The sequence below is a fragment of the Clostridium sp. SGI.024 genome, assembly GCF_050315195.1.
Lineage (GTDB): Bacteria > Bacillota > Clostridia > Clostridiales > Clostridiaceae > Clostridium.
Genome location: NZ_JBNPON010000005.1, coordinates 57,672 through 111,204, shown reverse-complemented (window position 1 = coordinate 111,204; position 53,533 = coordinate 57,672). Strand labels below are relative to the sequence as shown.

Here is a 53,533-nt window from a genome sequence, read left to right as displayed (position 1 = left end):
TAATACTTTGTAAGTGCATTTATTTTATTATAGTATAATAAAAGGCTATAGTTAATAAAAAAATATAATAGAAGAATTTATAATGGGGAAAATTTGGTCTAAAAGAAGATTTTTATTATTTGCTGATTTTTTTATTTATGTGTTATTATAAACATAATTTAAACATAATTAAACAAGGGACAGGTGATAATATGAAAACTAATTATCATACACATAATTATAGATGTAATCATGCAGATGGTACTATTGAAGACTATATTAAAGAAGCAATAAGAGAAGGATATGATGAAATAGGAATATCTGACCATCTACCACATCCAGGAAAGAATATCGATAATGAAAATAGAATGAATTATGAAGACTTGCCTATATACTTTAAAGAAATAGATGATTCAAAGGTAAAGTATGGAGATAAAATATCTATAAAAAAATCAATAGAATGTGAATACTTTGAAGATTATCATTGGTTATATAATGAATTTAGAGAGAAATATAATGTTGACTATTTAATACTAGGTGTACACTTTTTCCCATATAAGGGTCAATGGACATATGTAGGGGGAATAAAACTAACTCCACAAATATTAGATATTTATATTGATTATGTTATTAAGTCAATGGAAAGTGGATATTTTGATTGTTTAGCTCATCCAGATTTATTTGGTGTTAGATATAGAGATTGGGATGAGCATGCAATTAAAGCCTCAAGGAGAATTTTAGAAGCAGCAGAAAGATTGAATTTCCCAATAGAAATAAATATAAATGGCTTTAAAAGAGGGAAAGTTAAATATAATTTAGGGGAAAGATATTTGTATCCTATAGAAGAATTTTGGAAGTTATCTAAAGAGTATAATGTAAAAAGAGTTTTAGGAGTAGATGCACATTTACCTGAGGATTTAAGAAATAGATATATGGGAGAAGATTTTGCAAAAAAATTAAATTTAGAATTAATAGATAAGTTATAAATTGTAACTTATGTTACCGAAAGTCTATAATACATATGGTAAACTATCTTTAGAAAATAAAAATACTTGGAGGAAAGATATGAGCTTATTTTTAGGAAAAATACATTATTGGCTATTTAATAAGATAGTTTGGTTTGAAGATCTTGAAGAGGAAATAATTAATTTAGCTAAAAAGGAAGGGTTAGATGTAGAAGTACTATCTACTGAAATTAATAATAGATACGGTGAAAAATTACCTAAGCTTCCTTTAGAAGAAATGATAGATACTTCCAATATACATGGATGGCTTCAAGATAAAATCCATTCTGCAGAATATAGACTTGCAACATGGACTGTTAATATTTTAAAAAAAGAAGGTAGTGAAGAAAAGTTAAAAGATTTATATATAGAACAAGGTCTAAAAGCAGCAAATGAAGTTATAAAATCAGAAAAAGCAGTAAATGATGCTTTAGATATATATAATGCAATTAATGACTATATTTTAGATGGAATGCCATGTGATAGAGTGAATGAAGTTATATCACAAGAAGAGGATAAACTGATTTGGAAAAGAAGAATTTGTGTTCATAAAGAACTTTGGGATACTGTAGGTGGAGATGTTAACTTATTTTATAATCTAAGAGACTTATGGATAAAATCATTTGTTAATAAGATTAATAATAATTATAAGTATTGCATTTTAGAAAATAATGAATTTTCTATAGAAAGAGTATAGGTGACAAATATGGATGCAATAGAATTAATGATGGAAGAACATAAAAATATAAAGGTTATGCTAAAGATAGTAAGAAAAGCATGTTACTCTATATTAGAAGGAAAAGATGTTAATTTTGATGACTTCAATAAAATAATATCTTTTGTAAGAAATTATGCAGACTCACATCATCATAAAAAGGAAGAAATAATGCTATTTAATAGAATGGTAGATGAAATAGGAGAAACTGCTGAAAAAGTTGTTAAATATGGAATGCTAGTTGAGCATGATTTAGGAAGACTATATATAACAAGTTTAAGTGAAGCTTTAGAAAATTTTAAAAAGGGAAATAATGAAGCTAAGCTTGATATCATTGCAAATGCAGTAGCTTATACTAATCTTTTAGAAAGACATATTCACAAAGAAGATAATATAATTTACAAGTTTGCACAAAGAGAATTAAAAGATGATACTATTAAATTAATCAATAAGGAATGTAACGAATTCGAAGATGAATTTTTAAATATAAAAGATGAAAATTTATCTATTTTAGAAGAATTAAAAAATAAATATTGCTTATAACAATTAAGATATTTTAAAATAAATATTGTATCTAAAATAATATAAGGATAGGTGAAAAGTATGATAACTAAGGACATGACAATAGGTGAAGTTGTAAGAATGAAGGAAAATGCTCCTGAAATATTAATGAGTTTTGGAATGGGATGTATTGGATGCCCATCAGCACAAGCAGAAAGCATTGAAGATGCAGCAAAGGTTCATGGATTAAATTTAGAAACTTTATTAGAAGCTTTAAATAAGTAATTTTAATAAAAACTGTACCAAGCAAATAATGTTTGGTACAGTTTTTTTTGTAAAAAAATAAATAAAAAATTTAGCATAAGACAATTAAATATCACATCTTTTATAATACATCATAATATGTACTATAATTACAAAAATCATTTTATAGTATTGTAGTTTTTATGAAAGGAGAATATATGTCCATTAACTTTAAGAAATTCGTGCCACGACCTGGACTAGTAAATAAGCAAGGGCGTTTACCAGATCCATCAGAGTTAGTTTGTATTGAAGTTCCAAAGGTTTTTGATCAATGCTTAATAAAGAGATGTTTAGTATATGCTGACGGACTAGATTCATTAACTACTGATGAAGAGTTAAGAAGCAATCCTTTAGTAAATCCTAAAAGATATCTTTCAAGTAGGGACTTTAGAGTAAGACTATTATCAGTTGATAAGATTCCTCTTAAGGGGGACCCAAACTTTAAAAAATTAGTTCTTAATTATGTTATAAGCTTTTATTCAGATTATATTGATAATAGTGGCATAAACCAAAGTGAATTTTATGAAATTCATAGAACAGATATTGTTGGAAGGTTCTATTGCCCAGATTCTATTGCTCAAATTTCAGCAAGTAGTGACGAAGATGTTACTTGTGAAGAATCTAATATAATTAAGCTTGAAATGGTAGCTGAGGCTTTAGATGGACAAATAATAGAAGATGAGGCTGGAGATGAAGTTTTAGATATTACTTTAGGCTATTTTATAGTAGTTAAATGCCAATTATTAGTTCAACTATTAATTCCAGCGTATGACTACTGCCCAGTTCCTAGAGAAGCTTGTGAAGAAGAACCTGAAGAAGATCCATGTGAAAGATTTGAAAGATCTCCAATTCCTAAATTCTATCCAGATCAAAATTTAGAGCCATTATTTCAAGAATGTGATGATGAAGATAGATAATATAGAGCAGAAGAACAAAAGAAAAATATAAAAATATAGTGTAAGACAGAAAAATAATAAAAAGAAATAAAAAACTATAAATACTAAATTATAAATATTTTTATTAAATAAAAAAGATTTACTAAATAAAAAAGAGGAGGATTCAATTTATGAATTCAATGTCAAGATGCTACCATGAGCCTTGTGGAAAAGAAATAAGAAGAGAAGAAAAAAATGCCCAACAATAGTTAAATGTGGATGTCCTAGTACTATACAATTACCAGTTTTAACTACTGGAACTACATCTATAACAATTGCTTCTATTAATTTAGATACTTCTTGTTTATGTGATCCAGTTGTTAGATTAAGTTTTTCAGCTGCTTTTACTTCAACTGTTGCATTAACTACTGGAGGAGTAAGTTTGCAAGTATTTAAGCAATGTGGAAATCAACTTCTTCCAACTCCAATTGGACCTTCATGGCCAGTAGTTGGAGCATTAACAACAACTACACTTACAGGCGCAATATATCCTTCATTTAATATTTGTGATAGCGATAGTTGTAATAACGATTGCTGCACTTACACAGTAGTTGCAACAATTACTGGTGTTGCAGCAGCTACAGCTGGAGCAGCATTTAATAATGCATCATTATCAGCAATAGCAACTTGTAAAAATAGTTGTCACAAATGTAGAAGAGATTTTGATAGATAGTTATATTATAAATTAATAATATGTAATTTGCAGTAAATCTCGAGATATTTCCCAAGATGGACTAGTCATCTTGGGATTTTTAAAATAAATATTACTATAATTAATCTTGAAATGGTAGCTGAAGCATTAAATTAAAAAATTAAGTTGGTTATAAAGTACAGAAGATGATTTATGTAAGAAAACTTAAATGGTAACAGGTAAAACGTTATATTAAAAGAATGTTAAATTATAATTATTTCTATTATTAAAGGGAGGATTCAATGATGAATTCAATGTCAAAATATTATTATGATTCTTGTGGAAAAGAAAGAAGAAAAGAAAGAATAGAAGAAAAATGTCCAACAATTATAAAATGTGGATGCCCAAGTTCAGTTACAATTCCAGCTGGTACAGCAGCAGGAGCTACTCCATTTACTCTTGCATCACTTACTTTAGATACTTCTTGCTTGTGTGATCCAACTACTAAGTTAGAATTTGCAAGTAATATAGTTGTTCCTACAGGATTTACATCTGGAGCAATTAATATACAAATATTTAAACAATGTAGATGTCAATTAGCTCCAGTTCCTGTTGGACCAGTATGGAGTTTTATACCAGCAGCAGGATCAGCAGGAACTTTTTCATTCTTTATTTGTGATTCTGATTCATGTAATAATGATTGCTGCACTTATACAGCAGTAGCAACAGTTACTACTGCAATTGGTACAGTTGGTCTTCCTATTAACAACGCTACACTTGGAGCAATATCAACATGTAAGTCAAATAGATGTAATGAATGTAAAAGAGAACACTATTACGAAGAATATTAATTAAATACTATAATATAAAAAATAATATATATTATAATTAGTATAAATTGAATCCCAGATATGGATTTTCATATCTGGGATTCTTATAAATTTATAGAGATATTATTATTAAATCTCCAGGTGTTTTTCATTAGGAGATTTATTTATTAGGTAAAGAGATTTATATGTATAATAAGAACTAAAATTTAATAGCATTAATATAATATACTAGAGTATTAATAAAAGGTGGTAAAATGATTTATTTAGATAATGCAGCTACCTCTTTTCCAAAGCCCTCTAAGGTATATGAAGAAGTAATTAATTGTATGAAAAACTATTGTGCAAATCCAGGAAGAGGTTCTCATAATATGGCAATTAAATCTGCACTTAAGGTAATGGAGTCAAGAAATTTAATATCTGAAATTTTTAATATAAGAAATCCTTTCAATATAGTTTTTACACATAATGCTACGGAAGCCTTAAATATAGCAATTAAAGGATTATTAAAGAAAGGAGATCATGTTATTAGTACAGTTCTTGAACATAACTCTGTTCTTAGACCATTGAATTCAATGGCTAAACATGGAGTAGAAGTAACATTAATATCATCAGACAAAGCAGGATTTATAAATCCTTTAGATATAAAAGATGAAATAAAATTTAATACTAAAGCAATAATAATTAATCATGCATCTAATGTACTAGGAAGTATACAAGATATTAATAGCATAGGCAAAATTGCAAAAAAGTATGGAGTTAAGTTTATAGTAGATGCATCTCAAAGTGCAGGCTCCATTAGTATAGATGTGGAGAGAGATAATATAGATTTATTAGCTTTCCCAGGACATAAGGGGCTTCTTGGGCCACAAGGTACAGGAGCATTATATATAAGAGAGGGAATTGAACTGAAATCATTTAAAGAAGGAGGAACTGGAAGTATATCAAACTCTATAGATCAGCCTAAGGAATTACCTGATAGATTTGAAAGTGGAACTTTAAATACTCCAGGAATAGTAGGATTATGCGAAGGGGTAAAATTTATAAAAAAAATAGGAATAGAAAATATCTATAATGAAGAAATGCAATTAATGGACCAACTTATAAGAGAATTAAAAAATTTAGACTTTGTAAAGATTTATGGAAGTACTTCATTAAAAAATAGATTATCAGTACTATCTATTAATATAGAAGGTATTGATGCTTCAATTGTTGGTGAAGAGTTAAATGATGCAGAAATTGCTGTAAGAACAGGATATCATTGTGCTGCATTAATTCATAAAGTTATTGGAACAGAATATATAGGAACAGTTAGAATTAGCCCAGGATGCTTTAATACATCAAAGGATATAGATGAATTTATTAAAAATATTATAAAGATTTATAAAGCAAAATAATAAATCAATAAGTACATATATATTATATATGTAAATAATAGCATTAGGATGTGAAGTGCTGATGGAAGAGTATAATTCAAGAAATAAGAACCTTTTAAATACACCTAGTGATTATGATAGATATATTGCTCTTGAAAATGAACTTAAGAAAGAAAATAGAAAGGAAGATTTAGAAAATATAATAAAATTATTAAGTCCTCCAGAAGATATAACAAGTATATGTAATAGCAATAATGGAAAAGGAGTAAAGATAGCAATAGTTGGTGCTGGGGAAGCTGGGCTTGTTGCTGCTTATGAGTTAAAAAAGATTGGTTGTAATATTACCATTTTTGAAGCAAGTAAAAGAGTTGGAGGAAGGGTTTATACTCATTACTTTGATAGATTAAATAAGTATTACGGAGAATTTGGAGAAAGTAGTATTCCAATATCTCACTATACAACATGGCATTATATTAATCTATTTAATTTAAAAACGTACCCTTGCATTAATAAAAATCAAAATTTTTATTTGAGAAATAACTTTTCTTATAATACAGAAAAACAAATATCAAAAAATATTTTACCAAAGTATACTTTAACAAAGATAGATAAAATAAAATTAAAAACTAGAGAGCATTTAAATATATATAATAAATATTTAATGAAATTAACTGTAGAGGAAAGAAAAGAGCTATTAGAGATAAAAAAGAATTATTCAAAGAAAATAGTAGATTTAGATAAATTAACATTAAAGAAAGCTTTTCAGTTAGAAGGTTTTAGTAGAGATGCTATAAATCTCATAGGATATATTAATGGAATTAAAGAATGGTATGATTTTAGCTTAATAGAATTTTTACACAAACAATATACTTTAGATTTTAGTAATAATTATAATATTTTAGGTGGAATGATAAAATTACCACAAGCAATTTATGGTGCAATAACAGAAGAAAATTCTAAATATTATTCTAACATTAGTAAAGAAGAGTTAGGAGAGGCTAATGTTAAATTAGGCTATTCTGTTGAGGAAATTTATTATAAAAAAGATAAGATAGGTATAAGATATCTAGACTTAGAAAATAAATTAGAATCAAATGAAGATTTTGATTTTTTATTAATTACAGTACCCTTTAATAGTATAAAGAGGATAAAGGGTATTTCAGTCTTTAGTAATGATAAATTAGCAGCAATTGATGAGATAAAATTAAAAAATTCTCAAAAAATATATTTATATGTGAAAGAAAGGTTTTGGGAAAAAGGAGTAAATAATAAAAGAATAATAGGGGGAAAGACAATAACAGATTTGCCTATTTATTCTGTTGAATATCCTTTAAATAGTGAAAGTATTTATTTTGATGAAAATAATAAAGCTTGTGTAGATATAAGAAGATCTTTAAAGAAACCAGGCATATTGCTTGCAAGCAGTAGTATTGGAGATAAAGCAGATGAATTTTCTTACTTAACTGATGATATAAAAATAAATGATACTATAAGATATATTGAAAATATTCATAATTTATCAAAAGGATATTTAGATAATATTTTATTAGATTATAAGTCATTAGTTTGGTCTGATGTGCAATATATATGGGGATTTTCTACTATATATAAACCTGAAGATAAAACTTTATATTCTTACTCTAGTATAAGCTCTGAACTTAATAATAGAGTTTTCTTTGCAGGGGATAGTACAAGTACTAAGCATGGAACTCAACAAGGAGAGTTGCAAAGTGGGGTTATAGCTGCAAATAATATAGCTAAAGAAATTTTTAAAATAAATTAAAAATGGAGCTGATAAAGTTAGCTCCATTTTGCATTTTAGTACATAACTATCATATATTTTATTTACTTAAGTACTTTTATAAAAGTATAAAAATTATTAGATTAATTACTACCTCATAAGTAGAAATAAAAAATATTAATTTAAGGGCTCTTCCTCACAGGAATCATTGTCTGGGAATAATGGATCTAAATGTTGATCTGGATAGAACTTAGGAATTGGAGCCCTATCAAATACTTCACATGGATCTTCTTCAGGTTCATCTTCACAAGCAACTTTTGGAACTGGGCAATAGTCATAAGCTGGTATTAAAAGTTGAACAAGTAATTCACATTTAACTACAATATAATAACCTAATGTAATATCTAAAAATTCATCACAATGTTCATCTGTAACTATTTCACCATGTAATACTTCTGCAACCATTTCAAGTTTAATTAAGTTATTATCACAAATTTCATCACCTAGCGTAGTTGTAGCTTGAGATATTGAATCTGGACAATAGAATTTTCCTATTGTATCAGTTCTATTAATTTCATAATATTCGCTCTTAGTTTTTCCATCACAGTCAAGATAATCTGAATAGAAGGATATTGTGTAGGTTAATACTATTTTTTTATAGTCATGATGTTTTTTAATTGGAATTTTATCTACATTGTTTAGAGTTAATTTAAAGTCTCTACTTGAAATATATCTTTTTGGTGATTCAAGTGGGTCACTTCTTAATTCGCAATCAGTAGTGTTTGTATCTGGACCATCACAATATACAAGACATCTTTTAATTAAGCATTGGTCAAATACCTTAGGTACTTCTATACATACTAATTCAGCAGGATCAGGTAAGCGGCCTTGTTTGTTTACTAGTCCTGGACGAGGCATAAATTTTTTAAAGTTAATGGACATATAGACTCTCCTTTATAAAATACTAAATTATCATTTTACTACTCACAATATATGATATGAAATAGTAATGAAGTGGTGATATGAAAAATTGATCATTGGAAAAGTTTTTTATAGTTTAAAACAGCATAATATAAAATAAATATAAATATACTTTTATAGATGGTTTATGTATATATTTTTTCATATAGATTATTTATATAAAAAGGAGAGGTGAGCATGAGAGGGTTATATCCATGGCTATATGTTGACTACAAAGATAATTTATGGAGATTTTCAGTAAATGACAATAAAGAGTTAAACTATAGAATTATGTATACAGAAGGAAAGTGGACAAAAGAAACCTTAATCGACAGTAGGGTAACAGGCTTTGGATTATTTATAGATGACAGCGAAGGAATACACTTAGTATATTCTAATACTAAAGGTGAATTAAGATACTGTACTATGAAAGATAAAAAATGGGTTGGTAAGGTCTTAGATAAAATAGAAGACAATAATTATATTATTGAAAATATTAAAATCAAAATAATTGGCACAAATATGCATATTTTTTATTCCTTAGCTAGTGAAGATGGCAGTGACCATGGGATACTTATGCATTGTATATGGGATGGAAATAAGAGCAATAACAATAAATTACAAGATATAATTTTAAAACCAAACTTAAAGGAATACTACCTAATTAATTTAAGTAATAATAATGAAATTTATTTATTTTACTTATCAGACGAAGGTGATGAATTATCTTTAAATTACTCAATTTATCAAAATAGGCAGTGGTTACCTTCTAATAGGCTTTATGGAATACAAGGAGAAGAAGTATATTTTGATGTAGAGTTAGATAGAAAGAATATTCATATTTTAAATAGATCTAAAGAAAATTCATATTACTTCTTAGATCATGTGATAATTGATTCAACAGGAAGGTTTAAATACTTTAGAGTATATGAAGGAAAAAACAATATTAGTGAACCTTTATTAATTAATATTTGGAATAAAACATATTCTTTTTGGATTGAAAATAATGAAATTTTCTATTCAATTTTTCTTGGAGATAAGTGGGAATCAGAGAAAAAATATATTAGAGATAAGAATATAAAAATAGAAAGGTGTAATGCTTATATAAGTGAAGTTAAAGAAGGAAATATAAAAGGAAAAAGCATTTATGCTACAACAGGATTAGATATATATTTATATGATCCTAAAGATTTAATAGTAAGTGAGAAAAATGAATATGGCAATTCATTAAAAAATATTAATAGAGATATTTCTAGCATTGGAGATATTGAGAAAATAAAAGCAGAACTATATAGAGTAAAAGAAGAAAATAAGGAGTTAGAAGATAAGTTATATCATCAAAATATATTATTGCAAAAAAATCAACAGGGAATAGAAAAATATAGTCAGCAATTAGCTAGAGCTTTAGAACAAAAAAGAAAAGCTGAAGAAAATAGTAATATTTTTTTAGAATTACAAAAAAAAATACAAGGTGATAATGAAAAATTAAATGAGGAAATAGAATCATTAACCAATGAAATAAATTTATTAAATATAGAAAAAGAAAAATTAGCACACTTAATAAATTTATATCTTGATGAGATTGAATTTCTAAAAAATGAGATAAAAAATATTAATTTTAACTTATCTCAAAAGGAAATTACAATGGATGAATATAATGGACTTAAACAAGAGATATCCTTATTAAAAGAAGAAAATGATAGATTAAGAAACAATATATCTTTATCACAATCTGAAAAGGAAAAGATTGAAGCTGATTTAAAAGAATATTTAGATGAAACAAATTTGCTTAAGGAAGAGTTAAATAATATTACTCAGGAATTAATAATAAAGGATAGGAAGATTCAAGAAGAAATTGATTTAAAAAGTACACTAGAAAATAAAAATAGAATAATTTTAGAAGAAAATTTGTTAATAAAAAAAGAAGTATCTTCCTTAATAGAAGAAAATAAGAGGATTAATGAAGAATTTGAAGTAGAGAAAAATAAATCTGTAATGGAAAAGCTACTTAGAAAAAGGATATAACTTTAGTGGGAACGTATAAAAAATAATATCATAAAATGAAAATATATATTGCAAAAGGAATTGGAGAAAATTATGAAAGTAGATGAATATGACTATATAATGGTTTTTACTTCACATTATAGAGCTCTCTATATATATGATAGATTAAGGCTTAAAAATATAAAAACAAAGCTAGTAACAGCTCCTAACAAGATAAATATAAGTTGTACACAAGCTTTAAAAATTAAAGAAGAGGATAGAGAGAATATTAAGATAGAGATTGATAGAAATAATATTTATCCAACTGCTGTATTTAAAATTATAAAGAATGGTAAAGAAGAGGAGTATGAATTAATAGAGTAAGAGGGAGGAAAGAGGAATCCATGATTAATGCAATAAGTAAAAGTATTATTTATGTATCTAACTTAGGAACTAATAAGATTTCTATAATCAATGGTGAAAGTTTAAGTATTATAGATGAAATTAAAGTTGGACCAAGACCCTTTGAAATAGCTTTAGATAATAAAAATAATATATATATTGCTACTGATAGGAATGATAGGATTACTATTATTAATAGTGTAACTAAAGATATAAAAACTTTAAATATTCCTAATAACGGTCATGTAAAAGTGGATTCCATCTCTCAAAAAATTTTTATTTCAAATATTGAAGAAGTATACATATACAGCTTAAAAGAAAATAAGATAATTGATAAAATAAGTGGATTTATTGCAATTGATAGTATTGAGATAAATAAGGATGGAAGTAAACTTTTTACTTTAGATATTTTTAAAAATGAAGTAAAGATTTATGATACAGAATCACTAAGACTTATAAAAACTTATAAAAATATAGGTGAAAATCCAAATTGTTTTTGTATCGGAGAAGAAGATAGATTTTTGTATATAGGCAATAAAGGTATAAGCAAATTAGGACTTAATGGTAATTTAGCATTAATTGATCTTAATACTGATGAAATATCATATATAAGCTTTCCTCCAGGATCTAATATTACATCTATTGAAGAAAATTTTGGAATACTTTATATTGTGAATTCAGGTATTAATAGAATAGAAATTATAGATACTTCAAAAAATAGTATTATAGGTAATTTGAAAACTTCTTTAAGTAACCCTCAAAAAACTAAACCTTTAAAAGATAATGATATACTTTTAGCTACTAGCAAGGATAATACTGGTAGAGGAGCATTGGATTTAATAGATATTAATAATAAAAAAATAATAAATACATTAAAATTTATGGAGAAAGATTCAAGTCCTTATGATATAGTAGCTATTCAAAAAGATTCTTATAATAATGATGATATATTAAGTAGTAACAAGTCTAATATTGATAATAATTCAGGTGAAGTTATTTTAGCTAATAAAGTATTATCTACTTACAAAGAAAAAATAATTTTTCAGCAAGAAAAAATTGAATTAAGTAATGCAGCAAAAATAAATATAGAAGAAATAAGATTTGAAAATTGTAAGGTTATTGAAGAAAGTAAGAATAAAGAATATATAAGTAATAAGGAAGATTATATAATACTGTATTTTGATTTTATAATTCCATATTATATAAAATGCATTGATTCTAATAAAGAAATATTAAATATAAAAGGTAATTTATGTGGAAAACAAAAGGCTATTTTATATATATCAAAAGAGGAAAATGATGATTTGGATTTTATTGTGAAATCCTCTAGTAAAATTATGTCTTTTCCATATATAAAGGATAGTTTTATTATTTTTGATGTAAGTTCTATTATTTCAACTTATGCAATAAAAGAAGAACTTATTTTTATACCATCTAAAGAAATTAAAGATAAGTTAAGTGAGGTATAAAATGAAAAACAAAGAATATAATAATTTTTTATTAAGAACTAAAGATAAAAGATTATTAAAGTTTTACTACAAAGAAAAAGTAGGGATTATTTATGAGGAGCTTATTGAGAATAAGATTATAAACAAGAAAATAATAACTAAAGGATGCCTTAAATATTTGTATGTTGTTGAAGATTATAATAGGAATATCAATTTAATATATCAAGACTTAATAGGCAATATTATTTTGTGCACTTTAAATAGTGGAAATTTGATATACAGTACTATTTTTTATATTAAACATAAATTTATCACTCCAATTAATATTAAAGCTATATTATTAAAAGATATATTTTTTATTTTCTATACTTTAGATAGCGATTCAACTTCAATATATTTCCGTAATAATATTAATTCCCAAAGCTCAATAATATATAAAGAAAAAAATGACATAGATATAAACTATAAGGTTTTATATGACAAAGAATATATATCTTTAATAATACTTAGTACTTCCTTTAATATGTTCAAAATAATACTTAAAACATATAACATAAAGAGTAATACTTGGCTTATGGATAAAATTATTTTCATTTCAAATCACTCATATATAGATGCGTCCTTTTGTATAACTAATAATAAAATTCATTCCTTATTTATTATTAATGAAGAAGGAAAAAAAACATTGATTTACAAGTACAATTCTTTTAAAAGTAGTATATATAAACAAAGAGAACTTAATATATATGACGATGAAAATTTATCATCTTGCTTACTTCTTGAATTAAATAATGTGATATATTTGCTTTGGATAAGTAAGAAAAATATATATGGTTGTTATTCTCAAGATTTTGGAGAAAGTTTCTCTAAACCAGTAATTTATATAGAAAATATAGAGAATTGTATAAGAAAAATAGAATTCATTGATGATGGAAAATTTAAAGAAATATATATTAATGATAAAAATGAAAAGGCTACATTGTTTTTTGAAGAATTATTAAAATACAGTTATTCTTTTAATATAGATTACAAGGAAATAACGTATAGTATTAAGGATAATAGCAAAATATTGCAATTAAAAAAATAAATAGTGGCTGCTTAGGCAGCTCTATTTATTTTAAGGTATTTAAATAATCTTTTACATCTTTATAATTTCCACTAAAAATAATTTTATCTTTTACATTGTTTAAAGAATATTTATAAAGAGGATCATAATATTCCTTTAAAAATAATTCAATCCAGTATTTATGATAATCTATGTTTCCTGTAGATAGCTGATTTTTATAAGCAAATTCAAGCTCATCTATAACTTTTTTAAATTTATCTCCACCTAATCTCTTTTTTAATCTTTCCATACTAGAATATATATAATTAAACCATTCGCTTAAACCATTTTCACATCCATAAATGTTTATGTACTCACCTTGAGATTCAATAACATATTCTTTTAATGTATTTTCTATTCGTTCTTCAAGGCTTGAAGATAAAAGAACTATATTTCCAGAGTGAAAATAGTTAAAAAACTCTTGGGGAATAAAGTTTTTACCTATGTTTTTTCCTTCATCTTCGAAAACTAAATGCTTATAACCTATATTTTGTTTTTTTATTAAATCATAAGCTAGAGTGTTTTCAAAGTTTATTTGAGTAGGTTGTGAAGTAACATGAGAACCAAAGGAAGAACCTCTATGATTAGCGATTCCTTCTAAATCTATGGAGTTTTTAACTTCTTTTAATAATTTTGTTTTTCCTGAACCTGTATAGCCAGTTAGAACTATAGGAGTATAGTTTTGATTTTCCTTTGATAAGGAATCTAGTAAGTAGTTACGGAAAGCTTTATAACCTCCTAATATTCTTTTTATATCTATTTCTAATTCTTCATTTATCCATTCTTGAGCTATTCTAGATCTTGAACCACCTCTAAAACAATAAACTACAGTAGTTGGATTTGCTTTTATAAAGCTTGTCCATAGTGATACTCTTTCATCTTTAATTTTTCCGGAAATCATATTATATCCAAGCTTCGTAGCTTCTTCATTACCTTTTTCTTTATAACAAATACCAATTATATGTCTTTCTTCATTATTTAATATAGGGATATTTATACTATTAGGAAAAGCACCTTTTTCATATTCTATAGGTGCACGGACGTCTATTAATGGAATATCATTTATTACTATATTTTTAAAATCACTAGTTTGATATAAATTTTTATCTATCATAATTTCTACCTTCTATGCAAAAAAATTTTTCAATATTAAAATTATATATAAATAGTTAAAATATTTCAATTATTGTGACTTAGTTACATAAAAATTATTATTTTTGATTTAAAATATAATTAATAAAGAAATTACATAGGAGATGGTTAAATGTTTGGTTTATTTAATAGAAGTACAGGAAAGGTTATAAATGTTAATGATATTGATAATTTAATTGGTAAGATTAACTTAATTGATATAAGAGAAGCTTATGAATATAGAAGTGGAAGTATAAAGACAGCAAAGAACATACCAATGGGAGAACTTTTAGAAAGCCCTGAAAAATATTTAAATAAAGATAAGGAATATCATATTATTTGTCAATCAGGAGCTAGAAGTGCTAGAGCTTGTAGTAAATTAATAGGCTTGGGCTTTGATGTTGTAAATGTATCAGGTGGCGTAGGTTCTTATGTTGGAAGCAAGAGAAAATAGGCGAGAAGTAATAAGTAATAGGTAAAAAGTAAGAGGTAATAAGTAAGAAGTAATAGGTAAAAAGTAAGAGTAAGAGTAAAGAAATAAAAATTAAGAAAACTTAGCATGCTAAGTTTTTACAAGAACTATTAACTCTTGGTTCTTCACTATTAACTATTCACTAATTTTAGGAGGTTTTAGGATGAAAAAAATATTAATAGTTGGTGGAGTTGCAGGTGGAGCTTCAGCAGCAGCAAGATTAAGAAGATTAAGTGAAGAGGATAAAATTATTATGTTTGAGAAGGGACCTCATGTTTCTTTTTCAAACTGTGCTCTTCCATATCATTTAAGTGGATTAATTGATGAAGCTGATAAGTTGGTTCTTATGAGTCCAGAAAAGTTTCAATCACAATATAATATTGAAGCAAGGGTAAATAGTGAAGTAACTTTAATAGATAAAGAGAATAAGGAAATTGAAGTTAAAAATTATTTAACTGGAGAAACTTATAGGGAAAGTTATGATAAGTTAATCTTATCTCCAGGGGCTAAGCCTATAGTACCTAATATTCCAGGTATTGATAAGGTTAATGTATTTACAATTAGAAATGTTGTAGATATAGATAAATTAAATAAATTTGTTAAGGCTCTTGATGCTAAAGACGTAGCAGTAATAGGTGGTGGATTTATAGGAGTAGAAGCTGCTGAAAACTTAAGAGAAGCAGGCTATAATGTTTCATTAATTGAAGCATTAAATCAAATATTAAAACCTTTTGATTATGATATGGTTCAAATATTACATAAGGAAATCTATGATAAAGGAATTAATTTAATTGTAGGTGATAAAGTTGAAAACTTTGAAGAAAATAAAGTGGTTTTAAATTCTGGTAAGAAGATTAATGCAAAAGCTGTGGTAATGGCAATAGGTGTTTCTCCAGAAACAACTTTAGCAAAGGAAGCAGGACTTGAAATCGGAGTAACTGGAGCTATAAAAGTTGACTCTAATTACAAGACAAGTGATGATGATATATATGCAGTTGGTGATGCAATAGAAGTTTATCATGCATTAACTCATAGCACTACAAAAATATCACTAGCTGGTCCAGCTTTGAAGCAAGCAAGATCTGTTGCAGATCATATAAATGGTAAAAAGGGAATAAATAAAGGTTATATAGGATCTTCAGCTATAAAAGTATTTGATTATAATGCGGCATCTACTGGATTAAATGAAGGCCTTATAAAAGCTTTAAATATGAATATAAATTATGATATAGTAAGATTAATAACAAATGATAAGGTTGGAATTATGCCAGATGCAAAACCAATGCATTTTAAATTATTATTTGAAGTGCCAACAGGAAAGGTTTTAGGAGCACAAGCTATTGGAATGGGTGATGTAGCTAAGAGAGTTGATGTAGTTGCTACATTAATTAAACTAGGTGGTACAGTGGAAGACTTAAAGGATTTAGAACTTTGTTATGCTCCACCATATAGTACAGCTAAGGATGTTGTAAACTATGCTGGATACATTGCTTCTAATTTATTGAATGGTGATTTCAAACAAGTTAATGTAGATAAAGTAAGAGACTTAGTAGAAAGTAATGCTTATATTATAGATGTAAGAGAAGTTAGAGAATATGAAAATGGACATATAAAAGGAGCAAAGAATATCCCATTAAGTCAATTAAGAGAAAGAGTTAATGAAATACCAAAGGATGTTCCAGTTTATTTACATTGCAGAACAGGTCAAAGAAGCTATAATGCAGCTTTAGCATTACAAAATCTTGGATATAAAAATTTATACAATGTAACAGGTAGTTTCCTAGGATTATCATTCTATGAATATTATAATGATGTAATTACAAATAGAGAAAGTATAGTTACAAAATATAATTTTAGATAATATCAAATTCAAATAAATATTAATACTACTACTGTAGGTTGTCGCATTATTATTTAGTGAGACAACCTTTTTTTATCTAGATATATTAGAAACTTGGATCATTAAAATAAAATTAGGAAATATAAGATACCACTTTTGTTAAAGTATTTGCTTTTTATATTTCTAATATATTTGAGAATTAGAAGTAGGATAATAAAAACTAATAAATGTATATATAATATAAATTTTAAAATTAACTAAGGAGGATTTATGAATGAAACGTTTAAAAAATAAAATAGCTATTATTACAGGAGGAGCACGTGGAATGGGAGCATCTCATGTGCGATTATTTGTAAGGGAAGGCGCAAAAGTTGTTTTTACAGACTTGAATGAAGAAGAAGGTAAATTATTAGAAGAAGAATTAGGTAGTAATGCAAAATTCATTAAACATGATGTTACTGATGCTTCAGGTTGGAATAAAGTTGTAGAAGAAACTGAAAAAATATTTGGACCAGTTAATATTTTAGTAAATAATGCTGGAATATCTATGAATAAATCTATTATAGAAATGACTGAAGCAGAATATAGAAAAATAGTAGATATAAATCAAGTATCTGTTTTTCTTGGAATTAAGGCATTAACTCCTTCTATGAAGAAAGTAGAAACAGCTTCAATAGTTAATATTTCATCTATGAATGGAATGGTAGGGGGTGCAATTGGATACACAGATACGAAGTTTGCAGTTCGTGGAATGACAAAGGCAGCAGCACTTCAATTATCACCATATGGAATAAGAGTTAACTCAGTACATCCAGGTATAATAGAAACACCAATGGTTACTGAAGGAGAATCCTATGAAGTAATTAAGAAGTTTGCTAAGCAAATTCCAATGAGAAGAATGGCTAAGCCAGAAGAAGTTTCAAACTTAGTTCTTTACCTTGCTTCAGATGAATCAAGATATTCAACAGGATCTGAATTTATTATTGATGGTGGATTAACTGCAATGTAGATTAAGTGAATATCTAAGTAATTGTGTTATTATTGACTACAGTACTTTGTTTTCTAAATTGCTACTAATATAGAGAATTTAAGTTTATCTAAATGAATTTCATAAATAAAACAGGAGCTACCACTAAGGGATATTAATTCGATAATGTGATAGCTCCATATTTTTATTAGGTAAAGGGACTAATTTAACATTTATTTTATGTTTTTAATAATATTTTATAAAAATATTTTACTGTACTGTGCTAAAATATAGAGTATAAGATAAATAATGTAAAAAGTATTGTTTTATTTAAAAGTATAATTTATATAAATAAGTAATAAAACAATGTAGAATGGAGAGTGACACTATGAAAAAAGTAGAAGAAAGATTTTTAGAATATGTTAAGTTAAATACAAAATCAGATGAAACAACAAGAGTAACTCCAAGTACTAAAGGACAATTAGTGCTTGCTGAAATATTATGTAATGAGCTAAAGGAATTAGGACTAAAGGATGCAAGAATTAGTGAGTATGGATATGTATATGCAACTTTAGATAAAAACTGTAATAAAGATCTACCTGCTATAGGATTTATAGCTCACATGGATACAGCACCTGATTATAGTGGAGAAAATGTAAATCCTAAAATAGTAGAAAATTATGATGGTGGTGATATTAAATTAAATGATTCTGTAGTTTTATCTCCAAAATTCTCACCAGAATTAAAACAATATATAGGGCAAAGGCTTATTACAACAGATGGAAATACACTTTTAGGAGCAGATGATAAGGCTGGAATTGCAGAAATAATGACAGCAGTTGAGTACTTAATTAATCATCCTGAAATAGAACATGGAGATATAAAGATTGGTTTTACTCCAGATGAAGAAATAGGAGAAGGAGCAGATCATTTTGATGTAGAAGGCTTTGGAGCAGATTTTGCATATACTATGGATGGTGGAAGAATAGGTGAATTAGAGTTTGAGAACTTTAATGCTGCAGGTGTGAAAGTTAAGATCACAGGAGTTAATGTTCATCCAGGCTATGCTAAAAATAAGATGTTAAATTCTATTATGGTAGCAAATGAATTTATTAATAGTTTGCCACTAGATGAAGTTCCAGAAAAAACAGAAAGATATGAAGGCTTTTATCATCTTACAGATATAAATGCTACAGTAGAAAATTCAACATTAAATTATATTATAAGAGATTTCTTTACAGAAACTTTTGAAGCAAGAAAAAATAAGATGAAAGAAATTGAAAAAGAATTAAATAATAAATATGGTGAAGGTACAGTAGTTGTTGAAATTAAGGACCAATATAGAAATATGAAAGAAAAAATAGAACCTGTAATGCATATAATAGAAAATGCAAATGAAGCTATGATAGAAGCAAATATAACTCCTAATATAAGACCAATTCGTGGAGGTACAGATGGTGCAAGATTATCGTTTATGGGATTACCAACTCCAAATATCTTTGCTGGGGGAGAAAACTTCCATGGAAAATACGAATATGTACCAGTTGAATCTATGGAAAAAGCAGTAGAAGTAATTATTAATATAGTAAAACGCTATGGAAAATTTTTTAATGCAAAATAGAAAGTTAAAGTGAAATAATTAAAGAATTAAAAAATGAAAGAATGGAATAATTCAGGAGAAAACTCCCTAAAAGGGAGTTTTTCTAAAATAAATTTAAAGTAATTTTCAACTTATTACATCAACAATTCTTTATTAATTCTTCATTCTTTATTTTACATTCTTAATTTTTCTTGGGGGTGTTATAATTAAAAGCTATGATTTGTTTATTTTACTTAAGCTTATATTAAGTGTATATGTAGGGTGGACAAGTATAGAAACTAATAAGATAAGCTTAGTAATAGTTTTATTTATTCTTTTATATCTTATAGTCATATTTACAAAAGAAATTGTAATAAGACATGGTTTTTTATTTAAAATATTATCTTTAGTAGAAGCTATTATCGTTATTGTATTTGCTACTAATTATATAAATTTATCAGTATTAATGCTCAGCATTTTATTAGTGGAATTTTTTCAAAAAGAAATAAAGAATATATATTTGGGAATAGTATTAGCTAATATACCTTTAATTTTTTTACTAAATGATAAAAATTTTAAGAATGTAGTTATAATTTTAATTATTATGTTGATCTTTATATTAATTTATGAAATACAAGAGAATAAAATAAAAAAAATGAATGAAGTAGAAGAAAATTATAGAAAGACAATATATAATTTACAGAAAAAAATAGCAGATGAAAGAGATATAGAAGAGCAAATTCTTCGCACAGCAAGATTAGAGGAAAGAAATAATATATCTTCAAGGCTACATGATAAAATAGGTCATACTATTTCTGGAACATTACTTCAATTAGAGGCAATTAAGTTTATTATAGATAAGGACAAAGAAAAAGGATTTTCTATGTTAGACTCTTGTACTAATAATCTAAGAAAAGGTATGGATGAAATAAGAATGACTTTAAGAAATATAAAGCCTTCTGAAGAAGAACTTGGAATTAATAGAATAAAAAAAATACTAGATGAAAAAATTAAAGGTACTAAAATAAAGGGGAAAGTAAAATATATTGGAAATTTAGATAAAATTACTGCAAGTTTATGGATAACTTTTATGCATATTATAACAGAATTAACTACTAACTCTATTAAATACTCTAATGGTGATTTAATAGAAATTAAAATAGAAATTTTAAATAAGTTTATAAAGTTAGAAGTTAAAGATAATGGCTTTGGATGTGAAAAAATAAAAAAGGGCATTGGATTAAGAAATATTGAAGAAAGTGTAAGTAATTTAAATGGTAAAATAATAATTAATAATGAGGATGGCTTTGAGGTTATTATTTTAATTCCATATTAGGGGGAAGTATGAGTATAAAATTGGTAATTGCTGATGATGATGAATTAATTAGAGAAAGTTTAAAAATTATTTTATCTTATGATAATGAAATTGAAGTTGTAGATACTTTTGAAAATGGTAAGGACTTAGTAGAGTTCTTATTAAGAAATACTATTGATGTTGCTTTAGTTGATGTTAGAATGCCATTAATAAATGGAGTAAAAGCAACCTTAGAAATATCTAAGAATACAAATACTAAAGTAGTAATTTTGACTACTTTTGATGAAGATGAATATATAAGCGAAGGAATAAGAAATGGTGCAAAGGGATATTTACTTAAAAATACCAAACCTGATAAAATAATAGAAACCATAAAGCTTGTTAATAATGGAATAGCTGTTATTCAAGAAGAAATATTAAATAAGCTTAGCAATAATTTAATATCATCAATAGATAAAAAAGAAAAAATAGATGAGAGTATTTTTACTGAAAGAGAATTAGAGGTAATGAAGGCAGTTTCAGAAGGATTAAGTAACAAAGAAATATCAAAGAAACTTTATATTTCAGAAGGAACGGTTAAAAATTATATAACATCTATATTACAAAAAACAAATTTAACTCATAGAACACAAATTGCAATTTATTATTTAAAAGGAATTTAAGCAATATATGACTTATGTCATATATTAAAGATGACCTTTGCTAGAGTTTTAGCAAGGTCTTTTTTTGTATAATAAAATTAAAGAAGGTGGAGGGATAAATATGAAGGTTATAGAAATTAAAGATTTAGTAAAAAAATATGATGATAATATTGCTGTAGATAATATTAATTTATCCATAGAAGAAGGAGAGATATATGGAATTTTAGGACCTAATGGAGCTGGAAAAAGTACAACAATTAGTTTAATTTGTTCATTATTATTTCCTACTTCAGGAGAAATCAAGATACTAGGAGAAGATATAAGAAAAAGTAATAAAAATATTAAGAAATCTTTAGGTCTAGTTCCACAGAATATAGCAATTTACAGAGATTTTACTGCTTATGAAAATGTTAAGTTTTTTGGAGAATTGTATGGGTTAAGAGGAAAAAAATTGAATGAAGCAATTGATAATGCTTTAGAATTTACAGGGCTTTTAGATGTTAAAAAGAAAAAAGCAGAAGAATTTTCGGGTGGTATGTTAAGAAGATTAAATATAGCTTGTGCAATAGTTCATAGTCCTAAAATATTAATAATGGATGAGCCAACAGTAGGAATAGATCCACAATCAAGGAATAATATTATGCAAGCTGTAAAAAGATTAAATAAAGAAGGGGTTACAATAATTTATACTACTCATTATATGGAAGAAGCAGAAAGCTTATGTACTAAAATTGCAATTATAGATAAAGGTAAGATTATAGTTGAGGGAACTAAGGAAGAATTAAAAGATATAGTTAGTGATAAAAAAATATTTAGCTTTGGAGTAGAGGATATTTATAAGGTTAATTTAGAAAACTTAAAAAATATTGAAGGAGTTATAGATATTTCTATTGATAATAATGTGATTATTACATCAGCAAAGGAAGTAAATAATATAAGTAAGATAATTAAGGAAATATCTAATGAAGATTTAATTATAAATGATATAGGCTTTAAAGAAATTACCTTAGAAACAGTATTTTTATCATTAACCGGAAAAAAATTAAGAGATTAGGAGGAGAAGTATTATGACTGCAATTATAAAAGCAACAATATTAAATTGCATTAGAGATAGAAAAAACCTTATATTTATGATATTTTTCCCTTTATTCCTAGTATTTTTAATTGGAAGTGCCACATCTAATTATTTTGATAAAGAGAATAATAATGTAGCTATAGAGGATTTATCAATTTATTATATTGATGAAGGTGATGAAAAAACTAAAGAAGTCTTTAATACATTTATAGATGTAGTAAAAGGAAGCAAAGATTTAGAAAATATAGAATTAAAAGAAATAAGTAATATTGATGAAGGAAAAAAAGAGGTTAGGGTTAACAGAGCCATATTATTATATCTAAAGAATAATAATATAGAAATGTATTCTAATAATAATTCTTCTATTAGAGCATCAATTGTATATCAAATTATAGAAAGTATTTCTGATAGATATAATGCAATAACAGAAGTTTATACTATTAATCCATTAAAGGCTGAAGAAATAATTAATAGTGATAATACTTTTAATTTTATAGAAGAAGAAAATATACCTTATGAACAGAGTCCAAGCTCCATGGATTATTATGGAGTTGCAGAAATAGGGCTTATGCTATTTTACTTTGTAAGTTATCCATTATTTAATTTAAAGCATGATAAAAAAAATAATATAAAAGATAGAATAAAGCTATCTGGAATATCAACATCAAAATATTATTTAGCATCTTTTATTGGGTTTTTCATATTTTCCTATGGAGTTTCTTTAATTACTTATATTTTAAGTAATATTTTATTTGATGTTAATTATGGAAACAATTTATTAATAATGCCATTAGCTATGATACCATTTTTAATTATTGTAAATGCATTAGGAACTATAATACCTATTATATCTTCTGATGATAAGGTAGCAGTAACAATATTACAAAATATAGTTATTCCAGTCTTATGCTTTTTAGGTGGTGGATATATGGCAATGTATGGAGATATGAAGGGGATATTTAATATAATAACTAAAATATCCCCATTAAGATGGTTTAATAACAGTATATTTAGATATATTTATTCAAATGACAATAGTTTGTTAATTGATTGGCTTACCTTTGGAGGAATAACTTTAGTTGTTACTGTAATAATAATTTACTTAATAACTAGAAGGGAGGATAAGGGGAATGAAAAACATATTAGTATTAATTAAGAATAATTTGCGAGTTGATATATTAAAAAATCCATTCGGTTTCTTAATTGGATTGCTTGCTCCTGTATTAATTCTTTATCTTATGCTAATGATTATTGGGGGTAATTCAGGATATATAAAGATAGGTGTAATAGATAATGATAGTAGTAAAACCAGTAATCTTATTATAGATTTCTTAAAAGACAAGGAAGGCTATAATGTAAATTCAATAAATAAAGAAGATGTTAAAAACTTATTTTCAGAAAATGCAATTGATGTTGCAATAGAGATTAAAGATGGATTTGAAAGCGAAATTATTGATGGTAATGTAAGTAAAATTAAGATTACAGCTGTAGAAGATGACGGAATTGGAAATTTAATTAAAGAACTAGTTAATATGGAGATGAATAATGTTAGAGAAATTTCTTTAGCAAGTGATAAAAATGAAGAGGTATATTATAAAGCACTAGATAATTATAGTAGTAATATTTCTTTTAATATAAATAAGGAAAGCTTAAATGATTTACATTCTGATTATTCTTCAAGTCAAATATATATTGGTTTTTTAATTATGTTTATGTTAATTAGGGGAATGAGGGCTGCATATAGAATTTTTGATGAAAAAGATGAGAATATATATATGAGAATCTTTATGGCACCCGTTAGAACTTCAGAATATTATTTAGCAGATGTAATAAGTGGATATATAACTATACTAATTCAAGTGGTTTTAGGAATTGTTAGTATAAATCTACTAAATGTAGAAACGGGGTTAAGAAATATTCAACTATTTATAATTCTTGCTTTAGTAGGATTAGTTTCAATAAGTCTTGCATTATGCTGTAGTGCTTTTTCTAGAAATAAAACAGAGGCATCTAATATATTTAACTTTGCTAATATGTTACTTCTTATGCTTGGAGGAGCTTTTGTTCCACTTGAAATAATGCCACCATTAATAGAAAAAATATCCTATTTTACTCCTGTAAGATGGGCAATGAAATCTATATCAGATATTCAGCAAGGATATAGTTTTAGTGAAACTTACAAATATTTATTTACAATATTATTGTTTGCAATTGTATTTTTTGTTGTAGGATCATATAAAACATCTAGGGAAGAAAAGAAAATAACTATTAATTAGGTAAGAGTTAATAAGTAATAGGTAATAGGTAAGAGTTATGGAAAGTGATAGGTAAGAGTTATGGAAAAAACTCCCTTTTAGAGGGAGTTTTTATTATTACATTATTTTTTAGTGATTTGGTACAAATTACAACCTTAATTATGCATTATGCATTGATTTTAGTCATTATCTACATTTGTTGTTTTTGCATCAATTATTTCTGTTTTAGGTTCTATTGATTGTGAGTTTTTATTTACAAAGTCATTTATTACCTTAGATAAATCTACGCCAGTTAAATCTTTTAGTACTTCAAATCCATTAGCAGCTACATCAGTTACTATTTTTGAAACTTTTGAAGCACCTTGATTTCCACCATTATCGATAACAGTTAATTTATCTATTTGTTCTAGTGGGCTAGCAACTTCCTTCATTACATCTGGTAACCTATTAACTATCATTTCTACAATTGCAGCTTCTCCGTATTTAGCCATAGCTTCTGCTAATTTATCTTTAGCCTCTGCTTCAGCAAGACCACGTGCTTTAATGGCTTCTGCTTCAGCAAGTCCCCTTGCTCTTATAGCAGCTGCATCTGCTTCTGCTTGTATTTTCTTGGCTTCAGCTTCTGCAATTGCTTTAACTTTTATAGTTTCTGCTTCTGCCTCTGCTTTTTTTATGGCTTGTATTTTATTAGCTTCGGCTTCAACTTCTACTTCATATTTTTTAGCATCTGCTGGTTTTTTAACTTCAGCTATTAATTTCTTTTCTACAACTATAGCTTCTTTTTCAGCAAGTGCTGCTTGTTGTTCAGCTAATAATGCATTATTTTCAGCCTCTTGCAATTTATATGCAACGTCGGCATTAGCCTTTGCCTTATCTTGTTCTGCTCTAAAGGATTCTAATTTTAATTTCTTATCTCTTTCACTTTGAGCAATTTCAGTTTCAGATTCAAGTTTTGCTTTTTGACCTTCTCTTGTAGCTACAGCAGTTTTAATTTCGGTATCTCTTTTTCTTTCTGCTTCTGCAATATCAGCTTCAGATTTTGCAGCTGCAATTTGAGGTTTTGCTCTATTTTCTAAGTAACCACCTTGAGTACTGATTTTTAAAATAGTATATGAAATTAATACTAATCCCATAGATTCAAGTTCATTTCTTATGTCATCTTCTATTCTTTGCTCAAAAGAAGCTCTGTCTTCATTGATTTGCTCTACTGTTAAAGTAGATACTATTCCTCTAAGTTTACCTTCTAAAATTTGTTCAACTATAGTTCTAATTACATTAACTGTATTTTTTTCTCCGCCATTAGAAAATTGCTCTACAGCTTTTAATACATTCTCAGTATCATTTTTAACTTTAACTACAGCTGTACCTACTATATTAACAAATATACCTTGTTTTGCAGGTGCTTCATTTACGTCTGTAGTCATAGAGATATTTTCAAGAGAAATAGTAGAAGCTGTTTCAAGAATAGGAATCATTAATCCCCCTCTACCTAATAAAACCCTTTTCCTAAGACCTGTTATTACCATAGCTTTGTCAGCTGGAACTCTTCTCCAAAATGATAAGAAGAGAATTAACACTACAACTACTATAATTATTATAGGTAGTGCACTAATTAATTTTTCAAGTAAAGCATCCATTATTATTTTCCTCCATTTATTTAATTAATAGTACATTAATATATTAACATAAAATGCCATTAAAAGTAAAATTTATAATGGTATTTATATGCAAAAAATATGTTATAATTGTTATAAGTTATTACTATGAAGAGGAGATAAATATGGGGATATACATAAGATTATTAGAAATAAGTGATTTAGATGAGTATTGGAAGGAAGGATTTGAAAGTCCTGATGAGGATATGTTTTATTATACAGGAACTACACATTATCCAAATAAAGAAGAAATAGAAAGATTTATAGTAAAGAGTAGTAATGATTCAGCTAGAAGACATTTTTTAATATGTAATAATAAAAATAGTATAATTGGAGAATGTGTTCTTATGGATATTGATGCTGAATATAAAAGTTGTAGTTATAGAATAGCTATTTTCAATAAAACTAATTTTAATAAAGGTATAGGATATAAAGCTACTAAAGAAGTATTAAAATATGCTTTTAAAAATTTGAAGTTACATAGGATTGAACTTGAGGTATTTGATTATAATCCAAGGGCCAAGGCTATGTATGAAAAGTGTGGGTTTAAAGAAGAGGGGATAAAAAGAGATGCATTATTTATAAATGAAGAATTTCACAATATATATATCATGTCTATATTGAGTTATGAATTTATGGAGGGATAGAAATGAAAGGTAAAAATATAATTAAAGAAATTAGGGGAATTATATTAACAATTATAGTATGTATAATAGTATTATCTATTATTAATACAAAAGTATTTGCTATGGCAAAGGTTCAACAAAGATCAATGGAAAACACTTTATATAGTGATGAAACTCTTATTGTAGATAAATTAAGCTATAATTTTGTTAAGCCTGAAAGAGGAGATATTATTATATTTTTAAAAGAGGAAGAAAAGGGAAATCTTTTAGAGGAAAGTTATAGGTATATAAAAGAAGTTGCTTCATTTAATCATTTTGCTGATAATAGAACAAGGTATATAAAAAGAGTAATAGGCATAGAAGGAGATGAAATTAATATATCTTCTGGTTATGTTTACGTTAATGGAGAAAAATTAGAAGAGTTATATATAAAGGGAGAAACTTATAATAGAGATATTAAATTTCCTTTAGTAGTAGGAAAGAATCAATTTTTCGTATTAGGTGATAATAGAGAAGTAAGTGAAGATAGTAGGGATTTTGGATTAATTAATGTAAATCAAATTGAAGGAAAAGCAATCTTTAGGATTTTTCCATTAGAGAGGTATGGTGTAATAAAATAATAAATATAGGAAAGTAGTTATATTAAATATACTATGGTGCTTATTAAATATTTAATTTAAAATTAAAAAGATAGATGAAAACTTTTAGAAAAGTTATTTATCTATCTTTTTATGTTTAAATTAGTTTATTAAATTTCTTTAAGAGTTTTTACAGCAGTATATAAATTATCTATTTCTTCATCAACTTGCTTTTCTGTAAGATTTGACTTTTTAACAAGGTTCCTTGCTGACATGATAGCTGATTTTAAATTAAGCATTGAATCTTCAGTATATTTATTTGAATCTATCTTATCAAATTTTTCAATTAAACTGTTTAATGTATTAATTTTATTTAAGACAGCTTGTCTATTTTTTTGTGTAAGGTTTACAAATTTAATTTTGTTTTCATTTGCATATTTTTCAGCATATGTATTTTCTTCAGCATAAATAGTTAAGTTATTTAAATCAACTTTTTCAAAAGCATATGAATCAATCTCTGTTACTGTATTTGGAATATATATATCTTTTAAAGATGTACAACCATTAAAAGCATAAGAAGGGATTTTTTTAATTCCATTATTAAGTTTAACAATTTTTAAATTCGTCTTAAAAGCAAATATGGTATTATCTAATTCTACACATCCAGAAACTGTAATACTTTCTTTTCCTTCAGGAATAGTTAACAATTTAGTTTTATCATAATTATATACAGCTCCATCATAAGAAGAGAAGTTCTTATTTCCATCTTCTACATAAATATTCTTTAAATTTTTATTAGCAAATGTTTCTTTTGAATCATATGAGGTTGTTTCTTTTTGAATTGTAAAATCTGTATTCTCTTTTTTTAATGGATATATTAAAAGATTTGAAAAATCTTTTGTGTATAGAACCCCGTCTTTAGAAGCATATTTTGGATTATTATTTGATACCTCAATGCTCTTTAATTTGTTTTCACTTGCTGATATCTCTATTTCGTTAATTTTATCACTAATGAATATATGTTGAACATTATAATTATCTTTAAATAAATCATAAGAAACAGATATAATATCAAGTTCTTTATACTTTTCTGGTACAACTACAGAAGACATACTATTATCTACTCCAACAACAGATACACCTTTATTGTAGCCTAAAATTAATCCGCTTCCATTTGATACGCTTACATTATCTAAATGCTCTGCTTTATGATCAGTAGAACTTACTTTAACATCATTATCAAAATATCTTCCCCATTTATCTCCCCAGGTGCTGTCTGAAAAAAACCATTTATTGTTAGCGTATACAATATTCCAAGCATGTGCACCCATTGATGTATCTCCAGTAACAACTACTGCAGGAATATCAACTAAATTTAACATAGCTTTGTACAAATTAGAATATCCTCCACATACAGCATGTTTAATTGTAAATACATCGTATGGCTTAAAACCTATTTGTCTATTTTTATTATATCCATATTTTACATTTTGCCAAATCCAATCATAAATTAATTTGGCTTTCTTATAATCAGTTGTTTCTCCTTTTAGGATATTTTCTTCGATGTAAGCTTTCATTTCTTTTGCTTGAGCTTCAGTCATTCCCATGTATAATGAGCTATCATATTTCTTCAAGCTTTCTTTATCACAGTAATTAAGAAAATCTAAAGCTGTTTGATTATAATATTCCCAAGTTAACTTTTTATTGTTTTGCTCAACTACTGATAAATTCTTTACTTCAGCTTTAGTGATAACTGGATTTGTAGTTAATGTCATTCCCATTATAGCTGCCATAATTGTAAGTTGAATTAAAATTTTTTTTCTTTTCATATGTACCTCCATTTTTATAAAATTAAACTAAAATGTGACATTTTTGCGCGCATTATTATTTTAATACATTTTCAGAATTTTTAAAAGAGTGTGATTATTTCATAAGTGGATTTTATATTAAGCATATTCTTTATAATACTTTTTCTAATTAATTTCACTAGGTAAATAAATAATAAAGTCATTTGAAATAGTTGAATATATTGATGATATTGTTTTTATTTTAGTTCATAAATTGAGATATTTATGCAGATTAAAGGATTTATTAATACGTTTACATTTGATAATATAAAGATACTAAAAAACAAGGGGGAATTAACAATGAAAAGAGTTTTAGCTACATTAATTTGTGCTTCAATGATGGTGGGTATGGTTTCATGTGGTCAAAAGACTGAAACAACAGGTTCAAAAGGAGAAGATACTGGTTCTAAAAATTTAGTAGTTTATTGTCCACATCCATTAGAATTTATAGATCCTATAGTAGCAGAGTTTGAAGATGAAACAGGTATACAAGTAGATGTTGTTGCAGCAGGTACTGGAGAATTATTAAAACGTGTTGAATCTGAAAAGGATAATCCACTAGGAGATGTAATGTGGGGAGGATCCTTAGGAACATTACAACCAAAGACAGATTTATTTGAAAAATACACATCAGTTAATGAAGAATATATACTAGATCAAAATAAGAATGTTGAAGGAACAATAACAAGATTTTCTGATATTCCAAGTGTTCTTATGATTAACACTAATTTAATTGGAGATATTAAAGTAGAAGGTTATGAAGATTTATTAAATCCAGAATTAAAAGGAAAGATAGCACATGCAGACCCTGCAAAATCATCATCATCCTTTGAACATTTAGTAAATATGCTTTATGCAATGGGGAATGGAGATCCAGAAAAAGGATGGGATTATGCTGATAAATTAGCTGCAAATTTAGATGGTAAATTATTATCAGGTTCATCTGCTGTTTATAAGGGAGTTGCTGATGGTGAATATACTGTTGGTTTAACTTTTGAAGAAGGTGGAGCAAAATATGTTAAAGATGGAGCTCCTGTAAAAATAGTTTACATGAAGGAAGGCGTTATTTCTAAACCAGATGGAGTTGCAATAATTAAAGGTGCACCAAATATGGAAAATGCTAAGAAATTTATAGATTTTGTAACTAGTAAGGAGGCACAAACATTGGTTGCATCTGAATTAAGTAGAAGATCAGTAAGAAAAGATGTAGAACCAGCAGAAGGCTTAAAGGCTATGGAAGACATTAATATTATAAAAGATAATGCAGATGTAGTAGCAAAAAATAAACAAGCTTGGATAGACAAATTTAAAGAAATATTTACTAGTAAATAAAAGCAATGAAATTAGTCTACTTCTAAATGATGTAGGCTAATTTTATAAAAAGGAGGAAGTAAAATGAGCGTTTCAATTAAAGCAAAAAATGTAATTAAAAAATATGGTGATAATGTTGTAATTCCTGATTTGAATTTAGATATAGAAAATGGTGAATTTTTTACTCTACTTGGACCTTCTGGTTGTGGTAAAACAACATTTTTAAGAATGATAGCAGGCTTTAATAGCATTGAAGGTGGAGAAATCAGCTTTGAAGATAAAGTTATTAATGATATTCCAGCACATAAGAGAAATATCGGTATGGTTTTTCAAAATTATGCTATATTCCCTCATTTAACTGTTAAGCAAAATGTAGAATATGGATTGAAATTAAGAAAGCCTTCTAAAAGTGAAATGGAAAAGAAAGTAGCAGATATATTAAAGGTTGTTCAAATAGAACAATTTAAAGACAGGCTACCAGAAAGACTATCAGGAGGACAACAACAAAGAGTTGCTTTAGCAAGAGCAATAGTAATTCATCCAAGCGTATTACTTATGGATGAGCCTCTTTCAAACTTAGATGCAAAATTAAGAATTGAAATGAGAAGTGCAATAAGAGATGTTCAAAAAGAGGTTGGAATAACAACTGTTTATGTTACTCACGACCAAGAAGAAGCTCTAGCAATTTCAGATAGAATTGCAGTTATGAAGGAGGGAGTAGTTCAGCATGTTGGAACTCCAAAAGAAATATATACAAGACCTAAAAATGTTTTTGTATCTACCTTCATAGGACACTCTAACTTGTATAAGGGAACCATAGAAATAAAAAATGAAGGAACCTTTGTTAAGTTTGAAAAAGGCTATACTGTAAAAATGGATAATTTAAAAGGTGATTTAAAGAATGGTCAAAAAGTTATTATAGCAGTAAGACCAGAAGAATTTATTATATCTAATAAAGGATTATTAACAAAAGTAAAAACTGCAACCTTCCTTGGTAGATATACTAACTACGAAATTATATTTGATGATAGTGAATTATTAGAAGGACAAGCTGCTATAGAATTATCACAAGATATTGGAACAGCTGAACGTATTTATAATGAAGGAGATAGTCTGTTTTTAGAAGTTAATCCTAAGAAAATTAACGTTTTCACTGAAGATGGAGAGGAAAACTTAATAAAAGGAAGTGAAAACTAATGATGAAGGAAAAACGTAAATTTAAATTAAAATTTGATTTTTGGACTATAGTAACTTTAGTTATAGCACTTATATTTTTAGTCTTTTTCATATATCCTTTATTCTCATTATTTATTAGTGGATTTAAAGATGCAACAACAGGTGAATTTACCTTTGCAAACTTTATTAAGTTTTTTGAAAAGAAATATTACTATAGTGCATTAAGAAATTCCTTTATAGTAACTATTTGTGTAACTGTATTAGCTATATTAATAGGAGCACCTTTAGCATATATAAATACTGCATTTAATATTAAGGGGAAAAAGTTAATTGAAGTTTTAGTAATTATTTCTATGTTATCACCACCATTTATAGGAGCTTACTCCTGGGTACTACTTTGTGGTAGAAGTGGTGTAATTACAAAATTTGTTCAAAATAATTTAGGAATTACTCTTCCTCCTATTTATGGATTTGCCGGAATTCTTCTAGTTTTCACACTTAAGCTATATCCATTTATATATTTATATGTTTCTGGAGCTTTAAAGAAAATAGATGTTTCATTACTAGAGGCAGCAGAAAGTCTAGGGTGTAAACCAATTAAAAAGATAGCTACAGTAATACTACCATTAATTTTACCAACACTTCTAGCAGGATCATTATTAGTATTTATGAATGCACTAGCAGATTTTGGTACTCCTATGTTAATAGGAGAAGGATATAATGTAATGCCTGTATTAATTTATTCAGAATTTATTAGTGAGGTTGGTGGACAAGCTAATTTTGCAGCAGCATTAGCAACTATAATGGTATTTATTACTTCAATAGTATTTTTAGCACAAAAATATGTAGTTAATAAAAAGTCATTTACCATGAGTTCATTAAGAACTATGGTTGCAAAAAATTTAAAAGGTGCTAAAAATATATTTGCTCATCTATTTGTTTACTTTGTAGTATTTTTAGCAATAATTCCACAGTTAACTGTAATATATACTTCATTCTTAAATACAAAAGGTTCAAGATTTGTTAATGAGTTTTCATTAAAGAGTTATAAAACAGTATTTAATAAGCTTGGCTCTGCCATAACTAATACTTATACTTATGGATTAATTGCTATAGCAATAATAGTTATTTTAGGAATGTTTATAGCGTATATATCAACAAGAAGAAAGAATGTTCTTACATCTGTTATTGACACAATAACTATGTTTCCATATATAATTCCAGGTTCAGTACTTGGTATAACTTTATTACTTGCATTCAATAAAAAGCCTTTGGCATTAAGTGGTACTTTTGTTATAATGATAATAGCATATGTAGTAAGAAGATTACCATATACACTAAGATCAAGTGCAGCAATTCTTTATCAAATTAGTCCAAGCATGGAGGAAGCATCTATTAGTTTAGGATATTCTCCGGTTAAGACCTTCTTTAAAGTTACTGCTATTATGATGTTACCAGGTGTTTTTGCAGGAGCTATACTTAGCTGGATAACCACAATAAATGAACTTAGCTCATCTGTTATATTATACACAGGTGGAACAAAAACTTTATCAGTATCTATATATACTGAAGTTATAAGAGCAAGTTATGGAACAGCTGCAGCCTTATCTACAATATTAACAGTTACAACAGTAATTTCATTATTAATATTTTTTAAGGTTTCAGGAAGCAAAGAAATTAATCTTTAAATAATAAGACTTACAAGGACCAGCTTTGCTGGTCTTTTTTTGATAAAGGGGCGAATTATGGATAAAAAAGTAAAAAGGTATAGTGATGTAATAAGAAGTACAATAATTTGGTATGCTATTGTTCCAATTATATTAGTTTCTTTAATTGCATATATGGTTCTATTTTTTTTTGGTAATAAGTTAATAGTAAAAGAAAATAACAATAGCAATAAGAAAATTTCAGAATCAATGGAAGAAAATTTAAATGAATATAGTTCTTTAATTAATAATATTTCTTCTGATGAAGGACTAATTTCTATAATTAAAGATGGAGTAAAGCCACAGAGAATATATGATGCTTTATATAAGTTTGTTAATAAAAGAACTGTAAAAAGTAATTTCTATGTATTTGATAAAGAAGGAAATATGATTATTTCAAACAGAAATTCTAAGCCTGAATATATAAGTGAAGAGAATCCTTTTATGTGGGGTATATTCAGCAGAATGAAGTCAAAAAATAAAGAAGTAATTACAATGATTAATAAAGTAGATCAAAGTAAATATGCATATGGAATACTAACATTAGGTAAAGCTATTTTATATAATAATGAAATCATAGGATATATAATTTTTGATTTTTCTGAGGAAGATATATTTAATTTAATTACAGGATATACAGCAAGCGACATTATAATTACAGATAGACATAATATTATAGATGCTACAAATAACAAATATAGTGATCAACTATATAGATTAAAGAACGATTTTAGACAAATAGATGGATATTCTAATATAGATGGTAATCCATATTATATAAAAAAAACATCATTAAAAGATACTAGCCTTATGGTTTATTCTATAACTAATCTTGATATATTTAATAGAGCATTTTTTATTGGTGGAATTTTTTTGTTTGTTCTTTTTTTAGTTATTTTTTATTTAATGCTTTTTATATCTAAAAAGGTAGCATATAGTAAGACTATTACTATTAATGAAATTGTTAAAGCCATCGAAAGTATTCAAGAAGGTAATTTAGATACAAAGCTAGAAATTAATTCAGAAGATGAATTTGGAATAATTACAAAAGCTTATAATAAAATGCTAGTAGATATAAAAAAATTAATTGAAAGTAATAAAGAAGAAGTGGCTCTTAGAATGCAAAGTGAGATAAAGGAATTAGAAGCACAGTTTAATCCACACTTCTTATTTAATACTTTAGAGACAATTAGGATAATGATAAAGTTAGATAAAGAAAAGGCAGGAGATATTATTGTAAACTTATCGGCACTTCTAAGATATGGAATTAATAATGAAATACATTCAGTCAAGCTAAAAGATGATATAGGATATATAAATAGTTATTTGAAGATATTAAAATATAGGTTTGGAGACAAACTACAATTTAATATAAATATTGATGATGAAGTATTAGAAGCAACAATACCTAAACTCTTATTACAACCAGTTATAGAAAATTCAATAAAATATGGCTTTGAAAATAAATCTACAATTAATATAGAAATAACTTCAAGAATTAAAGATGAAAAAATATATATAGTTATAAAGGATGATGGTTGTGGTATTGATAAAGAAAGGATGTATTATTTAAAGAGATTACTAAATAAAAATCAAAATGATACAGATACAATTGGATTATATAACATAAAAAAGAGAATTCAACTGATATATGGAGATGAATATGGAATTGAGGTAGATAGTATTGAAGGAGAGGGAACAAGTGTAACTATAGCTTTGCCTATATTAAGGAAGGATGTATAAAAGTGTACAAGTTAATTATAGTTGAGGATGAGGAAATCATAAGAAAAGGTTTAGTAAACACTATTGATTGGTTAAAAATGGGGTTTGTTGTTGTTGGAGAAGCAGAAGATGGAGAAGCAGGTCTAAAAATAATAAGAGAATTGGAACCAGATTTAGTAATTACAGATATTAAAATGCCTTTTTTAAACGGATTGGATATGTTGAAAATAGCGAAAAATACCCAAAATTTTGAAAGTATAATATTAACAAGCTATAGTGATTTTGACTATGCAAAGAAATCTATTTCTGTAGGAGTACGCGATTATATATTAAAGCCTATTAATGAAGAAGAGTTATTTGAGGTAGTATCAAATATTAGGGAAAAAATCCATGACAGAAAATTATATGAAGATATAAAATGTCATACAGAAATAAAGGAAAAAATAGAATTAACAAATTTTAAAATATATATAGATTCTAATGAAATCAATAGTTATGTAAAATATGCAATTACTAAAATTAAAGAAGAATATAGCGAAAAACTTAGTATCGAAGGATTAGCAGATGAACTTGGAGTTAGTCCAAGCTATTTGAGTAGGAAGTTTAAAAAAGAAACATCTTATACTTTTTTAGATATGTTAAATAAATATAGAGTGCAAAAAGCTGTTGAATTAATGATGAAAGAAAAAGATAAGTATAGAGTATATGAAATTGCTGAAATAGTTGGCTTTGGAGACTATAAGAATTTCAGTACTGTATTTAAAAAATACACGAAATTTTCACCTAAAGACTTTATTAAGGCTAGTAGTATTTTATTTAAATAAATTTCTATATTGTATTAATAAGGTGAAAATATATAATATAAGTATATTAAATTATCATGGTAAATTTAATTTGTAAAAATAATTATTAAATTATATGGAGAGAAAAATGAAAAGTGCAGAATATTATATAAACAATCTTAATATGGAAAAACATATTGAGGGTGGATATTTTAAAGAGTCCTTTGTATCACAAGATGAAGTAAATAAAGATAAAAAGTTATGGAGTAGTATATACTTTCTTTTAGAAACTGGGGAGGTGTCAAATTTCCATAGATTAAAATCAGATGAATTGTGGTATTATCATGATGGAGAAGCTTTGACAATTTATATGATAACCCCTGAAGGAGAACTTATAACTAAGAAATTAGGGAAAAATATAGAAAAGGGTGAAGCTCCTCAAGTTCTAGTTGAAAAGGGATGTATATTTGGATCAGCAATGAATAATGATGGATATGCATTAGTTGGATGTATGGTTTCACCAGCTTTTCAGTATGATGAATTTGAATTATTTAAAAGGGATGACTTATTAGAGTTATACCCTAATTATAAAGATATAATAATAAAACTAACTAGAGAAAATTAATGAATGGAGTTGTTTTGCAACTCCATTTATTAATTTAAATAAATGCATTATATATTGCATTAATTCCTTTTTCAAAATCATCATTTTCAATTCCAATTAGTATATTTATTTCACTAGAGCCTTGGTCAATCATTCTTATATTAATGTTTGATTCACTTAATGAAGTAAATATTTTAGCTGCTACACCTTTATTTGATGACATTCCATTACCAACTGTAGCAATTAAAGCCATATTAGGATGAACAACAATAGAATCAGGAGTGCATGTCCTTTTTATCTCATCAACTAAAATATCAGTTTTATTTTTTAATTGAGCATCAGATATTACAACACAAACCGTATCTATACCAGAAGGCATATTTTCAAAGGATATATTATTTTGTTCTAATACAGATAATACCTTTCTACAAAATCCAAGCTCAGAGTTCATCATTGCTTTTTCTATTGAAATAACTGTAAAGTCCTTTTTACCAGCTATACCCTTTACTGGATTATTAAAATCAGGATCCATATCTTTAACAATAAGTGTACCTGGATCACTAGGATTATTAGTGTTTTTAATATTGATTGGTATTCCTGCATCTCTAACAGGGAAAACAGACTCTTCATGTAAAACAGAAGCACCCATATAAGAAAGCTCTCTTAACTCTCTATAAGTAATCTTTCTAATTTGCATAGGATTTTTTACTATTCTAGGATCAGCCATTAAAAATCCAGAAACATCTGTCCAGTTTTCGTATAACTCTGCATTAATACTTGCTGCAACTAAAGCACCAGTTACATCTGAGCCACCTCTAGAGAAAGTAACAATATTACCATTTGAATCACTTCCATAGAAGCCTGGAATTATAACATTAGAATCATTGCCAATTATTTTTTGTAAAGAATCATATGTAGCTTCAGTATCTAGACATCCATATTTATTAAATAAAATAACATCTTTGGCGTCTATAAATTGAAAATCAAGATAATTTGCAAGAATAATACCATTTAGGTACTCGCCCCTACTTGCAGCATAATCTTTTGATGCACCATTTTCAAGATCTTCTTTTATTTTATTCAAATGGTAATCAATGTCTAAGCTAAGATTAAGATCTGAAACAATATCTTTATACCTTTTGGATATCAGAGCAAATACATCATCAAGAGATATACTTGATTCTATATGACTATGACAAAGATATAAAAGATCAGTAATTTTAAAGTCTTTAGCATTTCTCTTACCTGGTGCTGAAGGAACTACTATCTTTCTATTTTTATTAGATAATACAATTTCCTTTACCTTTCTAAATTGATTAGCATCTGCTAAAGAACTACCCCCAAATTTTGTTACAATAGTATTCAATTTTTAGCCCCCTTAAAAATTAAGTATTTACTATATATTAGCAATAATTTGATAAAATCTCAAATAAATTTTACAGAATTATTGGAGAATTTAGATTTTTTTTATGGATATAAATATAAATAAAAATATTGTAGATAGTTATAAAGCATAAAGATATTAAGATAAACTAATATATAATAGATTCCTTTGAAAAAATGAGAACTATAAAAAATGCAATAAATAATACTTTATTATATAATTAGTAAGAATGATCTTAAGTGTTGGGAGCTGATGATTTAATGAAGGTTATTAAAAGAGATGGCAGTATAGTGGATTTTGACAAAATAAAGATAAGAGAAGCTATTACTAAAGCTATGAAGAATGGAAGTGGAATTTATTTAGGTGACATAGCAAAACTTATAGCAAATGATGCAGAAAAGTATTTTAGTAATGAAAAAGAAACACCTACAATCAAAAAAATAGAAGCATATGTCTATGATAGATTAATTTATTACGGACAATCTGTAACAGCTAGAGCTTATGAGGGATATAGAGCTGTACAGGAATTTAAAAGAAATACCAATACTACAGATGAAAGTATTTTAAGTCTTTTGAATAAAACTAATGAGGATGTAATAAAAGAAAATTCAAATAAAAATTCAGTAATAGCTGCAACTCAAAGAGACTTAATAGCTGGTGAAGTTTCTAAGGATATATCTAGAAGAAGACTTATTCCAGCCCATATAGTCCAAGCACATGATGAAGGAACAATCCATTGGCATGATATGGATTATACACTAGCTCCAATTTTTAATTGTTGCCTAATTAATTTGGAAGATATGCTTGAGAATGGAACTGTTATAAATGAAAAATTAGTAGAATCTCCAAAGTCTTTTGGAACTGCATGTACAGTAACAACTCAAATAATTGCCCAAGTATCAAGTAATCAATATGGTGGACAAAGTATTACTGTAAAACATCTAGCTAAATATTTAAAGGTTACTGAAGAAAAAGCATATAAGCATTATTTAGAGTTATTAGGAGATGAAGAATTAGCTAAGAAGTTATCTTATGATGCTAAGATGAAGGAACTAAAAGATGGAGTTCAAACCATAAGATATCAATTATCTACTTTACAAACAACTAATGGACAATCACCATTTTCTACAATTTATTTAGAAATAGAAGAAGGTCATCCTTATGAAGAGGAAATGGCTTTAATTTGTGAAGAAATGATAAAACAAAGATTAGAAGGAATGAAAAATTATAAAGGACAAGAGATTGGTGAAGCTTTTCCAAAATTGGTTTATTTATTAGATGAGCATAATTGTCTTGAAGGTGGAAAATATGACTACATAACTAAGTTAGCCGCAAAATGTACTGCAAAAAGATTAGTACCAGATTACCAATCAGCTAAGATAATGAGAGCAAATTATGAAGGGAATGCATTTCCACCAATGGGATGTAGGTCTCACTTGTCTCCTTGCAAGGATGAGAATGGAAATTATAAGTGGTATGGAAGGTTTAATCAAGGCGTGGTGAGTTTGAATTTACCACAAATAGCTATAATAGCAGATGGAGATATGGAACTATTTTGGGATATGCTAAATCAAAGGCTAGAGCTTTGTAAAGAAGCATTATTAACTAGACATAATATGCTACTTGGAACCCTTTCAGATGTTTCTCCAATTCACTGGCAACATGGTGCAATTGCAAGATTAAATAAAGGTGAAAAGATAGATAAATTATTAAAGGATGGATATTCTACTTTATCACTAGGATATGTTGGTATACATGAAATGGTTCAGGCTATGCTTAAAGAAAGTCATACAACTAAAGATGGAGAGAAATTCGCTTTAGATGTAATGAATTATATGAATGAGACTTGCCAAAGATGGAAAAAAGAAACTGGATTAGGCTTTAGCTTATATGGTACACCTGCTGAAAACTTAATTTATAGATTCTGTAAATTAGATAAAGCCAGATTTGGAATAATACCGAATGTTACTGATAGATTATATTATACTAACTCATATCATGTTCATGTTTGCGAAGAAATTGATGCCTTTAGTAAATTAAAATTTGAGTCACAATTTCATGGTATTAGTTTAGGAGGATGTATTTCTTATGTTGAAGTACCAGATATGTCAAAAAATTTAGATGCAATAGAGCAAATAATTAACTTTATATATCACAATATTCAATATGCAGAAATAAATACCAAGCCAGATATATGTTATAAATGTGGATATACTGGTGAAATTAAGTTAGACGATGAATTAAATTGGTACTGTCCATCTTGTGGAAATAGAGATGAATCAGAAATGCAGGTAATGAGAAGAACTTGTGGTTATATTGGAACAAATTTCTGGAATAAAGGAAGAACTGCTGAAATAGGTGACAGAGTATTACATTTATAAGGATGATTAATATGAACTATGCAAAAATTAGAAAATTTGATGTAAGCAATGGTCCAGGAGTAAGAAGTACTCTTTTTGTAAGTGGATGTACAAATAAATGTGAAGGCTGCTTTAATAAAGAGTTACAGGATTTTAATTATGGTGAAAAATGGACTAAAGACATTGAAGATGATTTTATAAAACAGGTAATGAATCCTAATATAGTTGGAGTAAATATTTTAGGTGGAGAACCTATGGACCAAGTGAGAGATGAAGATTTATGTAATTTATTAAGAAGAATAAAGCATGAAACTAATAAGAGCATTTGGCTTTGGTCAGGTTATTTATATGAAGATATTATAGTATCTTATGATAAAAGAAATATTTTAGAATATGTTGATGTACTTATAGATGGAAGATTTGAGATTGAGAAAAGAAATATATCATTATCATATAGAGGTTCCAGCAATCAAAGAGTAATTGATATAAAAAAGAGTAGAGAATCAAATAAAATTATAGAGATAGAGGTTTAATAAAAAAAAGGAGCTACAACAAGCTCCTTTTTTTATTCTAATATATTCTTAACATAATTAGGCAGCATAAAAGCACCTTTGTGTAAGTCAGTATTATAGTATTTAGTAGTAAGCTTTAAAGAATTCCAGTAATTTTCATCAAGATCTTGAATTGGATCTATATTCTTAGATGCAAAGCAAAACATCCAATGACCTGAAGCGTATGTAGGCATATGATATTGGTATACTTTGCAAATATTGAATAGATTATTTAATTTAGTAAATGATCTTTTCATTTCTTTAGAATTATTAGGATAGTATGGACTTTCGCATTGATTTATTAATATACCATTTTCACTTAAAGCATCATAACAATCCTTATAAAAATCAGTAGTAAATAATCCTTCTCCAGGGCCTATTGGATCAGTAGAGTCTATTATTATCAAATCATATAGATTTTTTTTCCCTTTAATAAACTTAATTCCATCTTCAAAAAATAGGTTTACTCTTGGATCATCTAATTTATTTGACGTAAAAGGTAAAAATTTCTTAGAGGCTGTTACAACAGCTTCATCTATTTCAACCATATCTATATTTTTAACAGTGTTATATCTTGTTAGTTCTCTAACAGTGCCACCATCTCCAGCACCAATAACTAGAATTTTGTCTATATTTTTATTAGTAGCCATAGCTACATGAGTTATCATTTCATGATAAATAAATTCATCTTTTTCAGTAACCATTATCCAGTTATCAATTACAAGTACTCTTCCAAATTCGTAAGTATCAATTATATCAATTTTTTGAAATGGACTTTGTATAGAATACAAGTGATTTTTAACCTTCATAGAAAAATTTACATTTTCAGTTTGATTTTCGGTGTACCATAATTCCATATTCATATCTTATCCCTCCATTTTATATTTAACTTGAATATTATCATAAAGACCATTTGAGAAAGTTTTAACTTTATCAACTAATCCTCTTGCTACTTCAGTAGATTCACTTCTTTCAGCTTTTAAGGCATCTTCTAAATACTTAAAGGCTAACCATGGATTTACTGTATCACCACAAGTAAATAAATCTACTGCTGCATAGCCATATTCAGGCCATGTATGAATTGTAAGATGAGATTCCTGGATTATAACAGCACCGCTTACTCCCCAGGGATTAAATTTGTGGAAGCAACTTGTAACAATAGTTGCATTAGATACTATTGCAGCTTCTTTCATATGCTCCTCTATAATTTTATGATCTTTTAAAATCTCTTTGTTACAGTTATAATATTCCACTAAAATATGTCTTCCAAGTTGTTCAATTTTCATAAAAATCCCTCCATAAATATAAATTTTATTTCCATCCAACAGATAAATATTTAATTAGCAAAAACGCTTCACTCATGAAACCTCCTAAAAATATAAAAAGTTTAGTATTAGTAAACAGAAAGTTAAATTATACTAACCTAATCATTTTAGCAAGTTATGGGCAATGTTGTCAATTTATATTTTGTATAAAATAAATAGTAAATTTGTTATAAAAATTTTTGATTGGCAATAGATAATTTATTTATTGAGGGATATTTTCTATTTATAGAGAAGCAAATTTATATTAGAAAAATGTGATAATTATTTGGATTATTTATCAACAAATGATAAAATTAAATTGTTATAAAGTTTAAATTATTTAAACAAAATTATTTCTTATATTAATCTATGGAGGAGGTGTTTATATAAGCTAATGTAAATACATACTTAAAGGTCAAGTTTATGTAAATAATTAATGTTAATCTTTAATAAATAGTTTTATTAAACAGATTTACATTAGAAGTTTTAGGGGGATGAAATGAAAAACAGTTTTAAAGTAAAAGTATTAAACTTATTTTTAGCATTAACTATGATGCTAGGATTAATTACTATTCCTGCAAAGGAAGTTAAAGCTGAAGTAGCTACATATGTAGTAATTAGTGAAGTATATGGAGGGGGAGGTAATTCAGGAGCAAAATATAAAAATGACTTTATTGAATTATATAACCCAACTAATAATGATATCGATTTAACAGGCTGGAAGATTCAATATGCATCAGCTAATTCTGAATTTACTTTACATAGTGAGCTAAGTGGATTAATAAAAGCAAAAGGATATTTTTTAATACAACAAGCACAAGGAAGCAAAGGTACATTAGATTTACCTACACCAGATGTAATTGGAAACATTGCAATGGGAGGAGTTAATTGTAAAGTAAGGCTTTTAGATAGCGCAGAAAAAGTGGTAGATCTTGTTGGAATCGGAACAGCTAATGAGTCAGAAGGAAATAAAACTGCTAAGGGTATGAGTAATACTAAAAGTGTCCAACGTAAAGATAATGATGCTTCAAGTAATGGTTATACAAATGGCTGGGATTCTAATAATAATGAAGATGATTTTTATACTGAAGAGCCTACACCTAGAAGTTCTAAGTATTCAGAAAATATAGTTAAACTTTCTTCTTTGAAAGTTAATGAAAATATAAGTTTAGAAGTAGGAGAAGCTAAAGCTTTATCAATTTCATATAATCCAGAGAATACAACAGAAAAAGGCGTGAAATTTGAAAGTTTAAATGAAGAAATAGCAACAGTTGATAAAGATGGTAATGTTACTGGAGTTAAAGATGGGGAAACTATAATAAAAGTAACATCAATTGTGAGAGAAGATATAGCTTCAGAAAGTAAAATAATTGTAACTAAGGCATTAGATAAAAAAGGACCAGAAATATTAAATGTTTATCCATTTCCAAGTGGAAATATTGGTGATTTAAGAAGACCAGAAATTAAAGCAACAATAACTGATGACTCTGGTGTTAGTAAGGAATCAATAAAATTATATCTAGATGGAAATAGTTTAGCTTATAGTATTAATGATAACGTAATCAGTTATAAAGTAGAGCAAGATTTAAGTGATGGACAACATACTATTAAAATTGAAGCCAAAGATATTTTAGATAACTTATCGGAAGAAGAATGGAATTTTACAGTAGGAGAAGTTAAGAAAAATTTATATTTTGGGCAACTTCACTCTCATACTAATTTATCAGATGGAACAGGAACTGTAGATGAAGCATATCAATATGCAGAAAATGTTGCTAAGGTAGACTTTTTAGCTATAACAGATCATTCAAATTGGTTTGATAATGATAGTAAAGCTAATATAGCAGATGGATCAGTTAGTACTAAGTGGAATACAGGAAAAGAGGCAGCAAATAAATACAATAAAAATGGAAAGTTTGTTGCAATTTATGGTTATGAAATGTCTTGGTCTGGTTCTACAGGTGGATATGGACATATAAATACATTTAACACTGAAGGATTTGAAACAAGAACTAATAGCAAAATGGATCTTAAAGCATATTATAATGCCTTAAAAACACAACCACAATCTTTATCACAATTTAATCATCCTGGAAAAACTTTTGGAGATTTCAGCGATTTTGCTCACTACGATGAAGAAATAGATAAACTTATAAACTTAGTAGAGGTAGGTAATGGTGAAGGAGCTATAAGAAGCTCTGGTCAATTCCAATCATATGAATATTATACAAGAGCTCTAGATAAAGGATGGCATTTAGCACCTAGTAACAATCAAGATAATCACAAAGGTAAATGGGGAAATGCTAATACAGGAAGAACAGTTATAGAAGCTTCTGAGCTTTCAAGAGATGCTATTTATGATGCTATAAGAAATAGAAGAGTATATGCAACTGAAGATGAAAATTTAAGAGTTTCTTATGAAGTAAATGGAAATACTATGGGTTCAATTCTACCTGAAATGAATAAATTAGATTTTATAATTAATATAGAAGATATAGATAAGGACGATACTATAAAGAAGATATCCATTATCGGTGATGGTGGAAAAATTGTAAAATCTATAGATAATGTTAACTCAACAAATAAAGAATGGAAATTTTCATTAGAAGAATCAGTTAGCTCCTACTATTATGTTAGAATAGATCAAAATGATAAAGATATAGCGGTAACCGCACCAGTATGGGTTGGAGAAAAAGAGAATTTTGGGATTTCTAAGATTGATAAAGATAAAGAGCTTATATTAGCAGGAGAAGATTTTAATATAGAAACAACAATTTATAATAATGAAGCTAATTCAATAGATAATGTTAAGATTGAATATTTTAATAAAAATGACGATAAAGCTTTAAAATCAGAAGTTATTGAAGCTATAGCAGCTGGTGGGACCATTACAACAAAATTACCATATAACTTTGAAAAACCAGGAAGCTATACATTATTAGCAAAAGTATCAGTAACTATTGATGGAATTTTAAAAGAATTCAGTTCTTCAATTACAATTGATGTATTAAGTGAAAATGAAGTATCTAAAGTTGTAATAGATGGAGGGCATCAAAATCAATATGTAACTGGTGATTATGCTGGAAAAGTTACTACTTTAACTTCATTAATGGCTCAAAATAATATAAAAGCAATTATAAATAATGAAAAAATAACTGATAATGTTTTAGAGAAAGCATCATTGTTAATATTATCAGATCCACAAAGTACAACTAATACAAATTATGGATTATCTCCACAAAGTTATACTAAAGATGAATTAGAGGCAATATCCAGATTTGTTAAAAGAGGAGGTAATATTGTAATCACATCAAAGGCTGACTATAAAGATGCAAGTGGAGAGTATGGTAATGCAGCTCAAGGTAATTCAGTACTTGAAGCTATAGGAGCAAAAATTAGATTTAATGATGATCAAGCCACTGATGATGATAATAATGGAGGACAATCATATAGATTATACTTCAATAGCTATAATACAGAAAGCTCTTGGTTAAGTGGAATTGATACAAGTAAAAAATATAGTTTTTATAGTGGCTCTACATTAGTGATGCCTAATGATATGACAAATATAGAAGTTTTAGTAAAAGGTCATGAGACAACTTATGGTAATGATGCTGATAAACAAAATGATAATGTAACAGTAGATAAAGGTAATGCAGTAGCATTAGCAGTTGAAACATTGAGCTATGGTTCAAAGGTAGTTGTATCAGGTGCAACATTATTCTCAAACTTTGAAATGGATGGCTTAGACTATTCTAACTATCAATTAACTGAAAAAGTATTAAAAGAATTAGCTCCTGCACCAGAATTGCCAACCAGTAAAATAGTAGATGTTAGAGTAGATAGTAATAATGATAATATTCCAGATAGATTTGGTGAGACAGTAGTTGTAGAAGGATATGTTACATCAGCATCTAATACAGCAGCACCAGGAAATTCTTTCTTTGATGTTATATATATTCAAGATGAAACAGCGGGTTTAACAGTTTTTGGAGTTTCAGGATTAAATATAAAACTTGGACAAAGGGTAAGAATTAAAGGTAAAGTTTCATCATATTTAAATGATGCACAAATAGCAATAAAGAATGAAAATATAGATGTAGAAGTAATAGATGAAAATATAAATTTAATTGAGCCTACAAAACTTTCAACTAAAGACAGTATGTTAGAAGAAAAGGAAGGGCTTTTAGTTAAAGTAGAAGGAAAAGTCATTAGAATTGAAGGACAGAATATTTTTGTGGATGATGGATCAGGTGAAGCAAGAGTATATATAGAAGGATATGTGAGAAGTAGTGAAAATCCAGATGTTGATGATGAATGGAAGTCTAGAATTAAAATTGGAGATAATATATCAGCTATTGGATTAGCTTCTGAAGATCCAGAAGGACATAGATTAAGAGTTAGAGACTCAGCTGAAGTAAAGCTATCAGAAGAGGTTAAAGATGATATAAAAAATAAAGAAACTGAAGATAGTACTATAAATATAGATAGTAACTTAAAATTAGAAAGTAATTATACAACAAAATCTGATGATAAAGTAAAACTCAAGAAAAATAATAGTCTACCAATAACAGGTGATGATAGTCAGATTTATTTATATGTAATAGCAATTGTGGCTATAGCTGCTGCTGGAGTATTATTATTAATAAGTAAAAATAAAGATAAAAAGATAAATAAATAAAAAATAGCTGTGGCACAGTTTAGAGTTAATACTGTTGCCACAGTTATTTTTAATAATATGATTTTTCTTAAAATACTCTTAAAAAAGCTAACATAATAAGCATTAATCCAGAAAGCCAAGAAATATTCAAATTCACATATTCTACAAATTTTTTTCCAATAAATGATCCTAATAAAATAGCTATAAGTCCAATGATAATTGATATAATAAAGACTTGAATGCTATCAATTACTATTAAGCTACTACCAAATCCAACAGCTAAACTATCTAAGGATAAGGCAATAGATAAGTATAGAGCTTCCTTGTATGATAGAACTTTAGATTTATCAAAGTCAGCTTTAATTTCATCAGCATAAACCTGAAGTACAAAATTAAAGTCAAATAATTTGAATCTTAATGGATGACTGGATTTTGCTTTTTTATTTATATATGATTTTAGCAACACTTCAAATAATCTATAGAGTCCTAATAAAAATAAAATAGTGAAGCTAAAAAATTTAGCCATATTAATAGAAATATAATTTTGTAGAAAGCTACCTAAAATTAATGACAATCCAAGCATGCTAGAAGATATAATATCAATTATCAGTGCAGAAATTATAGGGATTTTAATCTTACTGCTTCCGTAAGATATACTTGCTATAAATGAGTCTATTGATACAGATAAAACTAATAATAAACTTTCTAACATATTTTTATCCTCTGAAAAACATTGATAGTACATAATATAAAAATAAATATATAAAGTTACATAAAATGACTTTCTATATTAAAAATAATATAGTATACTAAAAAAATTAAAAGATAAAAATTAAAATAATGGACAATTAAAATAAAGGAGAATAAAATGGATAAAAAGAACATTAATATTGATGAAGATGAAAAAGTTATAATGAGTTTCTTAAATGAAAATGGAGAAAAAGTAGATTTTGAAGCAGTTGCAAAGGTTTATTTAAAAGAAGTGGAATATTTACTTTTAGCTCCAGTTGATGATGATAGTGATGATATCTATGTATTTAGAGTAGATGAAGTAGATGGAAAAGAAGAATTAAATTTAGTTGAAGATGATAAAGAATTCCTTGAGGTAAAAAAGGAATATAAAAAACTGTTATATTAATTGGAGGATATTATGAAGAGTAATGAAATAATTGAAATACTTGAAGAAAATAATTTAACAGAAATAGAAGAACTAAAGAATGAAGATGGAGTTTTTCTTGTAAAATTCTTTTTAGACTTTGATAATGATGTAATAAGTGCTGCTAGAAGTTATGCAAATGATGAAAGTGATTACGAAGAAGAAAGTGATGAATGGTATAAAGAGTATTTTATACCTTACCTTTATGATTATGGTAATGATGAAGTGGTTGATATAATCGAAGAAATTGTTGAAGAGTTAGATATTGCAGGTGAAGTAATGGCTTTTCAAATAAATTCATCTAACTTTGAATTTATTCAATTTATGGCTTTATTTACAGAAGAAGATGCAGATATCACAATAGAAGATGTAGCTAAAGAATACATTTTTTAAAGGTTTACAATACAGGAAAAATATTCTATTGCATGTATTTAGAATTGTGTTATAATTATATTATAATAAATCCTGAGATGTGCGCTAAGCTTATAATATTCAACCTACATTGAATATACGGGATTTGCGATATCTAAGTGTATGTCAGGCTCCAATTATTTGCAGTATTGTAACGGGAGAAGACAGAGAATTAGTGAGCTTAACCCACCTGCGAGGAGCAGGTATGAATATTTAAGCGACCGGCATGTTGGGAATATATATGTATTTAATACCTCAAAATATGGGGTATTTTTTGTTTTATAGAAAATTATATTTTTAAAGAACTGTGGATAACTTTATGAGAGTAGTAAAACTCATAGTTCACAAAGTGGATTTTTTTATTTTAAGCATAAAAACTTATATAATCATATAGAGTTTTTATGCTTAAAAATTATATTTCTAATGAATTAATTGAAAATACATAATAAAGGTTAGATAAATAAATTAAGCAACTTTTCTTACAGGATTGCTACTTAAGTTTTTTCTCATGTATTTATTAAATATATGATTTTGATTTTTATTAATTAGCTTGTCTAAATCTTGAGAAATATACAGTATTAGTTTATTATTTGTAGAAAGATATTTTAATAAAAAGTTAAGTAAAGCTTTTTTTCTTTTTATTTTTCTACTACATTTCTTTTTCACAGTTAGCACCTCCTATTGAATTACAAAATATAATCACTTATAACAATATTATACCAAAAAGTATAAAAATGTAAAATTAAAAAATGCAACAAAAATCTACAAAAAATTTAAGCAACTAATTTAGAAATATAATAGACTTTGTTATAATATAGGAGATAGATAATAAGTAGTATATGTAAAAATTGTACTTATAAGGAGTATATAAGTTGATATTAATAAAAAATGAAGGTAAAATAAATAAAGAAGTGTTTATATGAAAGGATGAACCAATGATGGATATTAAGGACATGAAAATGGATGATGTTATTAAGAGAATAAATGAACTTTATAAAAAGAGCAAAGAAGAAGGCTTAAATAACGCAGAGAAAGAAGAACAACAGATTTTAAGAAGAAGATATATTGATAGTGTAAAAAGCAATTTTAGAGCGCAATTAGAGACGGTAGAATTAAAAAAAAGAAATTAAAGGGTGATAAATTTGTCAGTTACAGTTGAAAAGTTAATAAAAGATTTTGACTTAGAAATATTATCTGAAGGTGAAAAGGGAATAGAGATATTTGTAAATGATATAAATAGACCTGGATTGCAGTTAACAGGTTTTTATAATTATTTTGCTCCAGAAAGAATTCAAGTTATAGGAAAAGCGGAGTGGAGCTTTTTAGAAACAATGGCAATAGAACTAAGGAGAAAAAGAATAGATAAATACTTTAGTTTTAATTTAAAATGTTTAATTATTACAAGAGATTTAGATCCACAAGAAGAATTAGTAAAAGCTGCTTTAAAAAATAAAGTTTGGTTACTTAGAACTGATTTAGTTACTACTAAGTTTATAAGTAAGTTAACTATATATTTAGCAGATAAATTAGCACCTGAAACTAGACTTCATGGTGTATTAGTTGATGTATACGGAATAGGAATATTAATTACTGGAGAAAGTGGAATAGGTAAAAGTGAAACGGCTCTTGAGTTAATAAAAAGAGGGCATAGATTAGTAACTGATGATGCTGTGGATATAAAAGAGGTTGATGGTGAACTTATAGGTAAGTCTCCAAGAATAACAATAGGGATGCTTGAGGTTAGAGGAATAGGAATTATTGATGTGGCATCATTATATGGATTAAGCTCTATTCTTCAAGAAAAGGATATACAACTTCTTATGCATTTTGAACATTGGAAAGATGATGGAGATTATGATAGATTAGGCTTAAATGATGAACGTGAAGATATATTAGGTGTTAAGGTTAAAAAGTTAAGGGTTCCAGTTAGACCAGGTAGAAATATAGCTGTAATTATTGAAGCAGCAGCAGTAAACTATAGACATTCGCTAATGTCTGATGTTACACCTGTAGATATAATTGAAAGAAGAATGGATACAATAATAGAGTAAGAAAAAAATAACACAGAGGGAGAATGATATGGGAAATAAGGAACAAGAGAGAAATCCTTGGTTAAAATATCAAGGAGAAAAAAGAGAAGAGTTATTTGAATTTTGTAAGGGATATATTGACTATATGTCAATATGTAAAACTGAAAGGGAGTGCGTATTAACTAGCATTCATATGGCAAAAGCTTTTGGTTTTAGAGATTTAAAAGAGATTATAGAAAAGAAAGAGAGTTTAAAGCAAGGTGATAAGGTCTATTTAAATAATAAAGATAAAACTTTAGCTTTATTTATAATTGGTGAGGAGCCAATGGAAAAGGGATTAAGAATTCTAGGTGCACATATTGATTCACCAAGATTAGATTTAAAACAAAACCCATTATATGAGGATACTAACTTAGCGATGATGGAAACTCATTACTATGGAGGAGTTAAAAAGTATCAATGGGTTACACTCCCATTAGCTTTACATGGTGTTGTAGTAAAAAAAGATGGAACTAAAATAGATGTAGTAATTGGAGAAGATGATAAAGATCCAGTAGTAGGAATCTCAGACTTATTAATACATTTATCACAAGATCAGCTTCAAAAAAAGGCTAATGCAGTAATTGAAGGTGAAGATTTGAACATATTAGTTGGAAGTATTCCACTAGAAGGTACAGAAAAAGATGCTGTTAAAGCTAATATACTGAACATATTAAAAGAAAAGTATGATTTTGAAGAAGAGGATTTTGTTTCTGCTGAAATAGAAGTTGTACCAGCAGGAAGAGCTAGAGAGTATGGATTAGATAGAAGTATGATAATGGCTTATGGTCAAGATGACAGAGTATGTGCTTATACATCATTAATGGCTATGTTAGATGTGGATAAAACTAAGTATACTAGCGTAGTATTATTGGTGGATAAAGAAGAAGTTGGTAGTAATGGAGCTACAGGGATGCACTCAAAATTCTTTGAAAATGCTGTTGCAGAAGTTATGGATAGACTTGGAGAATATTCAAGTTTAAAGTTAAGAAGAACATTAGCAAATTCAAAAATGTTGTCTTCAGATGTTTCAGCTGCTTTTGATCCTAATTATCCATCTGTAATGGAAAAGAAAAATTCTGCTTATTTTGGTAAGGGAATTGTATTTAATAAATATACAGGTGCTAAAGGAAAAGCAGGATGTAATGATGCAAATCCAGAATATATTGCATGGCTTAGAAATATTATGGATAAAAATGATGTAGTATACCAAACTGCAGAACTTGGAAAGGTTGATCAAGGTGGTGGTGGTACTATAGCTTATATTTTAGCAGAATATAATATGGAAGTTATAGACTGTGGTGTAGCACTTCAAAACATGCATGCTCCTTGGGAAATAGCAAGTAAACTAGATATATATGAAACTATGAGAGGCTATAAAGCTTTCTTAGAAGAAGAGTCTAATTAATATAAAATAATAGCTGTATTAATATAAGTTTAAATTTACTTATATTAATACAGCTTTTTTAATTCACTAATTTTTATTATGTGAATATAATGTAATAGGTTAGGAGGGAACTACTATGAACTTTGATTGGTCAAGATTTAAAAACTATGGTTTATGGGTTTCTATTATGGCATTAATTCCAATGATCTTAAGTGCTTTTGGAGTAAAGATAATACCAGAAGAATATCAAGCTATAGCAAACACTATTTTATCTATATTAGTTGCCTTAGGAATTATAAGTAACCCAACTACTGAAGCTAAATGGTATATAGATGATAATCCTAAAAATGATGAGAAAAATATAGATAATAAGTAAAGTTTAAATCTGGGATATTACTTTTAGGAGTAATGTCCCTATATTATTTTAGTAAATATATAAATAATACTTTAAATTTTATGATATTATAATAGGCCATTTTAACATATTAATTATGATATCATCCTGAGGAATATTTACATCGCCAACATTTCCATGAGATTTATCATTAGGAATTCCATGACAATCTGATCCACAGGAAATATATAAATTATGTTCTTTAGCTAAGTTAATTAAGTTAGTAGTATCTGTTTCACTATTCCTATAATAAATTGCTTCAATACCATCAAAGCCAAGATTTATTAATTCTTTAAGGGAAGTTTTCTTTACTAATATTGGATGAGCTAAGAAAACTAATGCATTAAATTCCTTTAAAAGTTTAATTCCATCTTGTGTAGATAATTTAGTGGAAGGAATATAAGCTGGACAATCATTTCCTATAAAGTTTTTAAAAATATACTCATGATCATAGTTATATCCTGCATCTATAATTGCTTTTGCTATATGGGGTCTCGCAATAGTATCTTTACCATTAGCCAAAACTTTATTTATATCTAATTCTATATTATGTAAGTTTTTTAAGTTTTCAACTATCTTATAAGCTCTAGTAATTCTTTTTTCTTTAAGGTCATCTAAAAATTTATTTAATTTAGGATTTTTATAATCTTCTTTATTAAAAAATC

At 27.0% G+C, this 53,533-nt stretch carries 49 protein-coding genes and 1 other RNA gene (1 of these 50 running past the window's edge); 40 read left to right on the top strand and 10 right to left on the bottom strand.

The features are described from left to right. The first annotated feature begins 191 nt into the window (after positions 1 to 191). The 9 genes from ACQRD5_RS03190 (at position 192) to ACQRD5_RS03150 (ending at position 8,054) form a co-directional block, all read left to right on the top strand. Positions 192 to 965: a histidinol-phosphatase gene (locus tag ACQRD5_RS03190; protein ID WP_320901502.1), complete on the top strand. Its 774-nt coding sequence runs from the start codon at positions 192 to 194 to the stop codon at positions 963 to 965. Positions 966 to 1,044: 79 nt separating this feature from the next. Then, positions 1,045 to 1,680 carry a hypothetical protein gene (locus ACQRD5_RS03185; RefSeq protein WP_291626772.1) on the top strand — a complete coding sequence of 212 codons (636 nt, stop codon included), beginning with the start codon at positions 1,045 to 1,047 and terminating at the stop codon, positions 1,678 to 1,680. Between the two features lie 9 nt (positions 1,681 to 1,689). Next, positions 1,690 to 2,241, top strand: coding sequence for a hemerythrin domain-containing protein (locus ACQRD5_RS03180; protein WP_291626770.1), 552 nt, complete (start codon positions 1,690 to 1,692; stop codon positions 2,239 to 2,241). A gap of 60 nt (positions 2,242 to 2,301) precedes the next feature. Continuing rightward, complete coding sequence (locus ACQRD5_RS03175; protein ID WP_291626768.1) at positions 2,302 to 2,484, top strand: DUF1858 domain-containing protein; 183 nt, start codon at positions 2,302 to 2,304, stop codon at positions 2,482 to 2,484. A gap of 176 nt (positions 2,485 to 2,660) precedes the next feature. Beyond that, positions 2,661 to 3,419, top strand: coding sequence for a hypothetical protein (locus ACQRD5_RS03170; protein ID WP_291626766.1), 759 nt, complete (start codon positions 2,661 to 2,663; stop codon positions 3,417 to 3,419). A gap of 181 nt (positions 3,420 to 3,600) precedes the next feature. Continuing rightward, positions 3,601 to 4,110: a DUF4489 domain-containing protein gene (locus tag ACQRD5_RS03165; RefSeq protein WP_320627863.1), complete on the top strand. Its 510-nt coding sequence runs from the start codon at positions 3,601 to 3,603 to the stop codon at positions 4,108 to 4,110. Positions 4,111 to 4,373: 263 nt separating this feature from the next. Beyond that, a complete protein-coding gene (locus ACQRD5_RS03160; protein ID WP_294362824.1) occupies positions 4,374 to 4,919 on the top strand; it encodes a DUF4489 domain-containing protein in 546 nt (181 codons plus the stop codon). A gap of 233 nt (positions 4,920 to 5,152) precedes the next feature. After that, positions 5,153 to 6,292 (top strand): aminotransferase class V-fold PLP-dependent enzyme, encoded by a 1,140-nt coding sequence (locus ACQRD5_RS03155; RefSeq protein ID WP_427746507.1) that lies wholly within the window; start codon positions 5,153 to 5,155, stop codon positions 6,290 to 6,292. A gap of 61 nt (positions 6,293 to 6,353) precedes the next feature. Beyond that, a complete protein-coding gene (locus ACQRD5_RS03150) occupies positions 6,354 to 8,054 on the top strand; it encodes a flavin monoamine oxidase family protein (RefSeq protein ID WP_291626760.1) in 1,701 nt (566 codons plus the stop codon). A 135-nt stretch (positions 8,055 to 8,189) separates the two neighbouring features. Here ACQRD5_RS03150 and ACQRD5_RS03145 read toward each other — a convergent pair whose 3' ends face one another. Beyond that, positions 8,190 to 8,954 carry a hypothetical protein gene (locus ACQRD5_RS03145; protein ID WP_291626758.1) on the bottom strand — a complete coding sequence of 255 codons (765 nt, stop codon included), beginning with the start codon at positions 8,952 to 8,954 and terminating at the stop codon, positions 8,190 to 8,192. Between the two features lie 216 nt (positions 8,955 to 9,170). Between ACQRD5_RS03145 and ACQRD5_RS03140 the strand changes: the two genes are divergently transcribed. From ACQRD5_RS03140 to ACQRD5_RS03125, 4 genes are all read left to right on the top strand, one after another. After that, entirely contained in the window at positions 9,171 to 10,997 is a 1,827-nt protein-coding gene (locus ACQRD5_RS03140) for a hypothetical protein (protein WP_291626756.1), read from the top strand. 72 nt (positions 10,998 to 11,069) lie between these two features. After that, positions 11,070 to 11,339 carry a DUF3343 domain-containing protein gene (locus ACQRD5_RS03135; protein ID WP_291626754.1) on the top strand — a complete coding sequence of 90 codons (270 nt, stop codon included), beginning with the start codon at positions 11,070 to 11,072 and terminating at the stop codon, positions 11,337 to 11,339. A gap of 20 nt (positions 11,340 to 11,359) precedes the next feature. Further along, positions 11,360 to 12,826 carry a YncE family protein gene (locus ACQRD5_RS03130; protein ID WP_291626752.1) on the top strand — a complete coding sequence of 489 codons (1,467 nt, stop codon included), beginning with the start codon at positions 11,360 to 11,362 and terminating at the stop codon, positions 12,824 to 12,826. Position 12,827: 1 nt separating this feature from the next. Next, positions 12,828 to 13,892, top strand: coding sequence for a hypothetical protein (locus ACQRD5_RS03125; RefSeq protein WP_320901497.1), 1,065 nt, complete (start codon positions 12,828 to 12,830; stop codon positions 13,890 to 13,892). 25 nt (positions 13,893 to 13,917) lie between these two features. Here the strand turns inward: ACQRD5_RS03125 and mnmH are convergent, their stop codons facing one another. Beyond that, positions 13,918 to 15,024, bottom strand: a complete 1,107-nt coding sequence (gene mnmH / locus ACQRD5_RS03120) for a tRNA 2-selenouridine(34) synthase MnmH (protein ID WP_427746506.1) — start codon at positions 15,022 to 15,024, stop codon at positions 13,918 to 13,920. A 150-nt stretch (positions 15,025 to 15,174) separates the two neighbouring features. Between mnmH and ACQRD5_RS03115 the strand changes: the two genes are divergently transcribed. The 9 genes from ACQRD5_RS03115 (at position 15,175) to ACQRD5_RS03075 (ending at position 25,206) form a co-directional block, all read left to right on the top strand. Then, positions 15,175 to 15,495, top strand: coding sequence for a rhodanese-like domain-containing protein (locus tag ACQRD5_RS03115; protein WP_291626741.1), 321 nt, complete (start codon positions 15,175 to 15,177; stop codon positions 15,493 to 15,495). A 181-nt stretch (positions 15,496 to 15,676) separates the two neighbouring features. Further along, on the top strand, positions 15,677 to 17,374 hold the full coding sequence (locus tag ACQRD5_RS03110; RefSeq protein WP_291626739.1) for an FAD-dependent oxidoreductase: 1,698 nt from the start codon (positions 15,677 to 15,679) through the stop codon (positions 17,372 to 17,374). Positions 17,375 to 17,627: 253 nt separating this feature from the next. After that, on the top strand, positions 17,628 to 18,362 hold the full coding sequence (locus tag ACQRD5_RS03105; protein ID WP_291626737.1) for a glucose 1-dehydrogenase: 735 nt from the start codon (positions 17,628 to 17,630) through the stop codon (positions 18,360 to 18,362). Between the two features lie 331 nt (positions 18,363 to 18,693). Next, positions 18,694 to 19,941, top strand: coding sequence for a peptidase T (pepT, locus tag ACQRD5_RS03100; RefSeq protein WP_294170587.1), 1,248 nt, complete (start codon positions 18,694 to 18,696; stop codon positions 19,939 to 19,941). 199 nt (positions 19,942 to 20,140) lie between these two features. Then, positions 20,141 to 21,235 carry a sensor histidine kinase gene (locus tag ACQRD5_RS03095; RefSeq protein WP_291626725.1) on the top strand — a complete coding sequence of 365 codons (1,095 nt, stop codon included), beginning with the start codon at positions 20,141 to 20,143 and terminating at the stop codon, positions 21,233 to 21,235. An 8-nt stretch (positions 21,236 to 21,243) separates the two neighbouring features. Next, positions 21,244 to 21,876, top strand: coding sequence for a response regulator transcription factor (locus tag ACQRD5_RS03090; RefSeq protein WP_291626723.1), 633 nt, complete (start codon positions 21,244 to 21,246; stop codon positions 21,874 to 21,876). Between the two features lie 100 nt (positions 21,877 to 21,976). Further along, entirely contained in the window at positions 21,977 to 22,909 is a 933-nt protein-coding gene (locus ACQRD5_RS03085) for an ABC transporter ATP-binding protein (protein WP_291625657.1), read from the top strand. A 13-nt stretch (positions 22,910 to 22,922) separates the two neighbouring features. After that, a complete protein-coding gene (locus ACQRD5_RS03080) occupies positions 22,923 to 24,086 on the top strand; it encodes an ABC transporter permease (protein ID WP_291625660.1) in 1,164 nt (387 codons plus the stop codon). Next, entirely contained in the window at positions 24,061 to 25,206 is a 1,146-nt protein-coding gene (locus ACQRD5_RS03075; protein ID WP_291625662.1) for an ABC transporter permease, read from the top strand. The genes ACQRD5_RS03080 and ACQRD5_RS03075 overlap by 26 nt, the downstream gene beginning before the upstream one ends. 158 nt (positions 25,207 to 25,364) lie before the next feature. On the opposite strand, the gene ACQRD5_RS03070 is transcribed toward ACQRD5_RS03075, so the two are convergent. Beyond that, on the bottom strand, positions 25,365 to 26,822 hold the full coding sequence (locus tag ACQRD5_RS03070) for a flotillin family protein (protein ID WP_291625664.1): 1,458 nt from the start codon (positions 26,820 to 26,822) through the stop codon (positions 25,365 to 25,367). A gap of 143 nt (positions 26,823 to 26,965) precedes the next feature. On the opposite strand from ACQRD5_RS03070, the gene ACQRD5_RS03065 reads away from it, so the two are divergent. Both ACQRD5_RS03065 and lepB read left to right on the top strand, forming a co-directional pair. Further along, positions 26,966 to 27,487, top strand: a complete 522-nt coding sequence (locus ACQRD5_RS03065) for a GNAT family N-acetyltransferase (protein WP_291625666.1) — start codon at positions 26,966 to 26,968, stop codon at positions 27,485 to 27,487. Positions 27,488 to 27,489: 2 nt separating this feature from the next. Then, positions 27,490 to 28,086, top strand: a complete 597-nt coding sequence (lepB, locus tag ACQRD5_RS03060) for a signal peptidase I (protein WP_291625668.1) — start codon at positions 27,490 to 27,492, stop codon at positions 28,084 to 28,086. Between the two features lie 128 nt (positions 28,087 to 28,214). Here lepB and ACQRD5_RS03055 read toward each other — a convergent pair whose 3' ends face one another. Continuing rightward, a complete protein-coding gene (locus tag ACQRD5_RS03055) occupies positions 28,215 to 29,873 on the bottom strand; it encodes a transglutaminase domain-containing protein (RefSeq protein WP_291625670.1) in 1,659 nt (552 codons plus the stop codon). 318 nt (positions 29,874 to 30,191) lie between these two features. On the opposite strand from ACQRD5_RS03055, the gene ACQRD5_RS03050 reads away from it, so the two are divergent. The 6 genes from ACQRD5_RS03050 to ACQRD5_RS03025 all read left to right on the top strand — a co-directional run bounded on the left by ACQRD5_RS03050 (position 30,192) and on the right by ACQRD5_RS03025 (position 37,213). Then, the gene (locus ACQRD5_RS03050; RefSeq protein WP_366782069.1) at positions 30,192 to 31,223 is read left to right on the top strand and encodes an extracellular solute-binding protein; all 1,032 of its coding nucleotides are present in this window, start codon (positions 30,192 to 30,194) and stop codon (positions 31,221 to 31,223) included. A 63-nt stretch (positions 31,224 to 31,286) separates the two neighbouring features. Then, positions 31,287 to 32,399, top strand: coding sequence for an ABC transporter ATP-binding protein (locus ACQRD5_RS03045; protein WP_291625672.1), 1,113 nt, complete (start codon positions 31,287 to 31,289; stop codon positions 32,397 to 32,399). A 2-nt stretch (positions 32,400 to 32,401) separates the two neighbouring features. Further along, on the top strand, positions 32,402 to 34,066 hold the full coding sequence (locus tag ACQRD5_RS03040; RefSeq protein ID WP_291625783.1) for an ABC transporter permease: 1,665 nt from the start codon (positions 32,402 to 32,404) through the stop codon (positions 34,064 to 34,066). 57 nt (positions 34,067 to 34,123) lie between these two features. Then, positions 34,124 to 35,827: a sensor histidine kinase gene (locus ACQRD5_RS03035; RefSeq protein ID WP_291625674.1), complete on the top strand. Its 1,704-nt coding sequence runs from the start codon at positions 34,124 to 34,126 to the stop codon at positions 35,825 to 35,827. A gap of 2 nt (positions 35,828 to 35,829) precedes the next feature. Next, on the top strand, positions 35,830 to 36,630 hold the full coding sequence (locus ACQRD5_RS03030) for a response regulator transcription factor (RefSeq protein ID WP_291625676.1): 801 nt from the start codon (positions 35,830 to 35,832) through the stop codon (positions 36,628 to 36,630). A 106-nt stretch (positions 36,631 to 36,736) separates the two neighbouring features. Next, entirely contained in the window at positions 36,737 to 37,213 is a 477-nt protein-coding gene (locus ACQRD5_RS03025; RefSeq protein ID WP_291625678.1) for a cupin domain-containing protein, read from the top strand. 34 nt (positions 37,214 to 37,247) lie between these two features. Here ACQRD5_RS03025 and ACQRD5_RS03020 read toward each other — a convergent pair whose 3' ends face one another. Next, positions 37,248 to 38,558, bottom strand: coding sequence for an aspartate kinase (locus ACQRD5_RS03020; protein ID WP_291625680.1), 1,311 nt, complete (start codon positions 38,556 to 38,558; stop codon positions 37,248 to 37,250). Between the two features lie 278 nt (positions 38,559 to 38,836). Here ACQRD5_RS03020 and nrdD point away from each other — a divergent pair, with 278 nt between their 5' ends. After that, the gene (gene nrdD, locus ACQRD5_RS03015; RefSeq protein WP_291625682.1) at positions 38,837 to 40,957 is read left to right on the top strand and encodes an anaerobic ribonucleoside-triphosphate reductase; all 2,121 of its coding nucleotides are present in this window, start codon (positions 38,837 to 38,839) and stop codon (positions 40,955 to 40,957) included. Between the two features lie 11 nt (positions 40,958 to 40,968). After that, positions 40,969 to 41,469, top strand: a complete 501-nt coding sequence (gene nrdG / locus ACQRD5_RS03010) for an anaerobic ribonucleoside-triphosphate reductase activating protein (protein WP_291625685.1) — start codon at positions 40,969 to 40,971, stop codon at positions 41,467 to 41,469. A gap of 32 nt (positions 41,470 to 41,501) precedes the next feature. Here the strand turns inward: nrdG and speE are convergent, their stop codons facing one another. Together speE and speD are read right to left on the bottom strand one after the other, a co-directional pair. Next, positions 41,502 to 42,344, bottom strand: coding sequence for a polyamine aminopropyltransferase (gene speE, locus ACQRD5_RS03005; protein WP_291625785.1), 843 nt, complete (start codon positions 42,342 to 42,344; stop codon positions 41,502 to 41,504). Between the two features lie 9 nt (positions 42,345 to 42,353). Next, positions 42,354 to 42,773, bottom strand: coding sequence for an adenosylmethionine decarboxylase (speD, locus tag ACQRD5_RS03000; RefSeq protein ID WP_291625686.1), 420 nt, complete (start codon positions 42,771 to 42,773; stop codon positions 42,354 to 42,356). A gap of 517 nt (positions 42,774 to 43,290) precedes the next feature. Here speD and ACQRD5_RS02995 point away from each other — a divergent pair. Further along, positions 43,291 to 47,472: a CehA/McbA family metallohydrolase gene (locus tag ACQRD5_RS02995; RefSeq protein ID WP_291625688.1), complete on the top strand. Its 4,182-nt coding sequence runs from the start codon at positions 43,291 to 43,293 to the stop codon at positions 47,470 to 47,472. A 67-nt stretch (positions 47,473 to 47,539) separates the two neighbouring features. On the opposite strand, the gene ytaF is transcribed toward ACQRD5_RS02995, so the two are convergent. Then, a complete protein-coding gene (gene ytaF, locus ACQRD5_RS02990) occupies positions 47,540 to 48,163 on the bottom strand; it encodes a sporulation membrane protein YtaF (RefSeq protein WP_291625690.1) in 624 nt (207 codons plus the stop codon). Positions 48,164 to 48,319: 156 nt separating this feature from the next. Between ytaF and ACQRD5_RS02985 the strand changes: the two genes are divergently transcribed. The 3 genes from ACQRD5_RS02985 to ssrS all read left to right on the top strand — a co-directional run bounded on the left by ACQRD5_RS02985 (position 48,320) and on the right by ssrS (position 49,258). Then, complete coding sequence (locus ACQRD5_RS02985; protein WP_291625692.1) at positions 48,320 to 48,589, top strand: DUF1292 domain-containing protein; 270 nt, start codon at positions 48,320 to 48,322, stop codon at positions 48,587 to 48,589. A 12-nt stretch (positions 48,590 to 48,601) separates the two neighbouring features. Next, positions 48,602 to 49,000 (top strand): hypothetical protein, encoded by a 399-nt coding sequence (locus ACQRD5_RS02980; protein ID WP_291625693.1) that lies wholly within the window; start codon positions 48,602 to 48,604, stop codon positions 48,998 to 49,000. Positions 49,001 to 49,066: 66 nt separating this feature from the next. Beyond that, positions 49,067 to 49,258: non-coding RNA, 6S RNA (ssrS, locus tag ACQRD5_RS02975), on the top strand. A 225-nt stretch (positions 49,259 to 49,483) separates the two neighbouring features. Here the strand turns inward: ssrS and ACQRD5_RS02970 are convergent. After that, positions 49,484 to 49,684, bottom strand: a complete 201-nt coding sequence (locus tag ACQRD5_RS02970) for a hypothetical protein (RefSeq protein ID WP_291625695.1) — start codon at positions 49,682 to 49,684, stop codon at positions 49,484 to 49,486. A gap of 272 nt (positions 49,685 to 49,956) precedes the next feature. Between ACQRD5_RS02970 and ACQRD5_RS02965 the strand changes: the two genes are divergently transcribed. From ACQRD5_RS02965 to ACQRD5_RS02950, 4 genes are all read left to right on the top strand, one after another. Next, complete coding sequence (locus ACQRD5_RS02965) at positions 49,957 to 50,148, top strand: DUF896 domain-containing protein (RefSeq protein ID WP_291625787.1); 192 nt, start codon at positions 49,957 to 49,959, stop codon at positions 50,146 to 50,148. 12 nt (positions 50,149 to 50,160) lie between these two features. Then, positions 50,161 to 51,069, top strand: coding sequence for an HPr(Ser) kinase/phosphatase (gene hprK / locus ACQRD5_RS02960; RefSeq protein ID WP_291625697.1), 909 nt, complete (start codon positions 50,161 to 50,163; stop codon positions 51,067 to 51,069). Positions 51,070 to 51,097: 28 nt separating this feature from the next. Beyond that, positions 51,098 to 52,495, top strand: a complete 1,398-nt coding sequence (locus ACQRD5_RS02955; RefSeq protein WP_291625699.1) for an aminopeptidase — start codon at positions 51,098 to 51,100, stop codon at positions 52,493 to 52,495. Between the two features lie 115 nt (positions 52,496 to 52,610). After that, positions 52,611 to 52,850: a phage holin gene (locus ACQRD5_RS02950; RefSeq protein ID WP_291625701.1), complete on the top strand. Its 240-nt coding sequence runs from the start codon at positions 52,611 to 52,613 to the stop codon at positions 52,848 to 52,850. Between the two features lie 78 nt (positions 52,851 to 52,928). Here ACQRD5_RS02950 and ACQRD5_RS02945 read toward each other — a convergent pair whose 3' ends face one another. After that, on the bottom strand, positions 52,929 to 53,533 hold the 3' portion of the coding sequence (locus ACQRD5_RS02945) for a PHP domain-containing protein (RefSeq protein WP_291625703.1). Its footprint extends 232 nt past the window's final position; the window shows 605 of its 837 coding nt (coding positions 233–837); its start codon lies beyond the right edge, outside the window; its stop codon occupies positions 52,929 to 52,931.

Bases quoted from the DNA above. Each gene is read 5' to 3' on its own strand.
- ACQRD5_RS02965 (WP_291625787.1), top strand. From the start codon at position 49,957: ATGGATATTAAGGACATGAAAATGGATGATGTTATTAAGAGAATAAAT.
- ACQRD5_RS03105 (WP_291626737.1), top strand. From the start codon at position 17,628: ATGAAACGTTTAAAAAATAAAATAGCTATTATTACAGGAGGAGCACGT.
- ACQRD5_RS03155 (WP_427746507.1), top strand. From the start codon at position 5,153: ATGATTTATTTAGATAATGCAGCTACCTCTTTTCCAAAGCCCTCTAAG.
- speD (WP_291625686.1), bottom strand. From the start codon at position 42,773: ATGAAAATTGAACAACTTGGAAGACATATTTTAGTGGAATATTATAAC.
- ACQRD5_RS02950 (WP_291625701.1), top strand. From the start codon at position 52,611: ATGAACTTTGATTGGTCAAGATTTAAAAACTATGGTTTATGGGTTTCT.
- ACQRD5_RS03085 (WP_291625657.1), top strand. From the start codon at position 21,977: ATGAAGGTTATAGAAATTAAAGATTTAGTAAAAAAATATGATGATAAT.
- ACQRD5_RS03055 (WP_291625670.1), bottom strand. From the start codon at position 29,873: ATGAAAAGAAAAAAAATTTTAATTCAACTTACAATTATGGCAGCTATA.
- ACQRD5_RS03180 (WP_291626770.1), top strand. From the start codon at position 1,690: ATGGATGCAATAGAATTAATGATGGAAGAACATAAAAATATAAAGGTT.
- ACQRD5_RS03040 (WP_291625783.1), top strand. From the start codon at position 32,402: ATGAAGGAAAAACGTAAATTTAAATTAAAATTTGATTTTTGGACTATA.
- ACQRD5_RS03070 (WP_291625664.1), bottom strand. From the start codon at position 26,822: ATGGATGCTTTACTTGAAAAATTAATTAGTGCACTACCTATAATAATT.
- ACQRD5_RS02995 (WP_291625688.1), top strand. From the start codon at position 43,291: ATGAAAAACAGTTTTAAAGTAAAAGTATTAAACTTATTTTTAGCATTA.
- ACQRD5_RS03170 (WP_291626766.1), top strand. From the start codon at position 2,661: ATGTCCATTAACTTTAAGAAATTCGTGCCACGACCTGGACTAGTAAAT.
- ACQRD5_RS03110 (WP_291626739.1), top strand. From the start codon at position 15,677: ATGAAAAAAATATTAATAGTTGGTGGAGTTGCAGGTGGAGCTTCAGCA.
- ACQRD5_RS03075 (WP_291625662.1), top strand. From the start codon at position 24,061: ATGAAAAACATATTAGTATTAATTAAGAATAATTTGCGAGTTGATATA.
- ACQRD5_RS03035 (WP_291625674.1), top strand. From the start codon at position 34,124: ATGGATAAAAAAGTAAAAAGGTATAGTGATGTAATAAGAAGTACAATA.
- pepT (WP_294170587.1), top strand. From the start codon at position 18,694: ATGGAGAGTGACACTATGAAAAAAGTAGAAGAAAGATTTTTAGAATAT.
- ACQRD5_RS03080 (WP_291625660.1), top strand. From the start codon at position 22,923: ATGACTGCAATTATAAAAGCAACAATATTAAATTGCATTAGAGATAGA.
- ACQRD5_RS03025 (WP_291625678.1), top strand. From the start codon at position 36,737: ATGAAAAGTGCAGAATATTATATAAACAATCTTAATATGGAAAAACAT.
- ACQRD5_RS03145 (WP_291626758.1), bottom strand. From the start codon at position 8,954: ATGTCCATTAACTTTAAAAAATTTATGCCTCGTCCAGGACTAGTAAAC.
- ACQRD5_RS02980 (WP_291625693.1), top strand. From the start codon at position 48,602: ATGAAGAGTAATGAAATAATTGAAATACTTGAAGAAAATAATTTAACA.
- ACQRD5_RS03175 (WP_291626768.1), top strand. From the start codon at position 2,302: ATGATAACTAAGGACATGACAATAGGTGAAGTTGTAAGAATGAAGGAA.
- ACQRD5_RS03090 (WP_291626723.1), top strand. From the start codon at position 21,244: ATGAGTATAAAATTGGTAATTGCTGATGATGATGAATTAATTAGAGAA.
- ACQRD5_RS03140 (WP_291626756.1), top strand. From the start codon at position 9,171: ATGAGAGGGTTATATCCATGGCTATATGTTGACTACAAAGATAATTTA.
- ACQRD5_RS03045 (WP_291625672.1), top strand. From the start codon at position 31,287: ATGAGCGTTTCAATTAAAGCAAAAAATGTAATTAAAAAATATGGTGAT.
- ytaF (WP_291625690.1), bottom strand. From the start codon at position 48,163: ATGTTAGAAAGTTTATTATTAGTTTTATCTGTATCAATAGACTCATTT.
- ACQRD5_RS03115 (WP_291626741.1), top strand. From the start codon at position 15,175: ATGTTTGGTTTATTTAATAGAAGTACAGGAAAGGTTATAAATGTTAAT.
- ACQRD5_RS02985 (WP_291625692.1), top strand. From the start codon at position 48,320: ATGGATAAAAAGAACATTAATATTGATGAAGATGAAAAAGTTATAATG.
- lepB (WP_291625668.1), top strand. From the start codon at position 27,490: ATGAAAGGTAAAAATATAATTAAAGAAATTAGGGGAATTATATTAACA.
- ACQRD5_RS03135 (WP_291626754.1), top strand. From the start codon at position 11,070: ATGAAAGTAGATGAATATGACTATATAATGGTTTTTACTTCACATTAT.
- nrdG (WP_291625685.1), top strand. From the start codon at position 40,969: ATGAACTATGCAAAAATTAGAAAATTTGATGTAAGCAATGGTCCAGGA.
- nrdD (WP_291625682.1), top strand. From the start codon at position 38,837: ATGAAGGTTATTAAAAGAGATGGCAGTATAGTGGATTTTGACAAAATA.
- ACQRD5_RS03065 (WP_291625666.1), top strand. From the start codon at position 26,966: ATGGGGATATACATAAGATTATTAGAAATAAGTGATTTAGATGAGTAT.
- mnmH (WP_427746506.1), bottom strand. From the start codon at position 15,024: ATGATAGATAAAAATTTATATCAAACTAGTGATTTTAAAAATATAGTA.
- ACQRD5_RS03160 (WP_294362824.1), top strand. From the start codon at position 4,374: ATGAATTCAATGTCAAAATATTATTATGATTCTTGTGGAAAAGAAAGA.
- ACQRD5_RS03125 (WP_320901497.1), top strand. From the start codon at position 12,828: ATGAAAAACAAAGAATATAATAATTTTTTATTAAGAACTAAAGATAAA.
- ACQRD5_RS03130 (WP_291626752.1), top strand. From the start codon at position 11,360: ATGATTAATGCAATAAGTAAAAGTATTATTTATGTATCTAACTTAGGA.
- ACQRD5_RS03150 (WP_291626760.1), top strand. From the start codon at position 6,354: ATGGAAGAGTATAATTCAAGAAATAAGAACCTTTTAAATACACCTAGT.
- ACQRD5_RS03185 (WP_291626772.1), top strand. From the start codon at position 1,045: ATGAGCTTATTTTTAGGAAAAATACATTATTGGCTATTTAATAAGATA.
- speE (WP_291625785.1), bottom strand. From the start codon at position 42,344: ATGGAATTATGGTACACCGAAAATCAAACTGAAAATGTAAATTTTTCT.
- ACQRD5_RS03050 (WP_366782069.1), top strand. From the start codon at position 30,192: ATGAAAAGAGTTTTAGCTACATTAATTTGTGCTTCAATGATGGTGGGT.
- ACQRD5_RS02955 (WP_291625699.1), top strand. From the start codon at position 51,098: ATGGGAAATAAGGAACAAGAGAGAAATCCTTGGTTAAAATATCAAGGA.
- ACQRD5_RS03190 (WP_320901502.1), top strand. From the start codon at position 192: ATGAAAACTAATTATCATACACATAATTATAGATGTAATCATGCAGAT.